We start from the raw sequence: 56,461 nt of genomic DNA, 5'->3' as shown, positions 1-56,461 counted from the left end.
CATCGGCACGATGGTGACAGGTATCCGGTCGGCAGTGACTTGCTCGCTCAATGCACACGGCTGAGGCAACACAAATGCAAAGTGAAAACGGGTGGCGTCGTGATAGCTGGCGAGCAAGCGCAAATAGGTCTCGACCCCGCCAAGGCAGCCCGCCACGTGCATCACCTTGATGGGCGCTTCAGGCTGCCTAGGCTTGGTGGGCTCGGGCAGGCCCAAGTCGCGCGCGATCTGGTCCAGCACACGGTTTGCAGCGCCGGCATCCTTGTAGTGGTGATAGCGATCTCGCAACCTGAGCACGTTCTTGCTGGCCGCTTGTTTGGCAACGGCGTCATTGAAGATCGCGTCGATACGGTCGGTTGCCCCGGTCCAGTTGGTACTCCACTCTCCACCGGTGAATGTGGCATAGCTTTCATACAGACCGCGACTACGTTCGTAGCTCTCCAAATCCGGCGCCAGAAAGACGATGGGGCGTGCCAGCAGGCTGTAGTCGATCGCAATGGCCGAGTAATCCGTTACCAGCACGTCGAATGCATTCAGCGCTTGGTTGATGTCGTGCAACATGGAAGACGGCAGGAAGCGTATACGCTCGCAACGCGCCTCACCGGTAGCGCTCGGAATGCCGCACGGATGCGAGCGAACGACCAGCCACGCATCTACTGCTTCCAGCACGGCGTTCAAGCGAAGCATCTCGTGAGCATCCGGCAAATCCGGATCCGCATTGCCGTCGCGCCAGGTCGGAGCAAAGAGGACGAGTTGAGATGGCAGGTTTGTATCGCCCAAACATTTCCCGAGCAGCGCGCGCGCCTGTGCACGTCGGGACAATGGATCGCTATCGAGCAATACATCGCAGCGCGGATCGCCCGTCAGGCGAATCCGGTCGAGATCATGCCACCCCCACGCCGTACGAAACCGCTCGCTGACGATCAGGCTGGGCGATGGCAAACAACGGATCGACCGCGCCGATGCACGAAACATCATGCCCACGATCGATGCCATGAACCGACTGAGCATCGAGTGCCCGCCAACCTCGAGCGCATTGGGCGCGTCGAGGTGAATTCGCTTCAGGGGCGCGCCATGCCAAAGCTGCACGAGATACGTGCCGGGAACACATGCGCGGCACAGGTCCCCGTAGCCGTGTGTGACCACCCCCACGCCCGCCCGCAGCGTCAGCCAACGGGCACGCCACGACGTTTTCCGAACCACTTCCAGGCCGAGTTGCATGGCTTCGGCGTATTGATCGGCGTTCTGCGCGATCCACACGGCCCGCATGTGCGGGTATCGCTGCTGTGCGGTGCGCAGCAGCCGGAGCGAGCCGTCTCCGACGCCAGTCTGGCGCCCGAACACCCACAGCCATCGATCGCGCGGGAACACCACGGCAATCAACCCCATCACCACATACGCCGGCAACCGCAACAGCTTCGCGCCATTGGCACGTGCAAAAGTGAATGCCTTCACGCTTTCCCTTGTTTTGTATCCCGCCAGAAGCGGTAGCAGAACCCCAACACCACCAAGCACTGCGTGACGAGCATGCCAATCACTGCAGAGGCGGCCCCGTGTCGGCCCAGCAGCCACATCAGCGTCAGACCCACCGGAATCAGCGCGCCGGCATACACCAGAAACAGACCTCGCGTGTCCATGCGTGCGCGCATGGCAGCGCGGTAGATGGATGCGGCCACCCACAGCGGCGGCAGAAACGCGGCAAGCCTCAACACGTTGCCAAACGCCGCATAGCGCTCGCCGTACAGCACCTCAAGTGCCGTTGCACTGAAGGGCGCGATCAGCAGCCCGAGCACCAGCAACGCGATGAACATCAGCCCTGCCAGCCAGTGAATCCGCTGGGCGTAAGCCGTTGCGCCCTGGCTGCGTGCCAACTCCGCCAGCAGCGGCAGCAATGCGGTACAGGCCCCCACCAGCAGCGTGTTGACTGGCGCCACCAGATTGAGCACGGCACGCAGCCCACCCGCCTGCTCCGGTGTGCCCAGCAGCGGCAAAACGAACACGTACCCGTTGCTGTTAACCCAGATCAACAGCGCGGCTGGCAAGCTCCATGCGGCATAGCGCAAACTGGTGCGCGCAAAGGTTTTCAGTGGAGCCAACCCGCCCGCCCAGGGCCTTGCACAACACGACAGCAGCGGCACGGAGGCGACCGCCGCACCCGCCGCAATCGCCCACAAAGGTTGCATCGAGGGGCCCAATACCCGGTAGCCCAAATACGCCAGCGCCAACGTCACCACCCCATAGGCAAGCGTCATCGCCAGCACCATGAGAGGCCGTGCCGCGCGGTAGTAGTACGGCTTGGTCGACCAATACAGGCCACTGAACAGCAATGCCAGGAAGAACGACGGCTGCCGCAGCCAAGCTTGCGCCTCGTGCGCAAACCCACCCATGGCCCAAGCCGCCCCGGCAAACAACAAACACAGGCCCAGCGTCATGACGACGATGGGCGTCGCCCCGCCAAACGCCGTGGTGCCCGACTCAACCGGCGCCACCGCATAAGACTCGGCAATCACGGCGGCATGCACCATGTTGGCCAGCACAATCACGGCATACGCAAAAGCAAAGGCCCCGAGCGCCGCCACACCGCCCTGCCGCGCCACGATCACGCCCAGCACAAAGTGGATGGCGGCGAGCAGCACCTGATCCATCGCACCGAGCAGCGCATGGTGGCTCCATTTGCGCCTAGCGGTGCTGGCCGTCGTACTCATCGATCAGCCCCGGCGGATCACTTCAATGATCTCCGTGGTGGAAATCGACGGCGTCCGCCCGAGGTAGACGACTTCGCACAGGTCATTGCAGAAATCGAACTTGCCAGCCCAGTCGTCGCCCATCACCAGCACGTCAGCCGCATGCTGAACGATGTAGTCACGCTTGAGCTCAAGTGACTCTTCGACAAAGACATCGGTCACATACCGCATGCTGCGGATGAGCGACAGCCGGTCGTTCTGGTTATAGACCGGGTAGCGGCTCTTTTTGGCGTAGTTGAGCGCATCGCTGGACACGCCCACGATCAGCGCATCGCCCAACTGGCTGGCACGCTCCAGCAGGCGCAGGTGGCCGACGTGCAATACGTCGAACGTGCCAAAGGTAATCACGCGCTTGGCGGGACGGTGCCCGCGCTCTTGCTGCTCTTGCTTCAAATGCATCTGTGATTCTCGTGTTCGGTGTCGGTACGCCCTTGCAGCTCAGGCTCAAACCGACGGGGTTGTGTTGGCCGCGGCGGTCTTGCCATAGCCGTCCATGCCGTAGCGCCCATAGCGGGTGCTTTGCAGGTCGTACTGCATGTCGTTGATCAGCACGCCATCGAGCGATGCCCCCACGCGGGCAAGACGGGCTTGCAGTTCGATCAGTTCGCCTTCACTGGTGTCGCCATAGCGGGCCACGGCCAGGATCGTTCCAGCGCAGCGGGCCAACGCCAGGGTGTCGGCAACCGGCAAGACCGGTGCACTGTCGATCAGCACGACGTCGTAGCGGCTGGCCATCTCTTCGATGCACCGCACGAAGCATGACGTTTGCTTCAGATCCACGGTCGTTGCCTGCTTGCGTGTTGACAGCAGCAAGTCAAGACCCGGCGTACCACTGGCGTGGATGACCTCGTCCACCGATGAATTGCCTTGCAGCAGCGAGGTGAGATCAGGCCACACCGGGTATGCAAAGCTGTTGTGCAATGTCCCCTTGCGCAGATCGGCGTCGATCAGCAGGACGCGCAGGCCAGACGTTGCCAGAACGACTGCCAGGTTGGTCGACACAAACGACTTGCCCACGCCCGGCGTCGCGCCGGTGATCAATACGACGCGATTGCGTGCCTCCAGCAGGCGTATCTGCAGCCCCATACGCAAGTTCTGGAGGCTTTCAACGACGGCATCCTGTGCATCGCTGATCGCCAACGGCAGACGCACATCGCCTTCAGAAACCTGGGCTCGCCGGGTCAACCGATCACGGCGCTTCTGCGCCTTGCTTTGCGGGATGACGGCATACACCACCGTACCCAGCAGTTCTTCCACGTGCCCTGGCTGCGTCACGGGTTGGCGCCCCAAGCCGCGCAGCAGCGCCACGCACAGACCCAACACGGCACCCAGCAGCGCGGCGCCCAGCAGCACCAGCACGCGACGCGGCTTGATAGGTGTCTCAGCAGGTTCGGCGTTGTCCAGCAGGCGAACGTTAGCCACCTTGCCGGCCTTCGTTATACGCAGTTGCTGGATGCTGTTGAGCATGGCGGTATAGAGCTCGCTGTTAACGCGCACGTCGCGGGTCAGGCGGATTACGGCCTGCTCATTGGCCGGCAGCGTGTCGAGCTTCTTGCGCAACTGCTTCATTTCACCTTGCAGCTGCGCGGCCTGGGCATCCAGCGCCACCACGTTCGGGTGCGCGGCAGTGTTGTGCACCAGTTGCGCCTGCCGTTCCTGCAAGAGCTGACTGATGCGCCCCTGCAAGGTCACGGATTCCGTCAGCATCAGCTTGCCCTGCTCACTCAAATCCGTCGCGTCGGACTTGCGTCGAAACTGCAGCAGTGCATCTTCCGAGCTTTCCAGCTGGCGTTTGAGCTCCGGCAATTGGCGCTCCAGGAAGGCCAGCGAGCTTTCCGCCTCGACCGCGCGCCGCTCGCTGTTCTGCTGCAGATACACCTGCCCCATCGCTTGCAGAAACGCCGCGATGCGATGCGCACGCGCCCCTTCCAGCGTGACCGAAATGACGCTGCTCTGCTTGCCCTTCTGGAAGATCACCAGTCGACGCTGCAGCTCGGCAATCGTGTCCTGGCGAGAAAAGCTACGCACCACGAACTTCGCCCCCGACCGCGCATGCACAGCCCGGACCACCAGCGTGATACCGCCTTCTGATGACGTCATCGAGATCGGATCGCCGATCCGGCCCTCGCGGCTCCCAGCATCAGCGGGGCCATCGACGCGTACGCGCTCCCCCTCCAGCAAGGTGATAACGAATGGCTTGCCGACCATCGCCGGCGGCACGTTCAACCGATCCACCGCGATGGATTCATTGCCCCACGTATAGCCGCCGAAGCCCAGCAGACCCGGCGCGGACAGCGTGTCGCTGCCGCGCGCGAGCATGCTGCCCAGCAACGGCAAGCGCTGCGGCTCGGCATCGATGTCGTAGTGGACACGGTCGACCGCTGCGCCAATCACCATGCGCGAGCGCAGCACCTCCATTTCGGTATCGCCGGACGATTTCACCTCCAGCGCGGAAGACAGCGCCCCCATCAGGCCTTGCGCCGCGCCGCCCCCGCCCTCCTCCACTTCAATCAGCAGGTCGGACCGATAGATGGGCGTGGCCACCCACGCATACAGCGCGCCGACAAGTGCCACGGCAGCAAGCGTGCCGACGATCCAGCGCACCTCGCGTCGCAGGAGGTCCAGGAGATCAAGAAAATGCAGCGTTCGCTCGGCGATACGGCGACGTTGTTGCGACAGGATGGCGCTCATCGTTGGATGCCCCGATTCGGTTTGGCCAGCATCCGGATACGGGATTGCCAGCGATCGACGGCCAGGGCCATCTGATGAAAACACTCCACGAACACGTGCTCAGGCCGGCCGAACGGGTCAGGCACCGGGTGATCGTCAAGGGTGAAGACTTTTCCACCGGCGTTAGGAAAGCGCCGGATGATCTCGGACCGCTGTGAACGGTCCATCGTCAGGATCAGGTCGAACTGTGCGCACAGTGGTGCCGTCAGCAAGCGCGATCGGTGCGCGTCGATGTCCATGCCGTGGCGATGCATCACCTCGACGGCATGCTCATCGGCCGGCAGCCCACCTGGCGCGTGCGTGCCTGCAGATTCCACTGTGACGGACAAGGCCGGCCCAGCCGCCAACGCACGCCGCAACAACTCCTCGGCCATCGGGCTACGGCACACGTTGCCAACACAGACCACAAGTACGCTGTGCATCAGTTGCCGCTCGCAGCGCGTTGGGTGTTGTAAAGCGATTGCGAAGTCGGCAGCAGAAGGCTGACCACGCGGTTCCACTTCATCAGGCCCGCCGCTTCTACATAGACGAGATCATTGGGCTGCAACGCAAAGCGCGCGGCCATGGCCAGGCCGGTGGGCGATTTCGCATCGAGCTTGAACACTTGCGGGGTTCCATCGGCCTGTGGCCGGACCACATACACGCCGCTGGGTTGACTGGTGTTGGCATTGACGGAACCTGCAGCAGCAATGGCCTGCGCAAGAGAGAGGCGGCCGTCCTGCATGGGCACCGCCTGCGCCCGCCCGACCTCCCCCGCCACGAAAACGGGGTTGTCCGCGCGCGCAACAACACGCACCGTATCGTTAGCACGCAGATAGAGCGTCTCGGCACGTTTGCCGACGGCGGCCATGGCCGGCAGGTCGACACGCACGGTCCGCCCTTCGCGCGACACCAGCACGCGGCTGGCATCGCCGTCGGGCAGCACGCCGCCGGCTTCAGCCAACGCATGCGCCAGCGTCATCGGCACATTCGTCACTGGCTTGGCGCCCGGATTCTTGACTGCGCCGTCTACAAAGACCTGCTGGCTCCGATACGACGCTACAGAAACGGCCAGCTTTGGATCGCGCACATAGCGTGCGATGGCCGCAGTGAGACGGCGCTGCGCATCACCGATCGTGAGGCCCGCCAACCGCACCGCACCAAGGTAGGGATAGACGATGTCGCCGTCCTCGCCCACCGTGAATACCGGAGCATCGCCATTGCCCGCGCGCGCAGCCACCGTGCCCTGCATGCCGAGTTCGGGGTGATTCCATACCTGGATGGACAGCACATCCGCAGCGCCAATGCGGTACGCGCGCTCAGGCGTGCCCAGCAGCGCGACGGCCGCATTCACGCCGGTCAAGTCATCACCTGCGCCTTGCGCGGCAAGCAGTGCCGGCGTGATGGCGGTCACTGGTGGCATGTTCTCGTTCGCCTGGAAGTGCATGCCAGGCACGATGCTGCAACCAGCAAGCGCGGCGAGCACGAGCACGGCTGTGCAAGCGCACGCGCGACGCACACGTGCAGGGAGCAATGAGGAATGAGTTCGCATGAGCGTCTGCCGATCAGTAAGCGTTCCGCCCGCTGAACCCCTTGAAAACCGTCATCCAGACGATCTTGAGGTCCAGCCAGAACGACCAGTTTTGGATGTAGAAGAGGTCCAGCGACACGCGCTTGGCCATCGATTCGATGCGCGCCGTCTCGCCCCGGCAACCGTTGACCTGGGCCAGGCCGGTAATGCCCGGCTTGATGCGATACCGGTACATGTAGCCGTCCACCAGGCGCATGTAGTAGTCGTCGTGCTCCAACGCGTGCGGGCGTGGCCCCACCACCGACATCTGGCCCAGCAATACGTTGATGAACTGGGGCAACTCGTCCAGGCTCGATTTGCGCAGCAGCCGACCGATCGGCGTGACACGGGGGTCGCCCTGTCTTGCCTGCGTCAGCGTGCCGGCCTCTTCAACATGCACGCGCATCGACCGGAACTTGAGGATCGTGAACTCGCGCCCGTCTGCCCCCATGCGCCGCTGGCGGAAGAACACCGGCCCCGCTGACGTACCCTTGACCAGCAGCGCAATCGCCACCAGCAGTGGCAGCAACCCAACGAGTGCCGCGAGCGCAAAAAGGCGATCAAACACGGGCTTGGCCCACGCCAGACTCACGTCACGTGACGATGCCACCAGGTTGATGACGGGCATCCCACCCAGCATGGATGCGTCCGGATTGAACAGAGGCAAGTCGCTCGTGACAGGGAATAGGCGCACGTCGACAAAGTGATGCTGCATCGCGCGCAGGTAGCGCTGGATTTCCTCCTCCTGTGAGGGCGGGAGCGCGAGCCATAGCTCATCAAACTGCTGGTCGGCTGCCCATTCGATGACGTCCTGCATCGACGCCAGCCTGTGCACAGCGGCATCCGCCTGCTCCGCTGCGTTGTTCGGGTCAAGCTGCCCCACAACGATGTACGCGTCGTTCTGCACGCGCTCCATCAGACGTTGCGTTTGTTCGGCACCCCCAACGATCACCACACGACGGATCACCACATGAACGCGACCCTTGATTCGCCAAAACATTTCGCTGCACACGCGCGACGCCAGCATCGAGGCGATCGAAGCCAAGGTCCACGCCGCCACCCAGGGCGTGAGCACGAGCACCGGCATATGCGCCGCGAGAAACAGGTGGACAATCAGGCCATGCGTCAGCAGCCAGACGATCAGGAATCTCGGAATGCTGCGCAGCGGCCGGCTCTGGAAACGCTTGCCATACACGCCGCTGATTGCTAGACCCGCCAGCACAAGACAGCCGGCCAAAACGCTCGCAAGAATTTCCGTACGCGACCAGTCGATAGGGCCGCCCAACTGCATTTCATGCGCGACAACGGCACCAAACACCATGCCCAATCCATCTGCCAAAACACGAAGTGCAGCCACGGCCGCGCTTGTCCTCGGCGAAGGTGTCAATCCAATCATTCACATCCCCAAAAAACCCACGCACGTGGGCAATACCCATGCAGGTCAACGGCAGCCTGCATTGGTGTTCTTTCTTATCGGTGCAACCGATGCCCACCACATCGCACGCAAACGCAGTGCAAGCAGGCGCAGAGCGCTGGCTGCGCGTAATACCGCAGACACCGCAGTGCTCATGAAGAAGGCCGATATTGGCCGTCCCGCAGACATCACCGTGAGGTGATCAAGGCGTGACACCGTCGCGCCCGCGCAGCCCGCGAGTGCGACAAATCGATACGATTCCCAGGGAGAATTCCTAATCTGCGGAGCGATCTTAGGAGAGCGCCTTAGGGCGACATATCAGAGCTGTCTTAAATAAAGAAGGCGTTTTTCTGCCGCCCCCCCCAGAGTTGCCTGACGTATGTCGCCCTGACCCGACCGATTTGTGTGAACAAAAGAAAAACGCCGCGAGCGCGGCGTTCTGACAACCCTGGTGAGAAGCGTGGAGCTTCAGCCGCGCGCCAGCCGATGCGCGACCCAGTCCCCGCCCGTAATAACGTGCCGCCCGGCAATGTGCGCCGGGCTGACTGGATAGACGATGCACTCGATGGGCTCGCTGCCCAGCATCACGGCGTGGTTCTCGCGCAGGAAGAGTGCGTCGCCACCTGGGTACACCTCTTCGATCTCGTCGAGCACCGGCACGAGCGCGGCATCGATGCGATAGACATCACCACGTACGGCTGTGCCGGTCGGGTCCAGCACCAGGCCTGGGTATGCGCCAAAGTCATACAGGCGACCGTGCAACATTGCGGTGCCCAACAACTCCGGCTCGGGAATGCCGCGATTGGCTGCGGCCACGCGCAGGTCATTGGCCTCGCCAGCGCGCAGTGTGCCGTAGACGAACACGTGAATGGCGTTGATCGGGCTCATACGAGTTTGTCCTGCGAAACCAGCACGCCGTCTTCATCGGCATAGATCCATTCACCGGACTGAATATAGGCGCCCGGCATCTGCACCCCCACCTCGCGCTGGCCGACGTTCTTCTTGATGCTCTTGCGCGGGTGCACTGCGAGCGCATGAATGCCGACGTTGCATTCGATCAACTCGCGCGTATCGCGCACGCAGCCGTTGAGCAGGATACCTTCCCACCCGTTCTCCTCGGCCAGCTTGCCGAGGTTGCCGCCCACCAGCGCGCAGCGCAACGAGCCCCCGCCATCGATCACGAGCACGCGCCCCGCACCCTGCTCTTCCAGCGCGGCACGCACCAGGCCGTTGTCTTCAAACACCTTGAGCGTGGAAGCCGGGCCGGCAAACGCGGCACGCTTGCCGAAGCTGCGGAACACCGGCGTGAGCACACGTAGGCTTCCGTAAACAAGTTTGTCTTCGTGCAGATCGCATAGATCAGTGACTGGGGTCATCGTCATGGCAGTGGCGAAGGGTTGAGCGTTGATAGAAGGAAATTAGCTGCGTGACTGTGCTCGCAGCGAATCGATGGTCGCACGCGGGCTGATGATGTTCGGATCGGTCTGCACCTCGATGATCGAGGCAACGGGGGCAACCAACGCAGCCTCAACGGCCGACTGGAAGCCCTCGAGCGAGCGTACCGTATGCCCCTCGGCGCCGTAGGCGCGGGCCAGTGCCGCAAAGTCGGGGTTGCGCAGCTCGGTGCCGCTCACGTGCTCAGGGTACTCGCGCTCCTGATGCATGCGAATGGTGCCGTACATGTTGTTGTTGACCACGATGAAGATGACCGGCGCGTTGTATTGCATGGCGGTGGCCAGTTCCTGGCCGTTCATCAGAAAGCAGCCATCGCCCGCCATGCAAATGACGGGGGTGTCGGGGCAGAGGATCTTGGCGGCCACAGCAGCCGGTGCGCCGTAGCCCATGGCCCCACTGGTCGGTGCCAGTTGCGTGCGCGAGCCCGAGGCCAGCGCGCCATACTGATAGAAGCGATGCAGCCACGTGGCGTAGTTGCCAGCACCGTTGGTCAGAATGCTGTTGTGCGGCAGGCGCTCACGCAGCCATTGCATTGCGCGGGCCATGTCGATGCCTTGCCCGGTGAACGGCGGCGGCACGATGTTGACAAGGTAGTCGGCATGGGCGGCTTCGGTCCAGGCGGACCAGCGTGGCGTGACGTCTGGCGAGATGCCTTCCAGCGCTTCAGCCATCGCGGGCATCGACGCATGGATCATCAGGTGTGCCTGATAAACGCGCCCCAGTTCTTCCGCGCCCGCATGTACGTGGATGAGCGTCTGCTTCGGGCGCGGCACGTCGAACAGCGTGTAGCCGGACGTTGTCATCTCACCCAGGCGCGGGCCGATGGCGAGCACCACATCAGCCTCTTTCACGCGTGCAGCGAGCTTCGGGTTGATGGCGATACCGACATCGCCCGCGTAATTCGGGTGGCGGTTGTCAAACAGATCCTGTCGACGAAACACGCAGCCGGCGGGCAGATTCCAGCGCGCGGCAAACGCCTGCATGCGGGCGGCGGCCTGCGGTGTCCAGCCAGAGCCGCCCAGCAGCAACAGCGGGCGCTCTGCGTTCTGTAGCAGCCCCTTCAGATGCGCGAGGTCATGCGGGCCGGGCCAGGCCATGGCGCGCGCTTTCGTCGCCACATCGGGCGGCACGTCGGCCACGGTGGCGACTTCGGTCAGCATGTCTTCGGGCAACGCCAGCACCACGGGGCCGGGCCGGCCTGCGGTGGCGGTTTGGAATGCGCGCGCGATGTATTCGGGGATGCGCTCCACGCTGTCGATCTGCGCAACCCACTTGGCCATCTGGCCGAACATGCGGCGGTAGTCGATTTCCTGAAACGCTTCGCGGTCGACAAAATCGCGGCCGACCTGGCCGATGAACAGAATCATCGGCGTGGAATCCTGAAACGCGGTGTGCACGCCGATGCTGGCGTTGGTGGCGCCGGGGCCCCGCGTACAGAAGACGATGCCGGGGCGACCGGTCAATTTGCCGTAGGCGTCGGCCATGTTGGCGGCGCCGCCTTCCTGCCGGCAGATGATGAAGCGCGCGCGGTCGCGGCGCTGATAGAAGCCCTCGAGCACCGACAGGTAGCTCTCACCGGGCACGCCAAAGGCGATGTCGACACCGTGGCCGACCAACGCATCGACGAGAATCTGCCCACCGTGACGGGGTTGGCCTACAACTGCTGTTTCCATGGCAGGTAGTCTCGCGCTTGATTCATTGACGACACAACGGATCATAGCGGAAGGCGATGCGAGCGCACCGCCCGATGCGCCAGCCTAGCGTGTTGCCGATGGAACAGCTGCGGGCGCCGGCTGGAGCCGAACTTTCTCCTCTGCACTGGCAGGAGCGGCCTCCGTGCGACTACCAACGCTTGCTGTCGTCGATCTCCTCCCGCTGCTACCGCTTTGATTTTCGGTCACCTGCTGGCTAGCAACAGGAACATCCGTGCTCTCCAACAGCATGTAGCGATAGGCAAACGTCACAGGCTCTTTGAACCGCGTATCGAGCGCCAACTGGGAGTCACTCGCGTATGAGATCGATGCCGTTGCACCTGGAAAATCCGGTGCGACCTGTTGGTCGATCGTAAATGCCTGCCGCAGTGCGTTGACCAACTCCGTCGTCGACTCCGACAGAGACTTGCCGTTCTGCACCAGAATCGGCCCCTGCGCCGCCGGGGCGCTGGCAGCAGGTGCACTGGCTCCGGCCGGGGCGCTGGCAGTTTTTACGGCCAACGCGGCTCCGTCACCACCCGTACCGCCGTTCTCAGTCGGCAAATCCACGCCAAACAACTTGCCGAGCGTCTTGGTCACAAGAGCACGGCGAGAATCCGTTGGCAACATCAGCGCGGCTTTCGCGCCGGCCTCAGTCCCTGCGGAAAACTCCATATCGACGCGAATGGCATACGCAGCAATCACCTCGCTGATCACGACCAGCGACGCCGATTTCGACTGACAGCCCTTGGCCAGTTCACGGGCGACGGCGACATTGTCTTGACTGTTGGCATTGCCGCTCTTGACCAATGCACGCAGGTCGTTTTGCGGCAACCCGTAGGAAATCGCCGCCGGCACAGACATGGAGACCGACTTCAACGACTGCGATGCAATGCCGAGGCTCGCCAGAAACGCACCACCTGGGACGGTCGCGCCAAACTGACCACCGGCCACCCGCACAGAACCCATGTCGGGCAAGGCCACCGCCATCTGCCGCACGTCGGCTGGTAGTACCGCGGGCGTGCTCGCCGCCAGGGCATGTGCTGCAGGCGTGCTGGCTGCCGCGGGCGTGCTGGCAGGTGCGGCCGCTTGGACACCCGATGCCGGATCAATCGGCCGTTGTGGCAACGTCACTGATTTTTTGTAGTTCTTATGCAGCGTCTCGCGAATATCCAGCCGGGCAATGAGCGTAGGCAACGCGTCTTTGGTCAACGCGTTGTTGACAGTGCCATCCAACGGGTTGTTGCAGATCGCATAGACATCGCCAACCTGAAAATCCTGCCGCGCTGGCCAAACCGCGATGTAGTTGTATTGCCGAACGGTCTTGACCCACTCCTCAGGCAACGTGGTCATGTCGTTACAGGCGCAAAGCAATGCGCCCCCAAGCACAGCTATGCGTCCCCAGCGCCTTCCGATTGCCATATCCCCCCCAATGCGGCACGTTGATCGCACCTGCGTTGACGAGCATTTAGACAATGGCACGCGAGGGCGTCAATCCCCACACCGGACGTAACTCTTTCGAGGCAAATCGAAAGCTGTGTGTCGGGCAACCGAAAGCACTACATCTGCCTGAACAGATGCGCGTACTGCCGAGCCACCGGCAGCGTCTCCGCCCGCCCGCGTATCTTCAGGCCCAATCGGCCGAGTGACAGGTGCACGGCGCTTGACACATGCGCCACGTTGACCACCGTGCCACGGTGCACCTGCCAGAAGTGCTCCGGATCCAGTTGGGCCAGCAACTCACGCAGGCTCATGCGGATGAGCGATTCACCGCTGCTGGCGACCACGTTGACGTACTTGTCGGTCGCTTCCAGATACAGCACATCATCCACTGGGATGAAGCGCACCTCTTGCCCGACCAGCGCCTTGATGAAGCGCAGATAGCCGCCCTGTGGCGTTACGCGCGTCTGCGCGGCACCTTGCAAGCCAGCAAGACGCTCGACGAGTTCTGCCAGCGTCTGTGCCGGGTCTGCGGCGCCGTTGCTGCTGGGGCGCACAGTCAGTCGATGCTTCAGGCGCTTGACCGTCTCGGCCAGGCGCTCGGTCTGTACGGGCTTGAGCACGTAGTCGACAGCGGCCTGCTCGAAGGCATCCAACGCAAACTGATCGTAGGCGGTGACGAACACCACCAGTGGGCGGTCCTCCCGATCCGACAGCTCACGCGCCACGTCGATGCCGGAGAGCCCCGGCATGCGGATGTCGAGAAAGACAACGTCCGGCCCCTGCCCGGCCTGCGTATCGTCAATCACGTCCAGCACGGATTGCCCGTCGTGCACAGCCGGCAGCAGCGTGGCCTCGGGCCACAGCGCAGCCAGTTCGGCGACCAGGTTATCGGCCAGCGCCGGTTCGTCGTCGGCGATGAGCAGGCGGGGGGAAGACGGCATCGATCAGGTTCCGGCGGGTGCGCGCGAAGACAGCGCTGGGTTGGCGGCGGGGCGTGAGGACTGGGAAAAACGGCAGCGCCATTCAGGTGCATTGGCCTGGGCGGGCGTGCCGGCTGTTTCGCGTGCAAGCGGCAACTCAACGATGATCGTCACGCCATGCGGCACGGTTTCAGTAATCGTCAGCCGCGCGTCACCATCAAACAGGCGCGCCAGCCGTTCACGCACATGCGTGAGGCCCAGCCCCGAGCCCTTGCCGCCATCGTTGCCGAAGCCGACGCCGGTATCGCGCACTTGCAGCACGAGATGCTCGCCATCGCGTCGGGCTGAGAGCGCAATCTCCCCGCCTTCGCGTGCCGGTTCAATGCCGTGCACGACGGCGTTCTCCACCAGCGGCTGGATCAACATGGGCGGAATGACGATGTTTGCGATGGCATCGTCCAGCGTCAGCGAAAACCGAAGGCGGTTGCCGAAACGCAGCGCCTGAATGTCGAGATACGCGCGGAGCAGCGCGAACTCCTGCGCCAGCGTGCATTGCTCCGCGCGGGCATGTGACAGCGACGTACGCAAGAAGCCAATCAGGTGCTGCAGCAAGCGCCGCGCGCCAACCGGATCCCGTGCGATCAGCACATCCACATGGGCGAGCACGTTGAACAGGAAATGCGGCTCGATCTGTGCCTGCAGCGCCATGAGCTGCGCACGCACGACCTGCTTCTCGGCCTCTTCGCGGTCCAGCGCATCGAGCGCGGCTTGACGCTCCAGCGCGACCAACTTGCCGCGCGACCAGTAGTAGTAGGTTGCCCCCAGCGCGGCCAGCATCGTGATGATGAAGCTCATGCGCAGACTATCGGCACGCCAGGGCATGGGGATCGGCGCATTCATGCAGAGAATCATGCGTGCCACCCATTGCCCGAACGGCACGCCAATCACCACCGCGCCGACCACAATCCACGGAAAGAACTTCTTGCTGGGCGGCCCATCGCCCCAAAACACGTGGCGCGGAATGCCAATCAATGTGAACACCGCCAGACCGATCGACTGGCTGAAAACAAAGTCCTGCCAGAACGTCTCTTCCGGGCGGATGCCGAACGCCAGCACCGTCGCGATCAACGTATTGATGACGATGATGACGGCGTAACGAATCAGCCAGCGCCGCACAAAGCGCAGGCAGTCGACAAGCGAAGGAAGCGACACATTGGCGAGCATGCGGGCGATCTTACCGGAGGGTTCTCCGGCGTTGAAGCTTGGGGTTTCCCGCATCACTGGCGGCCGGATTGCGATTGTCCGGCCTGCGCCTTCAAGCGGGCGAGCTCCTGATCGACCATGCGCTGGTAGCCATTGCCCATGCTCCAGGCCAGGCTCAGGCCGTGCGCGGCCAGCCCCACTCCCCAGCCCAGCAGCGGCCAGACGAACCAGAACTGCCCGCGTGAGAGCGCAATCGCCGCCAGCACGGCGTTCACCGCCAGGAACGACAGCAGGTGGATGCGGAACCCCATGCGTGCGCCGGCGCGGTGGCGGGCGCGGCGCAGCAGGGCATCGTCAGATTCAGGGGAGGCGTTGTAGGGGACGGCGGACATGGCGGTCTCTGGTGGAACCGAAGATGTCCGCAGTATAGGAATGACGCCTCGGCAGGCGCCATTGGCGTGTGACGAATGGCGGAATTGGAGGGGTGAACGGCTGCCACCCCGCGCCGCTGGTGTGGCGCCTACGCCGCCAGCGCCTCCCGCACGCCCTGCGTAACCACCGTAGAAGCCACTGCTTCCGCCACCGTCTCGCGCGACAAGTGCGGGGCGAACATGCCGATGAAGTCGTGCGCATAGCCGCGCAGGTACGCACCACGCCGCACCGCCACACGCGTGGTGTTCGGCTCGAACAGATGGTCGGCGCCAATGCAGACGAGGTTGTCGTCCTTGCGGCCGTCATACGCCATCGACGCGATGATGCCCACGCCCACATCCAGCGCGACGTAGGTCTTGATCACGTCCGCATCCATGGCCGTCAGCACGATCTCGGGGTGCAGGCCGGCGCCGGCAAATGCAGCATCGATGTTGCGGCGGCCCGTAAAGCCGGCGTCGTAGGTGATGAGCGGATACTGCGCCACATCTTCGAGCGTGGGCAGCGGATTCTTGGTCAGCGGATGGTCCGGGCTGACCACTAGCACGTGGCGCCAGCGGTAGGCCTCGAACGAGGTCAGCCCAGGCTCGTTGGCCACAGCCTCGGTGGCGATCCCGATGTCAGCCTGGCCCGTCAGCAGCAGTTCCACAATGTGCGAGGGCGACGCCTCCTGCAGCGCCAGCGTGACGTGCGGATACTCCTTGCGGAACGACTGCACCACCTTGGGCAAGGCATAGCGCGCCTGTGTGTGCGTGGTCGCCACGGTCAGACGGCCGGACTGGCGGCCGGAGAATTCCTCACCGGCCTGACGCAGGTTTTCGGCTTCGAGCAGCAGGCGCTCGACGATGCGGACGATCTCGCGGCCCGGCTCGGTCAGGCCGGTCAGGCGCTTGCCGTAGCGCTCGAAAATCTCCACGCCAAGCTCGTCCTCCAGCTCGCGGATCTGCCGCGACACGCCCGGCTGCGACGTATAGAGCGCGTTGGCGACTTCGGTCAGGTTGAACTGGCGGCGCACCGCCTCGCGGATGGAACGCAGTTGCTGAAAGTTCATGCTCGTGTCCTCTCGAATGGTTGTCGTCGGAGCGGCGAATTGGGTGGGGTTAAGCGGCGGCTTGCACGATGGGCTGTGCGCTGCCTTGGGCGAACACGCGAATGGCGCGCGGGCGCACCACCAGTGTTTCACCTTCGCGGAAGCCCTCGGCGCGGAAGCGCTCGATGGGCAAGGAGACTTCGATGACGTCGTCGGTGTCTTCGCGCTCCAGCTCCAGCTGTGCGACAGCGCCCAGCGTGAGCGCGCGACGCAGCGTCACCGGAATGCCCTCTGCGCCGGGCGCATAGCGCTCCAGATCGATCTCGTGCGGGCGGACAAACGCAACGGCTTGATCGGCACGAGAGGAATCGACACCGCCCGACGGCACCGTGATGGACGAATCGCCTACGTGCAGCACGCTGCCGCCCTCGCCTTCTTCCAGGCGGCCGTGGAACAGGTTCACGTTGCCGAGGAAGCCGTAGACGAACGGCGTGGCCGGTGTGTTGTAGACCGCATCGGGGCTACCGACCTGCTCCACCTGGCCGCGGTTCATCAGCACCACGTTGTCGGCCACTTCCAGCGCCTCTTCCTGATCGTGCGTGACGAACAGGCTGGTGACATGCAGATCGTCGTGCAGGCGGCGCAGCCAGCGGCGCAGCTCCTTGCGCACCTTGGCATCGAGCGCGCCGAACGGCTCGTCGAGCAACAGCACGCGCGGCTCCACAGCCAGTGCACGTGCCAACGCGATGCGCTGACGCTGCCCGCCCGACAGTTGCGGCGGGTAGCGATCGGCCAGCCAGTCCAGTTGCACCAGCTCCAGCAGCTCTTTCACCTTCGCACGGATTTGCGCCTCGCCGGGCCGCTGCGAACGCGGTTTCACGCGCAGGCCGAAGGCCACGTTCTCGAACACCGTCATGTGCTTGAACAGCGCGTAGTGCTGGAACACGAAGCCCACCTGACGCTCGCGCACATGCTGATCCGATGCATCTTCACCGTTCAGATGGATGCTGCCCGAATCTGCATGTTCCAGCCCCGCGATAATGCGCAGCAGCGTAGTCTTGCCGCAGCCCGACGGGCCCAGCAGCGCGGTCAGTTCGCCTTGCTTGAAATCGAGCGAGACATCGTTGAGGGCAATGAAATTGCCAAAGCGCTTGGTGATGTGTTGAACCTGGATGCTCATGCTGCGCTCCCTTCGAGCGGAGATTGCACGGAGACGTGCGGGTGCGGAATCTGCGAAATGGATGTCTGTTGTTGTGCGGCGCGATGCCCCGGGCCTTCGCCCACGCCGGCATCTGCGTCGGCCAGTTCGCGGCGGCTGCGCCATTCGACCAGTGTCTTGAGGCCGAGCGTCACCAGTGCCAGCAGCGTCAGCAGCGAGGCCACGGCAAACGCCGCCGCGAAGTTGTATTCGTTGTAGAGGATCTCGACGTGCAACGGCATCGTGTTGGTCAGCCCGCGAATGTGGCCCGACACCACCGACACCGCGCCAAACTCGCCCATCGCCCGTGCATTGCAGAGGATCACGCCGTACAACAGACCCCACTTGATGTTAGGCAGCGTCACACGAAAGAACGTCTGCCAGCCCGACGCACCCAGCACGATGGCGGCCTCTTCTTCTTCGCTGCCCTGCGCCTGCATGAGCGGAATCAACTCACGCGCCACAAACGGGAAAGTGACGAACACGGTGGCCAGCACGATGCCCGGTACGGCAAAGATGACCTTGAAGTCGTGGTCAGACAGGTACGGCCCGAACCAGCCTTGCGCGCCGAACAGCAGCACATAGATCAGACCAGCGATGACGGGCGATACCGAGAACGGCAGGTCGATCAGCGTGAGCAGTACGTTCTTGCCACGGAACTCGAACTTGGCAATGGCCCATGCCGCCGCCACGCCAAACACGACGTTGAGCGGCACGGCAATCGCCGCGACCGTCAGCGTCAGATAAATCGCCGACAGCGCATCGGGTTCGATCAGCGCGTCGAGATAGACGTCCACACCTTTCTTGAACGCCTCGTAGAACACGCTCGCCAGCGGCACGAACAGGAACAGCGCAAGAAACACGAACGACACGAGGATCAGCGTCGCACGCACCCAGGCGGATTCCGCCGTGGCACCACGCCGTGCGGCAGCCGGTGCCGGGCCTTGTTGACGGGAAACAGTACCGGCCATGTCAGGCTCCTGCCGCGCTGGTGGCGCCTGCGGTGTTCAAGGTTTCGGGGGCACGCTCGATGGTGTCATTGCGGTTGCCGCGGCGGCGCGTCCAGGCTTGCAGCAGGTTGATCACCAGCAGCAGCGTGAACGAGATGCCGAGCATGACGACGGCGATGGCCGTAGCGCCCGCATAGTCGAACTGTTCGAGCTTGGAATAGATCATCAGCGGCGTGATCTCGGAGATCATCGGCATGTTGCCGGCGATAAAGATGACCGAGCCGTATTCCCCCGTGGCGCGGGCGAAGGCCAGTGCAAAACCGGTCAGCAGTGCAGGCAGCAAGGTCGGCAGGATCACCCGCGTGAAAGTCTGCCAGCGCGTGGCGCCCAGGCTGGCGGCAGCCTCTTCCAACTCGGTCTCCAGATCTTCGAGCACCGGCTGCACCGTGCGCACCACAAACGGCAGCCCGATGAACGTGAGCGCCACCACGATGCCCAGCGGCGTGAATGCCACCTTCAGCCCCAGCGGCTCCAGGCGCGAGCCGATCCAGCCATTCGGCGCATACAGCGCGGTGAGCGCGATGCCCGCCACCGCAGTCGGCAGCGCAAACGGCAGGTCGACCAGGGCATCAATCACCCGCTTGCCCGGAAAGCGATAGCGCACCAGCACCCATGCCACGATCAGCCCGAACACGAGGTTGACCACCGCCGCAATCAACGACGCGCCGAAGGTCAGCTTGTACGAGGCTACGACACGCGGCGCGGTGACTGTCGTCCAGAACGCATCCCACGTCATGGTGAACGTCTTGAGGACGGTCGCCGACAGCGGGATCAGGACGATCAGCGCGAGGTACAGCAGCGAAAAGCCCAGCGCCAGCCCGAAACCGGGGAGCACGTTGGCGGGCTTACGCCGCTTTGAGAGGGACAACGCAGAAGACAGGCTCATCAGCGCAACCGATAAAAATGGCCGCAGAGCAAAAACACTGCGGCCGATATGCAGATGAACCCATTGTGGCGAACTGTTCTTATGACGAAAACGAATATTTGCGCATGTACATCATCGTTTTAGATATAAGGAGTGCTCGGTAAGACATCCCACTGGGCTTGCCAGTCTGCACCGTCGCGGGTGGTGTCTTGTGCACATGCCCGGCCGATCAGGCGATCGAGCAATGCAAGGCCAGCCTCCCATTCACCCAGGTTGGAATCAGCATTGATGTGGCCGGCCGCCCCGGCATCGACCAACTCGACGCCCCAGCGCGAGCCCCAGTCGACCGCGTAGCAATGCGGCATCCACGGGTCGTTGCGGCTGGCAACGAGCACGGCGGGAAACGGCAAGGTACGCTGCGGCAGCAGATCGCGCACACCAAACTTGTCCGGATCCGCCGGCGCAACGAGCAGGATGCCGGCGATCGAATCGCGCGCCTCACGTGCCTCGTGCGCCTGGGTGGCCCAATGAATCGACGCCAGGCAGCCGAAGCTATGCGCCACAAGAATCACCCGGCGCTTCTGGCGAGATGTCGCACGCTCGGCCAACGTAGCGCGCACCGTTTCACCCACGCGCGCAGACCAGCGCGGCAGCTCGGGGGTCGACCAATCCGTCTGTTCGACGCGGCGCCATTCTGGAAAGCGCGCCTCCCAGCGTGTCTGCCAGTGTCCTGGGCCGCTGCCATGCAGACCGGGCACCGTGACGATCGCCACATCGGCCGGCCAGTGCCAATCGCGCGTCGCGCGTTTGCCCGGCGAGGTATCGGGCGAAGTTGCCAATGCGCTGCGTGCCATGAAACCTTCCTTGGGGCCGCCTGCCGGGTGACCCGGCGAGGCCGCTATTCAATGAGAGAAAAACCCGCGCATTGCTGCTGCACCAGCGGCGCCTGCGCCATCGGTGCGCGCGCGGATGTCGCCAGCACCAAGGGCTCGGGCGCAGCCACAGGCTCCGGCTCGGCGCCGGGCAACACGCTGCCCTGCACGTGGGTGATACCGGCAGCACGCGCCAGTTCCAGGTCGCTCGGGCGCTCGCAGCGGCGCAAGGTCAGCGTGACACCCAGCTCGCGCGCCGAATCGGCCAGCGACACCACGTGCCGCGTCACCCAATTGCGCCGCGCATCGAGCTTCAGATACGCGGGCTTGGCATGCACGAGCAACGCGCCCGCTTCCGCCGGGTCCGAAGCCTGCACCGCCACGGCAAAGCCATTGCGCCGGTAGTTGTCCACCACGAACAGCAGCAGGCCCAGATCGTCATTGGCCGTGGATGGCACCTGGATGACGAACTGCTCCGGCGACAGCCCCAGCGCCGTCACTGCACGATGGAACGCCTTGCCGTGGTCCGCTGCCACCGCTGCCAGCAAGCGGCCGTGCACGTTCACGACCAGCCGCCGCGCATCGGTACGGGCAAAGTAGTTGAGCGTATGCACCAGTCGGCACAGGCGATCGAGTTCCACCAGCGTGCTGTCATCCGACGCCAGCGAGAACAGCTTCCACGGGTTCAGACCCAGATCGCCGTCGCGCGTCCACGTGCGCATGAGCGCTTCGTGGCCGGCGAGCGCCAGCGTGCCGTCAGCGGCAAGCTGCCAGACCGGTTCAAACAGGCTGGTGAGCGAGCTGTGGAAGAACTGGCCCTGCACGCGGCCGCTGGCGTCGCGCCACAGCTGGCGGTCCGGCGTCGGCGCGCTCGGCAGGGTACCGAGAAATTGTGCGAGTGCGGTGGTGTGCATGAGACTCATGGGATGGGGCTCCTTGTGTGGGTCGCCGTCTCCTCCCCCAAGAGCCTGTTCGGCCCTTAAACGGGAGTGCGAAGCTATCCAAAAAGTCGCAGGGCAAGGCGTGGCGAGCGCGGTGTGGCCTGCCACATAAGCGAGCCACAACGCGGCCATGCGGCTTTTTGGATAGCTTCCCGGAGGGTTCGTCTCAAAAAGGCCCGCGTGGGGCGTTGCGGCCCTTGCCCTTAGAAGACTAAGGGCGGCGGCCCGCGCCTACCACGCAAACCTTTTTGAGACGAACGCATCTCCCGTTTAAGGGCCGAACAGGCTCTTACAGCTTGGCGATCGACACTTCTGTCGCCTTCACTAGGGCAACCACTTCACTGCCGATCTTGAGGCCGAGACTGTCGACCGAGCGCGTGGTGATGACCGAAGTGACGATGCCGGCCGGGGTCTCCACGTCGATCTCCGAGAGCACGTCGCCCCGGATGATCTCCTTGATCTGCCCGCGAAACTGGTTGCGTACGTTAATCGCTTGAATGCTCATGATGATGATCCTTATTAGATGACAACGGCACTACGTGCCAATGAATGTTTTCAGGAGAACCGGTTTCGCTTGCTTACACCGCCCAGCGCACCGCTGTGGCCGATACATCAAAGGGTGATGCCCACGCCGTGTGCGAACGCACATCGGTCACTTCATTCGGGTCGATCTTGCGCTGCATCACACGGTTGAGAATGGCCTCTTCCAGCCGTGCAAATGCGGGCGAACCCCGGTGGCGCGGGCGCGGCAGATCGATGCGTTCGTCCAGCGCGATGCGGCCGTCTTCGATCAGCACCACACGGTCTGCCAGCGCCACCGCCTCGGCCACGTCGTGCGTGACCAACACCGCGGTAAAGCCCAGGCGCTGCCACAGGCCCTCGATCAGGTTCTGCATGTCGATGCGGGTGAGCGCATCGAGCGCGCCCAGCGGCTCGTCGAGCAGCAGCAGGCGTGGGCGGTGCACCAGTGCGCGGGCCAGGGCCACACGCTGGCGTTGCCCACCCGACAGTCGTGCCGGCCACTCGCCAGCACGCTCGGCCAGGCCTACCTGCGCGAGCACCTCGGCAGCCTGTGCACGTTGCGCTTTCGGCACGCCCAGTGCCACGTTGTCGAGCACCTTCTTCCATGGCAGCAGGCGTGCATCCTGAAACATCACACGCGCATCGTCGTGCAAGCCGCCTTCCGTTTCGCCGTCGCGGCGCAGGTGGCCGTCATCAATGCCTTCCAGCCCGGCAATCAGCCGCAGCAGCGTGCTCTTGCCGCAGCCGCTGCGCCCGACGATAACGACAAACTCGCCCGGCGTGATCTCCAGATCGATGCCGTGCAGCACTTCACGATCGCCGTAGCGTTTGACGACGTGTTCGATATGTAGCGCAGTGCCGTGGTGCTCTACGCGTTCCAGCTCTGCCTGTTCGGTCGCGTTGCTTTGCATGGGGTTCTCCTCAGGCCACGACCTGATAACCGGGGTGCCAGCGCAGCCAGAAGCGCTCCAACGCCCGTGACAACAAATCAGCCAGCTTGCCCAGCAGCGCGTAGAGCAGGATGCCGAGCAGCACCACGTCGGTCTGCAGAAACTCGCGCGCATTCATCGTCATGTAGCCGATGCCGGCTTGCGCGGACACCGTTTCCGCCACGATCAGCGTCACCCACATCAGCCCCAGCGAGAACCGCACACCCACTAGGATCTGCGGCAGCGCGCCGGGCAGGATGACCTCGCGATAGAGCTGCGCGCGCGACAGGCCGTAGCTGCGCGCCATCTCCACCAACGCCGGATCGACCGATCGGATGCCGTGATACGTGTTCAGGTAGATCGGGAAGAACACACCCAGCGACACCAGGAACAGCTTGGCCGACTCATCAATGCCGAACCACAGGATCACCAGAGGAATCAGCGCCAGCACGGGGATGTTGCGGACCATCTGCAGCGTGGTGTCGAGCAGTGTCTCGGCGGTGCGGAAGGTGCCGGTCAGCAGCCCCAGCGCCAACCCGAGCGAACCGCCAATCGCAAAGCCCAGCAGCGCGCGCCACGTGCTCACAGCCACGTGCGTCCACAGCTCGCCCGACCGCGCCAGTGCAATGGCGGATTTAGCCACGTCCAGCGGCGCCGGCAGGATGCGGTTCGACAGCCAACCCCATTGCGCCGACGCCTGCCACAACACCAGCAGCAGAAGCGGCACGATCCACGGCGCCAGACGCTGGCGCGCTGCGCGCACGAAGGCGTTGGCTTTCGTTGTCGATTTGGATGCCATACCCACCCCTTCAGCTTGCCGCCACGCGCGGCACGATGCCGGTGGCGATCACCTCGCCAAACGGCCCGTTCAGCACGTTGCCCGGCAGCTTGTCGCGCACCGAGCGCGGCAGCAGCGGGAACACCAGTTCGGCAAAGCGGTATGCCTCTTCCAGATGCGGATAGCCGGAGAGCACGAACGTGTCGATACCCAGGTCAGCGTATTCCTTCATGCGGGCGGCCACGGTTTCCGGATCGCCCACCAGTGCGGTGCCTGCACCACCGCGCACCAGGCCCACGCCGGCCCACAGGTTCGGGCTGATCTCCAGATCGGCGCGGGTGCGTTTGACGCCGTTGGCGTGCAGGGCGGCCATGCGCTGCTGGCCGGCCGAATCCATCTTGCGGAAGGCCTCCTGCGCGCGAGCAACGGTGTCGTCATCCAGCTTGCTGATGAGCTTGTCGGCTGCTGCCCACGCTTCCTCTTCGGTCTCGCGCACGATCACGTGCAGGCGGATGCCGAAGCGCACCGTGCGGCCATGCTTGGCGGCACGCTTGCGCACGTCGGCCAGCTTCTCGGCCACGGCGGCAGGCGGTTCGCCCCAGGTGAGATAGGTGTCGACCTGCTCGGCCGCCAGTTCATGCGCGGCTTCCGACGAGCCACCGAAGTACACCGGCGGATGTGGCCGCTGCACTGGTGGGTACAGCACCTTGGCACCCTTCACGCTGAGGTGCTTGCCGGTGTAGTCCAGCGCCGCGCCCTCATGGCTCGCAGCCAGCGTCTCGCGCCAGATGCGGATGAATTCTTCCGAGGCTTCGTAACGTTCCGCGTGATTGAGAAACAGCCCATCGCCCTCCAACTCGGCCGGGTCACCGCCAGTGACCAGGTTCACCAGCAGGCGACCTTGCGAGAGGCGGTCGTACGTAGCAGCCATGCGTGCAGCCAGCGTCGGTGCCATCAGCCCTGGGCGCACTGCCACCAGAAAGCGCAGGCGCTTCGTCACCGGAATCAGGCTGGCCGCAACGATCCACGGGTCTTCGCACGAGCGCCCCGTAGGGATCAGCACGCCCTCGTAGCCCAGCGTGTCGGCAGCCACGGCCACCTGCTGCAGATAGGTGTGATCCACCTGGCGTGCACCTTCGGCGGTACCGAGGTAGCGGCTGTCGCCGTGGGTGGGGATGAACCAGAAGACTTGCATGACGACTCCTTGGAATGTGTTCTGCTCTGTGCAGCGCAGTTATGCGCGAGCGATGGCCAGTTGCGCTGGTGTCGGATGCCAGACGATTTCCACCGGCTTGACCGCACGCGGAATCAGCCCGAGCCCCTGGAAGGCATCGGCCACGCGCTGCTGCTCGGCAATTGCCTCGGGCGTGACCGGGCGCACCGGTGACGGCGGCCGGCGCGAGAGGAACAGATGCACCGTCGCCAGCGAGAGGCCCGAGAAATCGGCAATGCGCTGCGCCGCCTCCTTGCGGTTCTCCTGTACGAGGCGGTCTGCACGCGAGAGCTCGGCAAAGATGGCGGCAAGCGTGTCGCCATGCCGTTCGGTAAAGGCCGTCGGCGCAAAGTAGAACGAGTTGTTGGACGACAGCCCGCGCCCCGTGGCCAGCACGCGCGGCTTGATGGCCAGTTCTGTGGCGGCGTAGTACGGGTCCCAGATGCCCCAGGCATCCACCGCACCGCGCTCGAAGGCGGCACGCGCATCGGCAGGCGTCAGATACACGGGCTGGATGTCGGCAAAGGTCAGCCCGCCCTTCTGCAGCCCGCGCACGATCAGGAAATGCGCGCTGGAGCCCTTCTGCAGCGCCACACGCTTGCCCTTCAAATCGGCCAGCGTCTTGAGCGGCGAGCCCTGCGGCACGAGGATGGCCGAGCTGTCCGGCTTGGGCGGCTCCACGCCTACGTAGCGCAAGTCCTTGCCAGCCGCCTGCGCGAACACGGGCGGCGTATCGCCGGTGATGGCCAGATCCAGGCTGCCGGCGGACAACGCTTCCAGCTGTTGCGGCCCAGCCGGAAACTCCAGCCAGCTCACCTTCGTGTCAGGAAAGCGCTGCTCCAGCGCGCGGGTTTCCTTGACGATGACGAGGTTGACCGCACTCTTCTGAAAGCCGATACGCAACTGTGCAGGCGGCGTGATCTTCGGCAGATTCGCGGGTGCGCCCGTCGTGTTTGCAGCATGGGCTACCGAACCGAGCGCAGCCAGCGATACACCAGCCGCAGAGGCTGTCAGCAAGCGGCGGCGTTGAATATCAATGGTCATGGCGATCAGCGTGCGGCTTGCTGCGTGGCGGGCTGCGGGTTCCAGGCGGAGTCCGCCACCTTCACCGGACGCGGGATCAGCTTGAGCACGTGGAAGGTATCGGCAATACGTTGCTGATCGGCCAGCGCTTCGGCACCGACAGGCTGGATGCCGTAAGCAATGCGCGAAACCGAGCGGGCCACCACGGCAGGCTCCAGGCCCAGTTGCGGACCGAGAATGGTCGTCACGTCCTTCGGGTTGGCCGCTGCCCACGAGTCGGTCTTCTTCAACTCATCGAGCACGATGTTCAGCACATCGGGCCGCGCAGTCGCGTAGCCCTTTGACGCCAGGAAGTACTGCGAGTTGTTGACCACGCCCGTGCCGTCGGCCAGCACGCGTGCGCCAAGTTGATGCTCGGCAGCAGCAAAGAACGGGTCCCAGATCACCCAGGCATCAACGGCGCCACGCTCAAAGGCGGCACGCGCATCTGCGGGCGTCAGGTAGACGGGCTGGATGTCGCTGTAGGGCACGTTGGCCTTCTCCAGCAGCTTGACCAGCAGGTAATGCACGTTCGAGCCCTTGTTGAAGGCGACGCGCTTGCCTTTCAGGTCTGCCACGCTCTTGAGCGGCGAATTCTTCGGCACGATGATCGCCTCGCCTGCCGGTGCGGGCGGCTGGTTGCCGACGTAGACGAGATGCGCGCCGGCAGCCAGCGCGAAGATCGTCGGCGCTTCACCAGTGGTGCCGAAGTCGATGGCGCCCACGTTCAGACCTTCGAGCAACTGCGGGCCAGCGGGAAACTCGGTCCACTTCACTTCGATGCCTTGCGCAGCGAGGCGCTTTTCCAGCGTGCCGCGCGCCTTGAGCACCGTCAGCGTGCCGTATTTCTGATAGCCGATGCGGAGTTGCTTTGCAGCCGTCGGTGGCGGTGCATCGCTGTTGGCAAATGCGGCGGGGGCGCCCAACGTGGCGAGCAGCGTGGCGGCGATGGTCAGGGTCCTGCGCAGGGGCGAATGATTCTTCATGGCTTGGTCGATACAGGATGGTGGGGCGGCACGATCCGCGCGCAGGCGCTGCGCGGCATGACAACAACGGAAAACGTCGAGAGCGAGCGACGCGCGTTCAGCGCATCAGGCCAGACATCGCATTCGTTCCGCGCCGGCGGTCTGGAACGTGGCGCGCACCGCGCTGCGGCTGGAGACGATCACCTGCGCAACAGCGGGATGCCGTGCCAGCGCAAGCGCCTGGTGCACACGCTCCACACCGTCATCGAGACGCTGTTGCAGTTGTGGGTCAACCACCACGCCATCGTCGGCCACGACGATCTGCGAATCGACCGCAAAGATGCCGGGCAGGATCGAACGCGCCGCGAGTGCCGTCAGCACCGGGCGCAGCGCATAGTCAATCGCCAGCGTGTGGGCGAGGCTGCCGCCGGTGGCGATCGGCAGCACGACCTTGTCGCGCAGCCCGCTCTGCGGCAGCAGATCAAGAAACGTTTTGAGCAGGCCGCTGTAGGCCGCCTTGTAGACCGGCGTGGCGAGAATCACCACAGCAGCCCCCTCCACCCGCGCCACCGCATCGGCAATGGCGGGGTTGGAGACCTGCGCGCCCAGCAGCGCATCGGCTGGCAGGCCGCGCAGGTCCAGGTGGTCCGCCGACTCGCCAGCGCGCTCAAGCTGTGCACGCACGTGGCCCAGCAGGCGCGCAGACCGCGATTGCGCCGAAGGGCTGCCGGAGATGGTCAGGATGCTCATGATGCGGATCGCCTGGAGTCGTTACACGTTGCGTGGGTTTTACTTGCCCGGTTGATAGAGCTGGTCAAACTGACCACCATCAGCAAAGTGCGTCTTCTGCGCCTTCTGCCAGCCGCCGAACGTATCGTCGATGGTCACCAGCTTCACCTTCGGGAATTCGCTCTCGTGCTTCTTGGCCACGGCCGGGTCGGTCGGGCGATAGAAATTCTTCGCGCCAATCTCCTGCCCTTGCGGCGTGTACAGGAACTTGAGGTACGCCTCCGCGGCCTTGCGTGTGCCCTTCTTGTCGGCCACCTTGTCCACCACCGCCACCGGCGGCTCCGCCAGGATGGAGATCGACGGCACCACCACGTCAAATTTGTCCTTGCCCTCTACGCGCGAGGCCAGCAGTGCTTCGTCTTCCCACGCGATCAGCACATCGCCAATCCCGCGTTCCGTGAAGGTGGTCGTTGCACCACGTGCGCCCGAATCCAGCACCGGCACGTTCTTGTAGAGTTTCTGCACGAAGTCGCGGGCCGCTCCGTCCGAACCGCCCGGCTGCTTGAGCGCATAGGCCCAGGCGGCAAGGTAGTTCCAGCGTGCGCCGCCCGAGGTCTTCGGGTTGGGCGTGATGACGGCAATGCCCGGCTTGACGAGGTCGTTCCAGTCCTTGATGCCCTTCGGGTTGCCCTTGCGCACCAGGAACACGATGGTGGACGTGTACGGCGAGGCATTGTTCGGCAGACGCTTCTGCCAGTCCTTGGCGGTCAGGCCGCGCTCGGCAATGGCGTCGATGTCGTAGCCAAGCGCCAGTGTCACCACGTCGGCTTCCAGGCCATCGATGACCGAGCGTGCCTGCTTGCCCGAACCACCGTGCGAGGCACGCAGGGTGATGTCTTCACCTGTTTCGGCCTTCCATTTCTTGGCGAATTCGGTGTTGATCTCTTTGTACAGTTCGCGCGTCGGGTCATACGACACGTTCAGCAGCGTCGTTGCCGCGTGCGCACCTACAGTTCCCCCCGCCACGATGGCAGCCGCGATGGTGTTGAAGACAAACTTGCGAATCATCTTGCTGGCTCCGTTTCTTACGTCTTATGGATTTGGATAGGAGCAAGACTACCGAGCGGGCCTTGTACGGGGAACGAATGGTTTCAGGGAATGTTCATCGTTTTTTGCATAAGAGAGACCGACGCACTGCCTCGCTAGAAAGAAAACACCCTGCGAGGGTGGCCCGCTCGCAGGGTGAGGATCGCGCTCTTCTTTCTTGATGGCGTAGCTTAACTGCTGCCTGCGACTTGCTCTTCACGCGCCCACCAGCCACCGCCCAGCGCCTGCAGCAGCGCCACGGAATCGACAAACCGGTCCGCGCGGGCTTGCGCAACGCTCACCAGGGCTTGCTGATACGCCTGCTCCGCCTGCAAGACGGCGGGCGAGCCGACCATGCCGGCTGCCAGTTGGCGCTGCGCCATATTCAGGCTCTTGCGAGCGGCCAGTTCGGCCTTGTGTGCGCTTTGCAGGGAGCGCGCATCGGCTTGGATGGCGTGCAGCGTATCTGCCACGTTCTGGAACGCCGTCAGTACCGTACTGCGGTATTGCGCGGCTGCCTGGTCATACAGGGCCTCTGCGGCACGTTGTTGGTGCATCAGGCCGCCGCCATGGAAAATCGGCACCGCCAAGCCAGCCGAGAGATTCCACAGGCCCGTACCGCTGGAGAACAGCATGCGCAACAACTCCTCCGAGCTGCCGACGTTGCCGGTCAAGGTCACGCTGGGCAGGCGTGCTGCAATCGCCACGCCAATGTCCGCACTGGCCGCATGCAGTTGCGCCTGTGCCGCCCGAATGTCGGGCCGCTGCTCAACCAGTTGAGACGGCAGGCTCAGCGGCAGTTCAGCCGGCAAATGCAATGCGTCCAACTCGAACCGCTGCGTGATCTCGTCGCTCGGGTAGCGGCCAGCCAACACGGTGATGAGGTTGCGCTGCTGCGCCAGTTGCTTCTCAAGCGGGGGCAAGCTGGCCTCCATCTGCGCGAGCGCGGCTTCCTGCGCAGCCACGTCGGCGCCGCCCAGCAGCCCTGCGCGCTGTTGCTTGCGGGTGGCTTCCAGCAACTGGTTGGCGACCTTCACGGCCTCCTGCGTCGCCCTGACCTGCGCACGCAGCGCTGCCTCCTGGATGGCTGCGTTGACCACGCTGGAAGTCAGCGTCAGGTAGGCGGCTTCGTACTCGAAGCGCACCGCCTCCGTCTGGGCTGCGGTCGACTCAACCTGCCGCCGGACCCCACCGAACACGTCGGGCATGTAGGACACCACGAGCTGCGACGTATGTAGCGAATAGAGATCCGCGTTGGACTTGAGCGGGCTGGCGATCGCCTTGGCATTCCGCGTGCGTGACGAGTTGTGCGAACCATCTAGCGTTGGGAAAAAGTCGGCCCGCTGCGCCGCCAGGTTTTCCTGGGCGGCACGCAGTGCGGCCTTGGCCGACTGCAGGTCGGGGTTCGCCTTGAGGGCCTCTTCCACCAGCGTATTCAATGCGTCGGAGCCGAACAGCGTCCACCACTTGGCCGAGACGGCCTGCCCCTGGTTCAGGCGCTGGGGCTGCCCGTCCTGCGTCGGTGTCGCTACGGTGGTCGCCGGTTGATTGGCCGTGTATCCGGGCACATCCGGAGCCGCCGGGCGCTTGAAGTCTGGCCCCACGGCACAACCCGCGGCAGTCACCAACAGCACGACGCTGGCGGCAATACATGTCATGCGGCGCATTACGATTCCCCCTCCGTTGCAACATAGGCGACCGGGCCTTCCGGACGCTTGCGTCGGGCGGCTCGCTCTTCAATCAGGTAATACAGTGCGGGCAACAACACCAGCGTGAGCACGGTTGCGCTGGTCAGACCGCCCACCACCACGGTGGCCAGCGGCCGCTGCACATCGCTGCCAAGACCGTGTGCCAACGCTGCGGGAATCAAACCCAGCGCGGCCACGGTTGCCGTCATCAGCACCGGGCGCGTGCGCTCACGCGCGCCGCCCACCACGGCGTCTTTCAGGCTGAGGCCGGGCTGCTTTCTCCAGCGGTTCAGGTTGGAGACCATGATGATGGCGTTGAGCACCGCCACCCCAAACAGGGCGATGAAGCCCACCGCAGACGACACGTTCAGCGTCATGCCGCGCAAATGCAACGCCACCAGCCCGCCCAGCGTGGCCAACGGCACCGCGCACAGAATCAACGCAGGCTGGCGCAGGTTCTTGAACTCGGCAAACAGCAGCACGAACATCAGCGCCAGCACCATCGGCAGAATCAGTGCCAGGCGGGCTTGCGCACGCTGCTGGTTCTCAAACTGGCCGCCCCACGCAATCTGGTTGCGCGTGTGGTCGTACTGAATCTCCTGGTCGATGCGCTGTTTGGCTTCCTCCAGGAACGAGGCGAGATCGCGCCCACGCAAGTTCAGCCGCACGGTCAAGTGGCGTTTGTTCATCTCACGCGTGATGGTGGTTTCCCCTTCGGCAAAGCCCACCTTGGCGATCTGCGCCAGGGCAATGTGTGCGCCGCTGGCGGTGGTCAGCGTCAGGTTTCCGATGGATTCTGGGTTGTTGCGCGAGGTGCCGACAAAGCGTGCGGCCACGTCGTAGCTGCGGTCTTCCACGAACACCTTCGTGACCGGGCTGCCGCCAATGCCGGTCTGGATCAGGTCCATCACATCGGCAATGTTGATGCCCAGGCGGGCAGCCGCTGCGCGGTCCACATCGATACGCACCTGCGGCAGCGGCGGTTCCTGATCGATGATCACGTCCTGCGCACCGGGCACGGTCTTGAGCAGTCGCTCGATCGACGCGGTCAACTGCCGGGTCTGCGCAAAGTCGTTGCCGTAGACCTTGACCACCAGATCGCTGTGCGCACCGGCCAGCTTGTCGAGCACGCCATCGATCATCGGCTGCGAGAAGCCCACCTGAATGCCGGGCAACTGTTGAAAGCGCTCGGCCATCTTGGCAATCAACTGCTGCTTGTCGCGGCCGGTCTTCCATTCGCTGTACGGATGCAGCGTCACCGCGCTTTCAATGTGCGACGGCGAGAACGGGTCCGTCCCCTCATCATTGCGGCCGACCTGCGTGACGATGTGCTCGACTTCCGGAAACTCCAGTGCAGCCTCGCGCAGCTTGCCGGCCATCTCCGATGCCTTGTCCAGCGAAATGCCGGGAGGCAGCGTCACCTGCAGCCAGATCGAGCCCTCATCCAGATAGGGCAGGAAATCCCGCCCGATGGACGCACCCAGAATCACCACCCCCGCCAGCGTGGCCACAGCCAGGCCAATCATGGCGCGCGACTTGCCGACCACCCGGTTGAGCAACCCCTCATAACGCGGCGTCAGCCACTGCAACACCGGGTTGTGGAACATCTTGGCCGGCTTGCGATACGCCCAGTACGCCAGGCCAGGCACCAGCAACAGCGCCACCAGCAGCGCGCCAAACAACGCAAACCCCACCGCAAACGCCATCGGCGAAAACAGCTTGTACTCAATGCGCTGGAAGGCAAACAGCGGCAGGTAGGCCACGATAATGACCACCATGCCAAAGAAGATCGGGCGCGTGACCTGACGCGCGGCGGCCATGATGTCAGCGCCGTCCAGCTCGCGCCCTTCCTCTTCTTCACGCTTGCGCAGGATGTTTTCCATCATCACGATCGCACCGTCGACGATGATGCCGAAGTCGATCGCACCCAGCGACAGCAGGTTGGCCGGAATCTTGAAGTGGTGCATCAGGATGAACGCGGCCAACAGCGAAAACGGAATCGTCACCGCCACGATCAGCGCCGCACGCGGGCTGCCCAGGAACAGCAGCAGCACCAGCGACACCAGCACCATGCCCTCGATCAAGGTCTTGCCGACGGTGTGGACGGTGGCCTCCACCAGCTTGCTGCGGTCGATATACGCCACTACCTTTACGTCCTTCGGCAGGATGTGCTCGTTGAGGTCGCGCACGGCCTCGTGCACTCCTTTCATGACGACGGACGGGTTCTGGCCGCGCAGCAGCAGCGTGATGCCCTGGATCGTGTCGGGATTGCCGTCCCGGCCGAGAATGCCGTTGCGCTCATGGTGACCGAGCACGACCTGGCCGATGTCCTTGATCAAGACCGGCACACCGCCCTTCTGGCTCACGACAACGTTGCCGAGATCATCCAAGTTGCGGATCAATCCGACGCCGCGCACCACCAGGCCCTGCTCCCCGCGTTGCATGATGCTGCCGCCCGCGTTGGCGTTGTTGGCCTGGATGGCCTGCGAGATCTGGCTCAATGACACGTTGTACTTGGTCATCTTGGCCGGATCGAATTCGAGCATGAACTGCGTGGTCAGGCCGCCAAAGTTGGCCACATCCACCACGCCGGCCACCTGCTTCAGGCGCGGGATGACTTTCCAGAACTGCAGCTCCGACAGCTCACGCAGATCGCGTGTCTTGGATTCGAGCGTGTAGCGGTAGATCTCGCCAATGGGCGAGGTCAGCGGGTCCATGCCCGGCTTGGCACCATAGGGCAGATCGACACCGTTGATGCTCTCCTGCAGGCGCTGGCGCGACCAATAGTCTTCCGCGCCATCCTGAAACACCACGGTAATCAGCGACAGCCCGAACGTGCTCTTGGAGCGCATCACATGCATGCCGGGCGTGCCCATGATGGCGCGCTCCAGCGGAATGGTGATCTGCTGCTCGACCTCTTCCGCCGCCAAGCCATTGACCTGCGTCACGACCTGCGAGCTGGTGTCGGCAATATCGGGATAGGCTTCAAGCGGCAACTGCTTCCACGAGTACCAGCCGTATAGCGCGGCCATCAGGAAGACCAGCACGACAATGCCGCGCCGGTTGAAGCATAGCGTGACCAGACGTTCAATCATTGAGCAGCACTCCGTCCTTGGTCACCACGCGCTCACCGGCCTTCAGGCCCGAGAGGATCTCGATCTTGTCGCCAACCTGTGCCCCCGTCTTGACCACGCGTGCCTGGAACTGCCACGGCGCCACCTCGACAAACGTGCGCGTGTTGAAGCCCGACTGCACCAGCGCCGACATCGGCACGATCACGCCGGTATGCGGCTGGCCCTGCAGCGTGGCCTGCGCAAACATGCCGGGCTTCAGGTGCCCGTCCTTGTTGTCGAATGCCATGCGCACCTTCACAGTGCGCGTGTCGGGGTCGAGCATTTCGCCCACGTAGCGCACCTTGGCCGCCAGCGGTTCGGCGTAGGCATCGAGCTTGACGGCAGCCGCTTGGCCAACGCAGACCTTGGACAGATCCTTCTCCTGCACGTTGGCCGTGACGAACACGCGGGACAGATCCGCCACCGTCATCACCGACGCGTTGCTGTCGTTCCAGTACCCGCCGGTGGCACCATTGAGCTCGACAACGCGGCCAGAGATGGGCGAGCGCACCGACAGAATGTGCCCGCCGGACACCTTGGCCCCACCACCCTTGGCACCGAGCTGTGCCAGCTTGTTGTTGGCGCGCTCGGCCTCGCTCATGGCCTGTGCATAGTCGTTCTGTGCCTGCTCAAGATCGCGTCGGGGCGTAATGTCGGCCTTGTCCAGGTCAGCCAGGCGATCCAGATTCTTCTTGGCCAGCACAAGCGCCGCTTGCGCCTTGGCCGCGGTGCTGGTCGCCTCGGCCAGGTCTGCCGAGTCGAGCGTGAACAGCACGTCGCCAGCCTTGACCTCATCCCCCAACTGCTTGTTCAGACTCACGATGCGGCCCGACAGCGGCGGCAACACCTTGACGAGCTTGCCCGGGTCGGCCTCCACCGAGGCCGGCAGCACGAACGCCGCAGAAACGGCGTCTTCCGACGCGGCCGCCACCACCAGCGAGCGGCGCAGCGGCGAGGCCTCCGGAATCACGATGCGGTCATCCTGATGCTGAACGGCGACCACCGCCTGAGCACTGGGCTCCTTGGCATGCAGGGACAGCGCGCCCCACAGGCAAGCGCCCGCCACGGCTAACGTGATGGCGCTATAGAGAAGTCGTTTGGAAGAAGTCGAGGAGGCTTGCATGGCGTGCTCCAATACATGCGTGTTGATGTTCTGCGCATCCGCTCCATGAGGACGCGGTCGCCATGCTACGCAACGATGTTGCAGCGCAACCTGAATTCTTCTTCAGGAACATCAACCGGTCGCATTGCTAGAATCCCGCCGTCCTGCCGCCCCATGCGTGCTACCCGATGAACATCCTGCTGATCGAAGACGACCGCAAAGCCGCCCGCCTGCTGGCACGAGGCCTGGAAGAAGAAGGCTTTACGGTGGCGCTTGCGCACGCGGCGGAAGAGGCACACGAGCCGATGATCCGGTCCGCCGATCTGGTCATCCTCGACTGGATGCTTCCTGGCAAAGAAGGCGTGACGTTTTGTGCCGAGTTGCGCCGGCGTGACATCCAGACCCCGATCCTGATGCTGACCGCACGGGACGCGCACACCGACCGCATCACCGGCCTCAACACCGGCGCCGACGACTACCTGACCAAGCCCTTCGTGTTTGACGAACTGCTGGCCCGCGTTCGCGCGCTCCTGCGCCGGGCAAGGCTGGTGCCGATGCCCGCGCTGGCCATGGGTGACCTCAAGCTTGAACCCACCACACGCTCGGTCATGCGGGCAAGTACGGCCATCGACGTCACACCCAAGGAATACGCCATCCTGGATCTGCTCTTGCGCCATGCCGGTGGCGTGGTCAGCCGCGCTCAACTTGCAGAACACATCTGGCATGCCGACCTCATCGCCATCGACAACCTGATCGATGTGCACATGAAGAACCTGCGCCGCAAGATCGACCCACCTGGCCTGCCGGCGCTCATTCAAACCGTACGCGGACAAGGCTTTCGCCTGAGCACACAGGCACACGCACAATCGGATCACCATGTTTAGTTTTCAGCGCCGCCTGATCCTTGCGCACTGGGCTGTGATTCTGATCGTTGTGACGGGCGTGGCCTTTGCCGCGTGGTGGGAGCTCTCGCGCATCGCCCATCGGCAACTGGACGCCGCGCTGCTGGCACTGGCGGAAACCGAGGCCGGTATGCTGCTGGGTAGCAAAGACCAACCCATCCGCGTGCATGAAAAGCCCGCAGGCACGGCGCCACCTTCCCTGGTGCGCCTGGACCGTCTGGTGCAGATCGTCGATGCACAAGGGGATGTCCTTGCGCGCAGTGCCAACCTGGGCACGACCCGTCTGCCGACATCTCCGACGTTGCTCGGCCGTCTCACGCAAGGCGAAACGGTGTTCGAGACCCTGCAGGATTTCAGCGAAGAGCCGCTGCGCATGGTGTCGCTGCCGGTACTCACCGGCGGTGCATCCCCCAGGGTCATCCAGGTTGCGGGATCGCTGGACGACGTCAATCGGCTCCTGGACTCGGCAGTGGTGCTGTTCGTCGGGCTGGCCATTGCGCTACTGCTCGCTGTCGGCACGGCGGGCTCCATGCTCACACGGCGCGTCTTTCGTGCCATCGACAACGTCGTCAAGCAGGCCCGCCGAATCGGCGACAACAATCTCGACGAGCGCCTGCCGCATCCCGGTACGTCTGACGATATCGGCAAGCTCGTGGACACGCTCAACGACATGCTCGATCGCCTTGAACACGGCTTCGACATGCAGCGCCGCTTCACGGCCGATGCCTCGCACGAGTTGCGCTCACCGCTATCGCGGCTGCGTACCGAGCTTGAGGTGACGCTGCGGCGCGAGCGCAGCCGCGAAGAGTATGTCGAGACCCTGCACTCGTGCGTGGAAGAAGTCGGACGGCTCACGCAGATGGTGGAAGAACTGCTGATGCTCGCGCGCCTGGATGCTGGCCAGGACCAGGGCATGCAGGAGGTCGTACCGGTGGTTGAGCTCGTGCAGGCATGCGTCAAGCGTGTCGCACCCGCCGCCCAGGATCGCGGCATCGTCCTCGCCACCCAGGCGGGCACGAATCAGCCCATCCGTATCGCCCGTGCTCCGGCAACCCTGGCCCTGAGCAATCTGCTGGACAACGCCGTCAAGTTTTCGCCGGCGGGCACCACGGTCGAGATTGCCTGGTCGGCCGAGCATGGCGACGCCATCCTGCAAGTCAGCGACCATGGCCCCGGCATTCCCCCTGCCGAGCTGCCGCACATCTTCGAGCGCTTCTACCGTGGCGCGCGTGCGCGGGCGAGTGAGACGCCGGGTACGGGTCTTGGGCTGGCGCTTTCGCAGGCCATCGTGCAGGCACACGGCGGTCGAATCGACGCGGCGAATGCGCAGGAAGGCGGCGTGATTTTCCGCATCAGCCTGCCACGCATCACCTGACAGCGCGTTGATGAAGACATAAAAAAAGCCCGTCACAAAGACGGGCTTTCTCAAACATCACGCTGCGCAGTTCAGTGCACCACGCGCTCGAACGTGAAGTGGCCGTCGCGGTAGTCCACCGGCACCACATCCTTCGGGGCGAACTTGCCCTCCAGGATCATCCGCGCGACCGGGTTCTCGATCTGCTGCTGGATGGCGCGCTTCAGCGGCCGCGCACCAAACACCGGGTCGTACCCAGCGGAGGCCAGCTTGGCAACCGCCTCGTCCGTAATCTCCAGCGTCAGGTCCATCTGCGCCAGACGTGCCGCCAGACGCTTGAGCTGGATGCGCGCAATCGACTCGATATTGCGCTGGTCGAGCGAGTGGAACACCACCACCTCATCGATCCGGTTCAGGAACTCGGGGCGGAAATGAGTCTTCACCTCCTGCCACACGGCGCCTTTCACCACATCGAACGGTTCACCCGTCATCGACTGGATCAACTGCGAGCCGAGGTTGGACGTCATCACGATCACCGTGTTCTTGAAGTCCACCGTGCGACCCTGGCCATCGGTCAGGCGGCCATCGTCCAGCACCTGCAGCAACACGTTGAAGACGTCCGGGTGGGCCTTCTCCACCTCATCGAGCAGCACCACGCTGTACGGCTTACGGCGCACGGCTTCGGTCAGGTAGCCGCCCTCCTCATAGCCGACATAGCCCGGAGGCGCGCCGATCAGACGGCTCACGGAATGCTTCTCCATGAACTCGCTCATGTCGATGCGGATCAAGTGCTCTTCCGAATCGAACAGGAAGCCGGCCAACGCCTTGCACAGCTCGGTCTTGCCGACGCCCGTCGGGCCCAGGAACAGGAACGAACCGTAAGGCTTGTTTTCGTCCGCAATGCCGGCTCGCGAGCGGCGGATGGCGTCCGACACCAGGCGCACGGCCTCGTCCTGGCCCACCACACGTTCGTGCAGACGGTCTTCCATCTTGAGCAGCTTCTCGCGCTCGCCAGTCATCATCTTCGACACGGGGATGCCCGTAGCACGGCTGACGACTTCGGCAATTTCTTCCGCGCCCACCTGCGTGCGCAACAGTTTGTTCGGCTGCTTCTGGCTGGCGGTCTCCGCGTCGGTCGCGGCCTTCAGCTTGCCTTCCAACTCGGGCAGCTTGCCGTATTGCAGTTCGGCCACCTTGTCGAACTTGCCTTCGCGTTGCAGCTTGGCAATCTCAAGTTTGATCTTGTCGATCTCCTCCTTGAGCACGGCCGTGCCTTGCGCTGCGCCCTTCTCGGCTTTCCAGATTTCATCCAGATCGGCGTATTCCTTCTGCAGGCGTTCGATCTCCTGCTCGATCAGCTCCAGGCGTTTCTGCGAAGCTTCGTCGGTTTCCTTCTTCACCGCTTCGCGCTCGATCTTGAGCTGGATCAGGCGACGATCCAGCTTGTCCATCACCTCGGGCTTCGAGTCGATTTCCATCTTGATGCGCGCGGCCGCTTCGTCGATCAGGTCAATTGCCTTGTCCGGCAAGAAGCGGTCCGTGATGTAGCGGTGGCTGAGTTCCGCCGCGGCCACGATGGCCGGGTCGGTAATCTCCACGCCGTGGTGCAGTTCGTACTTCTCCTGCAGGCCACGCAGGATGGCAATGGTCGCTTCCACGCTCGGTTCGTCCACGAGCACCTTCTGGAAGCGGCGCTCCAGCGCGGCATCCTTCTCGATGTACTTGCGGTATTCATCCAGCGTGGTCGCGCCGATGCAATGCAGCTCGCCGCGCGCAAGTGCGGGCTTGAGCATGTTGCCCGCGTCCATCGCACCTTCGGCCTTGCCCGCGCCCACCATGGTGTGGATTTCGTCGATGAAGAGGATGGTCTGGCCCTCTTCCTTGGCGATGTCGTTGAGCACGGCCTTCAGGCGCTCTTCGAACTCGCCACGGTACTTGGCACCGGCCAGCAAGCCCGCCATATCCAGCACGAGCACGCGCTTGCCCTTCAGGCTTTCCGGCACCTCTTCATTGACGATGCGCTGCGCCAGCCCCTCAACGATGGCCGTCTTGCCCACGCCCGGCTCGCCAATCAGCACCGGGTTGTTTTTGGTGCGGCGTTGCAGGATCTGGATGGCGCGGCGGATTTCGTCATCGCGGCCGATGACAGGGTCGAGCTTGCCGCTTCGGGCACGCTCGGTCAGGTCGATCGTGTACTTCTTGAGCGCCTCGCGCTGGCTTTCGGCCTCGGCGCTGCCGACGGTCTGGCCGCCGCGTACGGCGTCGATGGCCGATTCGAGCGCTTTGCGAGCCAAGCCGTGTTCGCGTGCGATGCGGCCGGCCTCGCCCTTGTCGTCAGCGGCGGCCAGCAGGAACAGCTCGCTGGCGATGAATTGGTCGCCACGCTTGATGCCTTCTTTCTCGGTCTGCTGCAGCAGGTTGCCCAGGTCTCGGCCGACCTGCACCTGTTCGCCCCCCTGCACCTGCGGCAGGTGCTTGATGGCGCGGTCCAGCGCCGTGTCCAGCGCACCCGTGTTGACGCCCGCGCGGGCCAGCAGGTTCTTGGTGGCTCCATCCGGCTGGCGCAGCATCGCCAGCAGCAGGTGGATCGGTTCGATGTACGGATTGTCGTTGCCCAGCGCCAGGCTCTGCGCGTCGGCCAGCGCTTCCTGGAAGCGGGTGGTCAGTTTGTCCAAACGCATATAAAACCCCTTGCGGAAATTATTCACTTGCTCCGAAAGATTGGGAGCTTCGGTGGCATTTCAAGCATGGAAACGCCGGTTTTCATGCAGGTTTGAACAAAATCAAGCGGAGATGCGGATCTCGGCGCGTCGCCGTTTGATGTGCCGCTTTCGTCTCATTCAGTGCGCAGGCAGTCACCGCCTCACCCGAAGTCGTTACCGAAATGCGATCACCCGCGGTCAGCGTATTCGTGAAGTTCGGTACGTTGGTCGCGCTGATGGTCATTTCCGCTTCAGGCGTGCCACCGTGCGGGTCCGTGCGTTGTTCGCCATGTGAACCCACGACGCATGCTAACGACGCGAATCAACTGAATGTACGCACCGTCCAGAGGCCGAGCAGCGTGAGGAACAGCGAGCCACCCAGGTGTGCCACGACATGCAGCACGCCGATCGCATAGTCACCCGCCAGGATGTTGGCGATGACCTCGCTGGAAAACGTCGAGAACGTCGTCAGGCCGCCGAGGAACCCGGTGATGACCAGCAGGCGCCACTCCGGTGACAGCCCTGCATGCACATCGAAAAAGCCCACCGCTACGCCAATCAGGTAGCCCCCTACCAGATTAGCTGCCAGCGTGCCGTACGGTAACGCCGGATTGATCGCATTCCACAGTACAGCGAATACCCAGCGCAGCCAGGCCCCCAGCGCAGCTCCCACCCCGACTGCCAGAAAGCCCAATCCGCTCATGCGGCCCTGTCCTTGTTATTCGTAATCGTTGGGTTGGGCCGGTACGCTGGCCGCCGTGGAGGCGGCAGCCGCGTTGCTGGTGGTGACTCCCCAGCGGGCGAGTGCCTTGTCGTCGGTCACGCGCGCGTCGACCCAGCGCGCGCCCACGGGCGTCTGCTCCTTCTTCCAGAAAGGCGCCTCACTCTTGAGGTAATCCATGATGAATTCGCACGCGGCAAAGGACTCGCCGCGGTGCTTGGAGGCCACCGCCACCAGCACGATCTGGTCTTCCGGCCTGAGCTTGCCCACACGGTGGATGACCAGCGCGTCAATCAGCTCCCACCGCTGCCTGGCCGCGCTCACGATGTTGGCGAGTGCCTTCTCGGTCATGCCGGGATAGTGCTCCAACTCCATCTCCGACACACCGGTGCCGTCGTTGATGTCGCGCACGGTACCGATAAAGCTGGCCACCGCGCCAATGTTCGGGCGGCCGGCGCGTAGTGCGGCAATCTCGGCACCGAGGTCGAAGTCGGCTTCCTGCACACGGACGGTCATGGTCGCTCTCCTTCGCTCAGCCGCCAGTGACGGGCGGGAAGAATGCGACTTCGCAGCCTTCGTGAATCGCGGTATCGGCAGGCACGATCTGGTGGTCCACCGCCATGCGCAGGGCGCGGCCCTCAGCCAAGACATCGGCCCACACCGGACCACGCGCCATCAACCAGTGGCGCACATCGCCCGCTGTGCGCAAGGTGTCTGGCACGGTCACCGCCTCATGCGAGGTCCCCAGTTGTTCACGCACGCTGGCAAAGAAACGAAGCTCGATCTGCATGGCCATCGCTCCTTACACCAGACCTGCGAACGGCAGGAAGCTCACCACGTCGCCCTGCGCGATCGGCTGGTTGGGCGGGTTGTCGATCAGGCCATCGCCCCACACCGTGGAGGTCAGCACACCCGAACTTTGATTCGGGAACAGGTCGAGCCCGCCATTGGCGTTGATGCGCGCACGCAGGAACTCGTTGCGGCGATCGCCCTTCGGTAACGCAAAGTCCGCACGCATCGGGATACGTTTCGGGGCAATATCCGTCACGCCTTGCAGGCGCAGGATGAACGGCCGCACAAACAGCAGGAAGGTCACGAAGCTCGACACCGGGTTGCCTGGCAGGCCCAGAAAGAACGCGGTCGGCCCGCCGACCATGCCTTCGGGGCGGCGCACCTCGCCAAAGGCCAGCGGCTTGCCCGGCTTGATGGCGATCTGCCACATGTTCAGGCGCCCTTCAGCTTCCACGGCGGGCTTGATGTGGTCTTCCTCGCCCACCGACACGCCGCCGGACGTGATGATCAGGTCGTGCCCCTCGGCGGCTTCGCGCAGCGTGTCGCGCGTGGCCTGCAGCGTGTCGGGCACGATGCCGAAATCGGTGATGTCGCAGCCAAGGTTTTCGAGCAGCGCGCGCAGCGTGAAGCGATTGGAGTTGTAGATGGCGCCGGGCTTGAGCGGCTCGCCGGGCATGGCAAGTTCATCGCCCGTAAAGAACACAGCCACACGCGGGCGGCGCACCACCTGCAGGTTGGCACAACCGACAGAAGCGGCCAGGCCCAGTTGCTGCGCACCGAGGCGTGTGCCGCGCGGCAGGATTTCTGCGCCGTCGGCAATATCCTCACCGGCGCGGCGAATCCACTCGCCGGATTCCGGCACGTGGTCAATGACGACGGTGCCCGTGTCCGGATCAGCCTTGCATTGCTCCTGCATGACCACCGCATCGGCGCCCGGCGGAATCAACGCGCCGGTAAAGATGCGGGCCGCCTCGCCCGCATTCAGCGGCTGACCGACGTGGCCCGCAGGAATGCGCTGCGCCACCTTCAGGCAGGTGCCCGGCGCGGTGATGTCGGCCGCGCGCACGGCGTAGCCATCCATCGACGTATTGTCCGCCGACGGTACATTCAGGCTGCTGTGTACAGCTTGCGCGAGGATGCGGCCATTGGCGTGCAGCGTTGGCACGGTTTCGGTGTCATGTAGAACGCGGGCGGCCGCAAGCAGTTGCGACAGCGCCGCTTCGAGCGTCAGCAAGGACGGTTTGACGGCGGGAGCATCGTTGGCGGACATGCGGAAATGGGAAAACGAATTCGAAAGGGAGATTTCGATTGTATCGGTTCCAGGCCGATGCCATGCATCAGCCCAGGCGTATCACGCGAATGCGTCAGCCAGCGCAATCCGCAGCGCCGGCACGATGTGCGCGTCGAACCACGGGTTGTGCTTGAACCAGGCAAGATTGCGCGGGCTTGGGTGCGGCAGCGGAAACAGCACGCGGCCCTCCCTGTCCGTCACAGGCCCGTTGCGGACCACATCGGTAAGCGACCAGTCGCGCGGACCATCGAGGTAGTAACGCTGCGCGTAGGTCCCGACCAGTAGCGCGAGCTTGACCTCGGGCATCGCAGTCAGCAAAGGGCGATGCCATTTGGGAGCGCACTCTGGGCGCGGCGGCAGATCGCCGTTCGCGCCGGTGCCGGGAAAGCAGAAGCCCATCGGCACCACGGCGATGCGCCTGTCGGCGTAGAAATCGTCGTACGGGATTTGCAGCCACTGGCGCAGGCGATCCCCCGAGCGGTCGTTCCAGGGGATGCCGGTTTCGTGGACGATGCGCCCAGGCGCCTGCCCGACGATCAGCACGCGGGCACGGCGGTCAGCCAGGACAACGGGGCGCGGCTCGTGCGCGAGCGCGCCCTTGCACGCGCGGCAGGCACGGATGTCGTGCAGGCAACGTGTGAACGCTGCCTCGGCCACGTCATCCGGCACGCCTGCCATGCCTTTACAGACCGGTGTGCTGGGCGATGTAGCTCTTGATGCGGTCGGCATCCGCAGGCATGACTTCGAAACGCTGCGGCAGCGATTCGATATCAGCGTAGCCTGCCGGGCGCTCCGGCTCACGGTCCAGCGCTTCGCGGATGGTGTCGCCAAACTTGGCCGGCAACGCCGTTTCCAGCACCACCATCGGCACACCCGGCGTCAGGTTCTCGCGCGCCACCTTCACGCCGTCGGCGGTGTGGGTGTCGATCATCGTGCCGTAGGTGGCAAAGACGTCACGGATCGTGTTGACGCGGTCTTCGTGTGAGCTACGGCCCGAGACGAAGCCGAACTCGGCGATGCGGTCAAACTCCGGCTTGCCGGTCATCGAGAAACCGCCCTTCTCGTCCACGTCGCGGAAGAGCTGCGCGAGACGCGCCGGGTCACGGCCCAGCAGGTCGAACACGAAGCGCTCGAAGTTCGAGGCCTTGCTGATGTCCATGCTCGGGCTGGACGTGTGGTAAGTCTGCGCGGCCGAGCGCACGCGGTACGTTCCGGTGCGGAAGAACTCGTCGAGCACGTCGTTCTCGTTGGTGGCCACCACCAGCTTGTCGATCGGCAGCCCCATCATGCGCGCAATGTGACCCGCGCAGACGTTGCCGAAATTGCCCGACGGCACGCAGAACGACACCTTGTCGCCGATCTTCGGGGCGGCCAGCAAGTAGCCCTTGAAGTAGTAAACGACCTGCGCAACGACACGTGCCCAGTTGATCGAGTTGACCGTGCCGATCTTCTGGCGGGCCTTGTACTCGTGGTCGTTGGACACGGCCTTGACGATGTCCTGCGCATCATCGAACACGCCTTCAATGGCGATGTTGAAGATGTTCTTGTCTTGCAGACTGAACATCTGCGCGGTCTGGAATGCGCTCATCTTGCGGTGCGGGCTCAGCATGAACACGCGCACGCCGCGCTTGCCGCGCATGGCGTACTCGGCCGCGCTGCCGGTGTCGCCAGAGGTGGCGCCCAGGATGTTCAGCTCGGCGTGCTCGCGGTCGAGCGCGTATTCGAACAGGTTGCCCAGCAGCTGCATCGCCATGTCCTTGAAGGCCAGGGTCGGGCCGTTGGACAGGCACAGCAGCGACAGTTGCGTGCCGCCTTCCTCACCCAGCGTGTGCAGCGGCGTGATGTCGGCCGCGTTGTCGCCCTGGCGCGTGTTGCAGTAAACCTCAGGCGTGTACGTGCGGCGGACCAGCGCGCGCAGGTCGTCTTCCGGGATGTCGGTAGCGAACTTGCGCAGAATCTCGAACGCGAGATCCGCATACGGCAGGTCGCGCCAGCGGGTCAGTTCATCTGCACTGACTTGCGGATACTGCTCGGGCAGGTACAGGCCGCCGTCCGGCGCCAGGCCGCCCAGCAGGATGCGAGAGAAGCTCTGCGGCTCTGCGTGGCCGCGGGTCGATCGGTATTGCATGCTCATGGCCTCAGTTCAGTTCTTCCATGCGAATGCGCTTGACCTTCGACAGCACGGTCGGCAGCGCTTCGATGGCGGCAATGGCACCGTTCACGTGTTTCTCGACGGCCGTGTGCGTCAACATGATGATGTCGGTCTGCGGCTGCGGCTCACCCTCACGCGATTCCTTCTGCAGCATGGCGTCGATCGAGATACCGGTCTTGGCCAGGATCTGCGTGATATCGGCCAGCACACCCGTTTGATCGGCCACGCGAATGCGCAGGTAGTAGCTCGAACGCACCTCGTCGATCGGCAGCACCGGCGTGTCGGACAATGCATCCGGCTGGAACGCCAGGTGCGGCACACGGTGTTCCGGGTCAGCGGTGTGCAGGCGCGTCACGTCCACTAGGTCGGCGACGACGGCCGAAGCGGTCGGCTCAGCGCCGGCGCCCTTGCCGTAGTACAGCGTCGGGCCCACGGCGTCACCGTTGACGACCACGGCGTTCATCGCGCCTTCCACGTTGGCGATCAGGCGCTTGGCCGGTACCAACGTCGGGTGCACGCGCAGCTCGATACCAGCATCGGTGCGGCGCGTCAGGCCCAGCAGCTTGATGCGGTAGCCGAGTTCCTCCGCATAGCGGATGTCGACGGCTTCCAGCTTCGTGATGCCTTCCACGTACGCGCGCTCAAACTGCACCGGCACGCCAAAGGCGATGGCGCTCATGAGCGTGAGCTTGTGCGCGGCGTCAAAGCCTTCGATGTCGAACGTCGGATCGGCTTCGGCATAGCCCAGGCGCTGGGCTTCCTTGAGCACCGTGTCGAAGTCCAGGCCCTTGTCGCGCATCTCCGAGAGGATGAAGTTCGTGGTGCCGTTGATGATGCCGGCGATCCACTCGATGCGGTTGGCCGTCAGGCCCTCGCGCAGTGCCTTGATGATGGGGATGCCGCCGGCCACTGCGGCCTCGAACGCCACCATCACGCCTTTGTCCTGCGCGGCCTTGAAGATTTCGTTGCCATGCAGCGCCAGCAGCGCCTTGTTGGCGGTGACGACGTGCTTGCCATTGGCAATGGCGCGCAGCACCAGTTCGCGCGTCAGGTCATAGCCGCCGATCAGTTCCACCACGATATCGATCTCGGGCGAATCCACCACGGCAAATGGGTCGTTGACCACCGGCACGGTCGCACCGGCTTCCTGCACGATGGCGCGCGCCTTTTCGACGTTGCGCACGGCAATCATGGCGACTTCAATACCGCGACCTGCGCGACGACGAATTTCTTCCTGGTTCCGTTGCAGAACCTTGAGCGTACCGCCACCGACGGTACCGAGCCCGAGCAGGCCGATCTTGATGGGATTCATGGGACGTATCGTTAAAACTGAGAGGCAAAAAACGGACAGGGCAGACACTTCGGTCTGCCCCGCTCACAACATGTCTGGCGGAAGACCGAGTCTATGCGGCCCGGATGCCAGTACCGTGACGCTGACGGTACCGCTCCAGGAAGCGTGAAATTCGGCCAATCGCTTCGCGAAGATCGTCTTCGTGCGGCAAGAAGACAATGCGGAAGTGGTCCGGCGAGTGCCAGTTGAAGCCGGTGCCCTGCACCAGCAGCACACGCTCCTCTTCCAGCAACTGGCGGATGAATTGCTGATCGTCCTCGATCGGGTACACAGCCGGATCGAGGCGCGGGAACATGTACAGCGCAGCCTTGGGCTTCACGCAGGTCACGCCCGGAATAGCGGTGATCAGTTCGTGTGCCAGGTCACGCTGACGACGCATGCGGCCGCCCGGCGCCACCAGGTCTTTAATGCTCTGATAGCCACCCAGCGCGGTCTGGATCGCCCACTGGCCCGGCACGTTGGCGCACAGGCGCATCGACGACAGCATGTTCAGGCCTTCGATGTAGTCCTTGGCCGGGCGCTTGTCGCCCGAGACCACCATCCAGCCAGCGCGGTAGCCGCACGAGCGATAGCTCTTCGATAGGCTGTTGAACGTGATCGTCAGCACGTCTTCCGACAGCGAGCCCAGCGCCGTGTGCTTGTTGTCGTCAAACAGGACCTTGTCGTACACCTCATCGGCGAAGATCACCAGGCCGTGCTCGCGCGCAATGGCAATGATGCCGCGCAGCAACTCGTCGGAATACAGCGCGCCGGTCGGGTTGTTCGGGTTGATGACGACGATGCCCTTGGTGTTGGGCGTGATCTTGGCGCGAATGTCGTCCAGGTCCGGCATCCAGCCGTTGGACTCATCGCAGTAGTAATGCACCGGCGTGCCGCCCGAGAGGCTGGTCACGGCGGTCCACAGCGGGTAGTCCGGCGCGGGCAGCAGCAGTTCATCCCCCGCGTCGAGCAATGCGTTGGTGGCCAGCGAAATCAACTCCGACGCACCGTTGCCCAGATAGATGTCATCCAGCGTGACGTTCTTGATGCCCTGCTCTTGCGTGTAGTGCATCACCGCCTTGCGCGCCGCAAAGATGCCCTTGGAATCCGAGTAGCCGGCCGAGTTCGGCAGGTTGCGGATCATGTCCAGCTGAATCTCTTCCGGGGCATCGAAACCGAACGGGGCCAAGTTGCCGATGTTCAGCTTGATGATCTTGTGGCCGTCTTCTTCCATCTGCTTGGCCTTCTCGAGCACGGGGCCGCGAATGTCATAGCAGACGTTATTGAGCTTGGCGGATTTCTGGATCGTTTTCACGGGCGATGTCGAGCGGGCTTGGATTGCGGATGATTTTGTAATGCAGCAAGGCGGCGGGGATGGCGCCACTTGCGCGGCAAGCGCTGCGCTCTTCCTTGCCGGACGTCGCTTGTGGCGCGGCGGGCAAAGGAGAGAAAAAGATATAATTTAGCCCATTATGACAGACTTCGGCGGGCATTTTTGCAACGCAGCGAGATCGCCCGGACAGTCTGAAACCTAGCGCCCCGCTGCTGTGTGCGCCGCAGCCTTCGCGCCTGATGGGATTCCGCCTTGAAGCTCCACTCTTCTGATCCGTCCACCATTCTGAATACCGTCACGGCCTATGGCGACGGCTATATCGAAATCAACAAGGTACGCTACGAGCATTCGGTGCTCGTCATGCCCGAAGGCGCAGTCGTGCCGTGGGATGTCGCGCGCTTTGAAGACCTCACGCCCGAGCACTTCGCCCGCCTGCTGGAGCTGGGGGCGGAGGTGGTCGTATTCGGCACCGGCAACAAGCTGCGCTTTCCGCACCCGCGCCTGACCGCCCCGCTCACCGAGAAGCGCATCGGCGTGGAAGCAATGGACCTGCAGGCCGCCGGGCGCACCTACAACATCCTGATGCTGGAAGGCCGCAAAGCGGCGGCCGCATTGCTGATCGAACGCGCCTGACTGCATGCCGATCGACCGCTCTGCCAACGCGCCCGCCCTGCCCTGGCGCAACGCCTCCCTGTGGCTGCTGGCCGCTGCCTTTCTGGCCGTCTGGCTGGGCACGTTGGGCTACCGCCACCTGATCCCGACCGACGAAGGCCGCTACGCCGAGATCGCCCGCGAGATGTTCACCACGGGCGACTGGGTGACCATCCGCTATAACGCCCTGAAGTATTTCGAGAAGCCCCCGCTACAGATGTGGGGCACGGCGCTCGCCTACACGCTGTTCGGCGTCGGTGACTGGCAGGCGCGGCTGTTCACGGCGTTGTCGGGCATCGCCGGCCTCGTTTTCACGATGCTGGCCGCAGCGCGCTGGTGGGGCAAGCGAACCGCCGTCATCACCGGGCTGGTCCTGGTGAGCGCGCCGATGTGGAACGTGGGCGCACATTTCAATTCGCTCGACATGGGCGTGGCCGGCTGCATGACGATGGCCCTGGCGGCGCTGCTGCTGGCACAGTATCCGGATGCCACACGCAGCCAGCAACGCAACTGGATGTGGGTCTGCTGGGCGTCGATGGCGCTGGCCGTATTGAGCAAAGGCCTGATCGGCGTGGTGCTGCCGGGCTTCGTACTGGTGGTCTACACGCTCGTCGCACGTGACTGGGCATTGTGGAAACGACTGCACCTGGTGACGGGGCTGATCGTCTTCTTTGGGGTGGGCGCACCGTGGTTCGTGCTGATTTCTGCGCGCAACCCGGAGTTTGCGTGGTTCTTCTTCGTACACGAGCACTTTCAGCGCTTCACGTCGACCGTGCACAACCGCAACGCGCCGCTTTGGTATTTCGTGCCGCTGCTGCTGGCGGGCTTCCTGCCGTGGCTCGCACAACTGCCGGGCGCGGCACGCCTCTCCTTCGCCCGCAGTGAGACTGCCGCCAATGGCTTCCGGCCAACGCTCATGCTCGGCTTGTGGGCCATCCTGATCTTCGCGTTTTTCAGCATTTCCGACTCGAAGCTGCCGGGCTATATCTTCCCGATCATCCCGGCGCTGGCGATTCTGGCTGCGTTGGTGCTGGAGAACACCAGCGAGCGCGCTTGGCGCTGGCAGCTCAAGGCCTTCCTGGCCCTGGCCGTGGTCGGTCTGGCGGCGAGCGGCTATGTGGCGACGATGTCGTCAGACATGTACCCCAATGCGGTGTTCTCGCGCTTTGCGATGTTCCTGGCAGCGGCCTTCGCCGCGGGTGCGGTGTTCACGTGGCTGGCACTGCGCCGTGCGAACAAGCGCTTTGAGAGTCTCGTCGCGTTCGCCTGCGCGTGGTTCCTGACGTTTACGGCCGCCCTGCTCGGCCACGAGGCGTTCGGGCGCTCGATGTCGGGTATCGATCTCGTGCCGGCCGTCAAACCATGGTTGAAGCCCGGCGTACCGTTCTATGCGGTAGAGCGGCTGGACCATACAATGCCGTTTTACCTTGGCACGCCAACCACGATGGTGCAGCAGCCCGATGAGCTGGCTTTCGGCATCGAGCAGGAACCCACCAAGTGGATCCCGACCACCGAGGCCTTCGTGGCCCGCTGGAAGGAAGGCGGCCAGGCTGTCGCCATGATGGGGCCGGGTACATATGACCGGCTGGTGACCCAGGGTGTGCCGATGATTGTGATTGCCCGCGATGCCCGCCGCGTGATCGTGCGGCGCAACTAGGTGCTACCCGCTTGTCTTTGTTCGGCCCTCTTCGAAAGGGGCGTGCAAGCGGAATTGTCGTAACATGCGCCCCGGCGGCAGAGTCGCGGGGAAACCGTCGCTGTTGGTAAAACATCAAAAGAACACATGAATCTGGTCACTTTCGGGCTGATCCTGACAGGCGTCATGCTCAATGCCTGCGCCCAGCTATTGCTCAAGGCGGGCGTCAACAATATCGGCCGCTTTGCGTTTTCGGCCGAGAACATCGTGCCAATCGGCATCAAGCTTGCAACGCAGTTGCCCATCATCGGCGGCCTGTCGTGCTACGTGATTTCCGTGGTGGTATGGATCCTCGGGCTGTCGCGCGTGGATGTGACCATTGCGTATCCGATGCTCTCGCTAGGCTACGTGGTCAATGCCTTCCTGGCGTGGTATCTGTTTGGCGAAGTGCTGTCGATGCAGCGGCTGATCGGTATCGGCATCATCCTCATCGGCGTATTCGTGCTGGCTCGCTCCTAAGCGACGCTTGAGCCCACCCTGCCCACCTCCTTATTCAAGCCATCGTCATGACGCAAACCAACGCCACTGCCGAACTGCCGTTCCTGCCCTTCGTGCGCCCGACCATTGATGAGGCGACCATCGCCGCGGTGGCCGATGTGCTGCGCTCGGGCTGGATTACCTCGGGCCCCAAGGTTGCCGCGTTCGAAGCCGCACTGTCGGAATACTTCGGCGGCCGCATCGTGCGCACGTTCGCCAACGGCACGGCCACGATGGAAGTCGCGCTGCGCATCGCAGGCATCGGCCCCGGCGATGAGGTCATCACCACGCCGATCTCGTGGGTCGCCACGTCCAACGTCGTGCTGACGGTCGGCGCCAAGCCGGTCTTCGTCGATATCGACCCGGTCACGCGCAATATCGATCTCGACAAGGTCGAAGCCGCCATCACGCCGCGTACGAAAGCGATCATCCCGGTCTACCTGTCCGGCCTGCCTGTCGACATGGACCGCCTGTACGATATCGCCCGCCGCCACAAGCTACGCGTGGTGGAAGATGCCGCGCAGGCCATCGGCTCGCGCTGGGGCGACAAGCGCATCGGCGAAATTGGCGATCTGGTCAGCTTCAGCTTCCAGGCCAACAAGAACATCACCACCATCGAAGGTGGCGCGCTCGTGCTCAACACGCCTGAAGAAGCTGTGCTGGCCGAGAAGTACCGCCTGCAAGGCGTCGTGCGCACTGGCTTTGACGGCATGGAAGTCGACTTGGTGGGCGGCAAATTCAACCTGACCGATGTGAACGCCGCCATCGGCCTGGGCCAGTTTGCACAGCTTGAAGCGGTGACCGCACGCCGCGCCGCGCTCGCACGCCGCTACTTTGCCGCCATGCGCGCGGCTGACATCGAATCGTTTGGCGTCGAATTGCCGGTGGAAAACTTCACGCACACCAACTGGCACATGTTCCAGATCGTGCTGCCACTGGATCGCCTGAAGGTCGATCGCGCAGGCTTCATGGCGGGCCTCAAGGCGCTGGGCATCGGCGCGGGCGTGCATTACCCGCCCATCCATCTGTTCAAGCTCTATCGCGAACTCGGCTGGAAGCCGGGTATGTTCCCGGTGGCAGAACGCATCGGCCGCGCTATTGTCACGCTACCGATGTTTGCCGGCATGGAAGATTCTGACGTGGATCGCGTAGCCAACGCGGTCCGCCAACTTTGCGCCCAATACCAATAATGAAGACACCCGCTCTCTCGGTCGTCATTCCTGTCTACAACGAAGAAGACGGGCTCGCCGCGCTGTTTGCGCGCCTGTATCCCGCTCTCGATGCGTTGGGCATCTCGTACGAAGTCGTGTTCGTCAATGATGGCAGCCGGGACCGCTCCGCCGCCATGTTGGCCGAGCAGTTCCGCGCCCGCCCGGACAGCACCCGCGTCGTGCTGTTCAATGGCAACTACGGCCAGCACATGGCCATCTTGGCCGGCTTTGAGCATGCGCGCGGCGAGCGCGTCATCACGCTCGATGCCGACCTGCAGAACCCGCCCGAAGAGATCGGCCGCCTGGTTGAAAAGCTCGACGAAGGCTACGACTACGTCGGCACCATCCGCCGCGTCCGCCAGGACTCGTGGTTCCGCCGTACCGCGTCGCGCGCCATGAACTCGCTGCGCGAGCGCATCACGCACATCAAGATGACCGACCAGGGCTGCATGCTGCGCGCCTACAACCGGACCATCGTTGACACCATCAACCGCTGCCGCGAAGTCAACACCTTCATCCCAGCGCTGGCCTACACCTTCAGCAAGAACCCGACTGAAATCGAAGTCGACCACGAAGAGCGCTTCGCGGGCGAATCGAAGTACTCGCTGTACAAGCTGGTGCGCCTGAACTTCGATCTGGTGACTGGCTTCTCGGTGGTGCCGCTGCAGTGGTTCTCCGCGATCGGCATGCTGCTGTCGCTGGCCTCGGCAGTACTGTTCATCCTGCTGGTAGTCCGCCGATTCCTGCTGGGTGCAGAAGTCCAGGGCGTATTTACGCTGTTCGCCATTACATTCTTCCTGATGGGCGTGCTGCTGTTCGGCATCGGCCTCTTGGGCGAGTACATCGGCCGCATCTATCAGCAGGTGCGCGAGCGCCCGCGCTATCTGGTGCAGGGCGTACTGGAAGACACCCCTCACCTGCATGAAGCCGGGCCGGCGGACCTGAAAGCCGGCAACTCGCAGCGGGGTGTTGCATGACACGCCGCGCCGTCGTCTTCGCGTATCACAACGTCGGCGTGCGCTGCCTGCGCGTGCTGGCGGCGCGCGGTATCCAGGTCGAACTTGTCGTCACACATGAAGACAACGCCGCTGAGAACATCTGGTTTGGCAGCGTGCGCGCCACAGCACAGGAACTGGGTATCCCCTTCATCACGCCAGAAAACGCGAACGGTGAAGATCTGCGCGCCCGCATCGCCGCCATCGCGCCGGATTTCATCTTTTCGTTCTACTACCGGCACATGATCCCGATGTCGCTGTTGAGCCTTGCCAAGTTTGGCGCGTTCAACATGCACGGGTCGCTCCTGCCGAAGTACCGTGGCCGCGTGCCTATTAACTGGGCCGTCCTGCACGGCGAGACCGAAACCGGCGCCACCCTGCACGAGATGGTCGAAAAGCCGGATGCCGGCTACATCGTCGACCAGACTATCGTGCCGATCCTGCCGGACGACACGTCACACGAAGTGTTCGAAAAGGCCACCGTGGCCGCCGAACAAACCTTGTGGCGCGCATTGCCCGCAATGATTGCCGGGCAGATTCCACAGCACCCGAACGTGCTGGCCAACGGCAGCTATTTCGGTGGCCGCAAGCCCGAAGACGGCCGCGTCGACTGGTCCAAGCCGGCCCAGCAGGTCTACAACCTGATCCGTGCCGTGGCACCGCCCTACCCCGGCGCTTTTACCGATGTCGGTAGCGAGCGTTACATCGTCGCGCGTGCCCGTCTGGCACATCAAACCGTCACGAATTTGCCCCCGGGCTTGCACGTCGTGGATAATGCGACGTTCGGCGTGTGCGGCGATGGGGGAGCCATCGCCATCCACGAGCTCTGGCGTGTCGAGCCCAACGCCGCCAGCGGTACGTCCGTCGTGACCGCGCAGCAGCTCGCCAACCAGCTCGCCACCTCCTGATCTTGAGTTTGCCTTCATGAAAAAAGTACTGATTCTCGGCGTCAACGGCTTCATCGGCCACCATCTGTCCAAGCGCATCCTGGAGACCACCGACTGGGAGGTCTATGGCATGGACATGCAGACCGAGCGTCTGGGCGATCTGGTCAACCACCCGCGCATGCACTTCTTCGAGGGTGACATCACCATCAACAAGGAGTGGGTCGAGTATCACGTGAAGAAGTGCGACGTGATCCTGCCGCTGGTGGCCATCGCCACGCCGTCGACGTACGTCAAGGACCCGTTGCGCGTGTTCGAGCTGGACTTTGAAGCCAACCTGCCGATCGTTCGCTCGGCTGCCAAGTACAAGAAGCACCTGGTGTTCCCGTCGACCTCCGAGGTCTACGGCATGTGCAGCGATGCGGAATTCGATCCGGAAGCCTCGCCGCTGATCTACGGCCCGATCAACAAGCCGCGTTGGATCTATGCCTGCTCGAAGCAGCTGATGGACCGCGTGATCTGGGGCTACGGCATGGAAGGCCTGAACTTCACGCTGTTCCGCCCGTTCAACTGGATCGGCCCGGGCCTGGACTCGATCTACACCCCGAAGGAAGGTTCGTCGCGCGTTGTTACGCAGTTCCTCGGCCACATCGTGCGCGGTGAGAACATCAAGCTCGTCGACGGCGGCAGCCAGAAGCGCGCCTTCACGTACATCGATGACGGCATCGACGCACTGGTGCGCATCATCGCCAACAAGGATGGCGTTGCCTCGGGCAAGATCTACAACATCGGCAACCCGTCGAACAACTATTCGGTGCGCGAGCTGGCCAACATGATGCTGGAGCAAGCCGCCAAGATCGACGAGTACAAAGACACCGCCAAGCAAGTTCAGCTGGTGGAAACGACCTCCGGCGCCTACTACGGCAACGGCTACCAGGACGTGCAAAACCGCGTACCGAAGATCGCCAACACCATGGACGAACTGGGCTGGAAGCCGACCACCACGATGCAAGACGCCCTGGCGAATATCTTCGAGGCGTATCGCATGCACGTGGCCGACGCCCGCAGCCTGGTTGAAGAAGGCAACGGCAACAAGTAAGCAACACCCCGCGCAGGTTCATGGCCCTCATCGTCCTCAAAATCGACGTCGACACCCTGCGCGGCACCCGCGAAGGCGTGCCCAATCTCTCGCGCATGTTGCGTGAGCACGAGGCAGGCGCGACCTTCCTCTTCAGCCTCGGCCCGGATCACACCGGCTGGGCGCTGCGCCGGGCGTTCCGCCCCGGTTTTCTGAAGAAGGTTTCCCGCACGTCCGTGGTCGAGCACTACGGCCTGCGCACGCTCATGTACGGCGTGCTGTTGCCCGGCCCCGACATCGGCCGCAGAGCCGCTGCCGAAATGCGCGCCATTGCCGAGGCAGGCTTCGAGACCGGCATCCACACGTGGGATCACGTGCTCTGGCAAGACAACGTCCGCCTGCGCGATGCTGCCTGGACAGCCCGTCAGATGGGCGCCTCGCACAAGCGCTTTGCCGAGATTTTCGGTCACGCCCCCGTCACGCACGGCGCCGCCGGCTGGCAGATGAACGACCATGCCTTCCGCCAGATCGATGCCTGGGGCATGGCCTACGCCTCGGACGGCCGTGGCACGCATCCGTACATCCCGAGCATCGACGGCCACACGCTGAACCACGTGCAGCTGCCGACCACACTCCCGACGCTGGATGAGCTCATCGGTGTGGATGATCTGACGACAGAAACCGTCGCCCGGCACATCCTGAAGATGACCGAATCTGATCGCGACCAAGTGTTTACCTTGCATGCGGAGCTTGAAGGGCAGAAACTCGCCCCGATCTTCCGCAGGTTGCTGCAGGGCTGGCGTGCGCAAGGCCATCGGCTGGCATCGATGGGCGACTACTATGCGACGCTGGATCGCAGCACTCTGCCCGTGCAGCCCGTCACGTGGGGCGAAGTTGCCGGTCGCAGCGGCAGCCTGATCGTTCAGCCGGCCTGATTCCTCGGGGCTCCGGTTCAGCGGCGGGCGTCGTATTTCAGCATTGCCCGTCCACGAGTTTCCCGTCTCTCCCCCGCGGTTTTCCGGAACACACCATGCCCGTCTCTCTCGACAAGCCTCTTCCCGATTTCTCCGCGCCGGCCACCAGCGGCATCACGTTCTCGCCGGCGTCGCAGCATGGCAAGATCGTCGTGCTCTATTTTTATCCGAAAGACAACACGCCCGGCTGCACCACCGAGGCGATGAATTTCCGCGACCAGTACGACGCCTTTGAGGCCGCCGGCGCCGTGGTCTTCGGCATTTCGCGCGACAGCCTGAAATCGCACGAGAACTTTAAGGCCAAGCTGGAGATGCCCTTCGAGCTGATCTCCGACACCGACGAAGCCGTCTGCAATCTCTTCGACACCATCAAGATGAAGAAGATGTACGGCAAGGACGTGCGAGGTATCGAACGCAGCACCTTCCTGATCGATGCCAAAGGCGTGTTGCGCAAAGAATGGCGCGGCGTAAAGGTGCCCAACCATGTGGATGACGTTCTGGCGGCGGTGCGCGCGCTGTAATCGCATGTGTCACCCATGAGGCACGAAAGCGCCGCGCAGGGTACGCCGGCGCTTGCTTTTGTGCCAGTTTCGCGCCGCCGCAACGCGACACCACACGTCACATGTGACAGATTGCAAATCGCAAAAGCTTCCGATACAGTCGGAACCGATGAGTACGAAATCCGGATGCCATTCCGATTGCCCACGACGGTACCGGCGGCCAAGTTGGCCTGATACCGCATCCGCGTTTTCCCCAGCAGCAAGGCTGGGCAGAACGTCCGAATCGTGCAACTTGCTGTGGCGCTCGTGGTGCTCACCTAGGCCGCCCCACCTCTCGCAGGTCATGGCGGCTTTTTTGTGGCCGTCGTCTGTGCGACGTGCGCCCCAATCCCTCAGCGTTTTCCATCAGCACCGTCCTGCCATGAGCGGGTGCGGTGTTTCGTCGTTGTTCCCTCCAGAGAGGTAATCTAAGCATGCCGCTGCCGACCATGCCCACCCAGCCAGCCCAATTGCTAGACCCGGCTGAATTCAAGCCTTTCGGCAAAGCCGGAAAGCCCAAGGCGGGTCAGGAACCTCGAAAACCGGTGCCCGCGCTCGAGCGCGAGGCGCTGTCCGAAACTGGCCGTGCACAACCCAAGCGCGGCGCGGCCCGCGCCCGGTCGGGCGAAGCTTCGCCGATGGCCAAGGAAGACGTCCGTCAGCGCCCGACCGTCGTCGCCAAGACCGTCGACAAGGTG

General features: G+C 63.7%; 53 protein-coding genes and 1 pseudogene (1 of these 54 cut by a window edge). 13 read left to right on the top strand and 41 right to left on the bottom strand.

From position 1 onward, the window contains the following. The 7 genes in view from JHD73_RS02960 to JHD73_RS02930 are tightly spaced (at most 45 nt apart) and all read right to left on the bottom strand, a layout consistent with a single transcriptional unit that may run on beyond the window. On the bottom strand, positions 1-1,455 hold the 5' portion of the coding sequence (locus JHD73_RS02960; protein ID WP_199027617.1) for a CDP-glycerol glycerophosphotransferase family protein. It extends 948 nt beyond the left edge of the window; the window shows 1,455 of its 2,403 coding nt (coding positions 1-1,455); it begins with the start codon at positions 1,453-1,455; its stop codon lies off the left edge, out of view. Next, positions 1,452-2,705 (bottom strand): lipopolysaccharide biosynthesis protein, encoded by a 1,254-nt coding sequence (locus JHD73_RS02955; protein WP_199027615.1) that lies wholly within the window; start codon positions 2,703-2,705, stop codon positions 1,452-1,454. The genes JHD73_RS02960 and JHD73_RS02955 overlap by 4 nt, the downstream gene beginning before the upstream one ends. Positions 2,706-2,708: 3 nt before the next feature. After that, positions 2,709-3,143, bottom strand: a complete 435-nt coding sequence (locus JHD73_RS02950; protein WP_199027613.1) for an adenylyltransferase/cytidyltransferase family protein — start codon at positions 3,141-3,143, stop codon at positions 2,709-2,711. A gap of 45 nt (positions 3,144-3,188) precedes the next feature. Further along, complete coding sequence (locus JHD73_RS02945; protein ID WP_199027611.1) at positions 3,189-5,435, bottom strand: GNVR domain-containing protein; 2,247 nt, start codon at positions 5,433-5,435, stop codon at positions 3,189-3,191. Then, positions 5,432-5,896, bottom strand: a complete 465-nt coding sequence (locus JHD73_RS02940; protein ID WP_199027609.1) for a low molecular weight protein-tyrosine-phosphatase — start codon at positions 5,894-5,896, stop codon at positions 5,432-5,434. Before JHD73_RS02940 ends, JHD73_RS02945 begins: the two co-directional genes overlap by 4 nt. Beyond that, on the bottom strand, positions 5,896-7,005 hold the full coding sequence (locus JHD73_RS02935) for a polysaccharide biosynthesis/export family protein (protein WP_199027607.1): 1,110 nt from the start codon (positions 7,003-7,005) through the stop codon (positions 5,896-5,898). Before JHD73_RS02935 ends, JHD73_RS02940 begins: the two co-directional genes overlap by 1 nt. 13 nt (positions 7,006-7,018) lie before the next feature. Then, positions 7,019-8,344, bottom strand: a complete 1,326-nt coding sequence (locus JHD73_RS02930; RefSeq protein ID WP_199027605.1) for an undecaprenyl-phosphate glucose phosphotransferase — start codon at positions 8,342-8,344, stop codon at positions 7,019-7,021. Here JHD73_RS02930 and JHD73_RS02925 point away from each other — a divergent pair. Continuing rightward, positions 8,343-8,639 (top strand): hypothetical protein, encoded by a 297-nt coding sequence (locus tag JHD73_RS02925; RefSeq protein WP_199027602.1) that lies wholly within the window; start codon positions 8,343-8,345, stop codon positions 8,637-8,639. The two genes, JHD73_RS02930 and JHD73_RS02925, sit on opposite strands and share 2 nt — an antisense overlap. A 266-nt stretch (positions 8,640-8,905) precedes the next feature. Here JHD73_RS02925 and JHD73_RS02920 read toward each other — a convergent pair whose 3' ends face one another. The 24 genes from JHD73_RS02920 to JHD73_RS02805 form a co-directional block, all read right to left on the bottom strand. Further along, positions 8,906-9,325 (bottom strand): gamma-glutamylcyclotransferase, encoded by a 420-nt coding sequence (locus JHD73_RS02920; protein ID WP_199027600.1) that lies wholly within the window; start codon positions 9,323-9,325, stop codon positions 8,906-8,908. Continuing rightward, positions 9,322-9,819 (bottom strand): ribonuclease E activity regulator RraA, encoded by a 498-nt coding sequence (gene rraA / locus JHD73_RS02915; protein WP_199027592.1) that lies wholly within the window; start codon positions 9,817-9,819, stop codon positions 9,322-9,324. Before rraA ends, JHD73_RS02920 begins: the two co-directional genes overlap by 4 nt. Positions 9,820-9,855: 36 nt before the next feature. After that, positions 9,856-11,565 carry a thiamine pyrophosphate-binding protein gene (locus tag JHD73_RS02910; RefSeq protein ID WP_199027590.1) on the bottom strand — a complete coding sequence of 570 codons (1,710 nt, stop codon included), beginning with the start codon at positions 11,563-11,565 and terminating at the stop codon, positions 9,856-9,858. Positions 11,566-11,649: 84 nt separating this feature from the next. Next, complete coding sequence (locus JHD73_RS02905) at positions 11,650-12,936, bottom strand: hypothetical protein (protein WP_199027588.1); 1,287 nt, start codon at positions 12,934-12,936, stop codon at positions 11,650-11,652. Between the two features lie 206 nt (positions 12,937-13,142). Then, entirely contained in the window at positions 13,143-13,967 is an 825-nt protein-coding gene (locus JHD73_RS02900) for a LytTR family DNA-binding domain-containing protein (RefSeq protein WP_199027586.1), read from the bottom strand. 3 nt (positions 13,968-13,970) lie between these two features. Beyond that, positions 13,971-15,224: a sensor histidine kinase gene (locus JHD73_RS02895; protein WP_199027584.1), complete on the bottom strand. Its 1,254-nt coding sequence runs from the start codon at positions 15,222-15,224 to the stop codon at positions 13,971-13,973. Beyond that, a complete protein-coding gene (locus tag JHD73_RS02890; RefSeq protein ID WP_199027582.1) occupies positions 15,224-15,541 on the bottom strand; it encodes a 2TM domain-containing protein in 318 nt (105 codons plus the stop codon). Before JHD73_RS02890 ends, JHD73_RS02895 begins: the two co-directional genes overlap by 1 nt. Positions 15,542-15,669: 128 nt before the next feature. After that, the gene (locus tag JHD73_RS02885) at positions 15,670-16,629 is read right to left on the bottom strand and encodes a CysB family HTH-type transcriptional regulator (RefSeq protein WP_199027580.1); all 960 of its coding nucleotides are present in this window, start codon (positions 16,627-16,629) and stop codon (positions 15,670-15,672) included. A gap of 49 nt (positions 16,630-16,678) precedes the next feature. Continuing rightward, positions 16,679-17,788 (bottom strand): sulfate/molybdate ABC transporter ATP-binding protein, encoded by a 1,110-nt coding sequence (locus JHD73_RS02880; RefSeq protein ID WP_199027578.1) that lies wholly within the window; start codon positions 17,786-17,788, stop codon positions 16,679-16,681. Then, positions 17,785-18,777, bottom strand: coding sequence for a sulfate ABC transporter permease subunit CysW (gene cysW / locus JHD73_RS02875; RefSeq protein ID WP_199027576.1), 993 nt, complete (start codon positions 18,775-18,777; stop codon positions 17,785-17,787). Before cysW ends, JHD73_RS02880 begins: the two co-directional genes overlap by 4 nt. Position 18,778: 1 nt before the next feature. Next, complete coding sequence (cysT, locus tag JHD73_RS02870) at positions 18,779-19,702, bottom strand: sulfate ABC transporter permease subunit CysT (RefSeq protein WP_199027574.1); 924 nt, start codon at positions 19,700-19,702, stop codon at positions 18,779-18,781. 119 nt (positions 19,703-19,821) lie between these two features. Further along, entirely contained in the window at positions 19,822-20,535 is a 714-nt protein-coding gene (locus tag JHD73_RS02865) for an alpha/beta hydrolase (RefSeq protein ID WP_199027573.1), read from the bottom strand. Positions 20,536-20,579: 44 nt separating this feature from the next. After that, positions 20,580-21,476 carry an EAL domain-containing protein gene (locus JHD73_RS02860; protein ID WP_199027571.1) on the bottom strand — a complete coding sequence of 299 codons (897 nt, stop codon included), beginning with the start codon at positions 21,474-21,476 and terminating at the stop codon, positions 20,580-20,582. 307 nt (positions 21,477-21,783) lie between these two features. Further along, a complete protein-coding gene (locus JHD73_RS02855; protein WP_004626558.1) occupies positions 21,784-21,999 on the bottom strand; it encodes a molybdopterin-binding protein in 216 nt (71 codons plus the stop codon). Between the two features lie 73 nt (positions 22,000-22,072). Next, entirely contained in the window at positions 22,073-22,927 is an 855-nt protein-coding gene (locus tag JHD73_RS02850) for an ATP-binding cassette domain-containing protein (RefSeq protein ID WP_199027569.1), read from the bottom strand. A 10-nt stretch (positions 22,928-22,937) separates the two neighbouring features. After that, positions 22,938-23,744, bottom strand: coding sequence for an aliphatic sulfonate ABC transporter permease SsuC (gene ssuC, locus JHD73_RS02845; protein WP_199027567.1), 807 nt, complete (start codon positions 23,742-23,744; stop codon positions 22,938-22,940). 10 nt (positions 23,745-23,754) lie between these two features. Continuing rightward, the gene (gene ssuD / locus JHD73_RS02840) at positions 23,755-24,918 is read right to left on the bottom strand and encodes an FMNH2-dependent alkanesulfonate monooxygenase (RefSeq protein WP_199027565.1); all 1,164 of its coding nucleotides are present in this window, start codon (positions 24,916-24,918) and stop codon (positions 23,755-23,757) included. A gap of 39 nt (positions 24,919-24,957) precedes the next feature. Next, entirely contained in the window at positions 24,958-25,980 is a 1,023-nt protein-coding gene (locus JHD73_RS02835; protein ID WP_199027563.1) for an aliphatic sulfonate ABC transporter substrate-binding protein, read from the bottom strand. 5 nt (positions 25,981-25,985) lie between these two features. Next, positions 25,986-26,984 carry a sulfonate ABC transporter substrate-binding protein gene (locus tag JHD73_RS02830; protein WP_199027561.1) on the bottom strand — a complete coding sequence of 333 codons (999 nt, stop codon included), beginning with the start codon at positions 26,982-26,984 and terminating at the stop codon, positions 25,986-25,988. Positions 26,985-27,089: 105 nt separating this feature from the next. Next, positions 27,090-27,713, bottom strand: coding sequence for an NADPH-dependent FMN reductase (gene ssuE / locus JHD73_RS02825; protein WP_199027559.1), 624 nt, complete (start codon positions 27,711-27,713; stop codon positions 27,090-27,092). Positions 27,714-27,752: 39 nt separating this feature from the next. After that, positions 27,753-28,760, bottom strand: a complete 1,008-nt coding sequence (locus JHD73_RS02820; protein WP_199027557.1) for a sulfate ABC transporter substrate-binding protein — start codon at positions 28,758-28,760, stop codon at positions 27,753-27,755. A 209-nt stretch (positions 28,761-28,969) separates the two neighbouring features. After that, positions 28,970-30,445, bottom strand: coding sequence for an efflux transporter outer membrane subunit (locus JHD73_RS02815; RefSeq protein ID WP_199027555.1), 1,476 nt, complete (start codon positions 30,443-30,445; stop codon positions 28,970-28,972). Further along, the gene (locus tag JHD73_RS02810; RefSeq protein WP_199027553.1) at positions 30,445-33,561 is read right to left on the bottom strand and encodes an efflux RND transporter permease subunit; all 3,117 of its coding nucleotides are present in this window, start codon (positions 33,559-33,561) and stop codon (positions 30,445-30,447) included. Before JHD73_RS02810 ends, JHD73_RS02815 begins: the two co-directional genes overlap by 1 nt. Next, positions 33,554-34,702 carry an efflux RND transporter periplasmic adaptor subunit gene (locus tag JHD73_RS02805; protein ID WP_199027551.1) on the bottom strand — a complete coding sequence of 383 codons (1,149 nt, stop codon included), beginning with the start codon at positions 34,700-34,702 and terminating at the stop codon, positions 33,554-33,556. The genes JHD73_RS02810 and JHD73_RS02805 overlap by 8 nt, the downstream gene beginning before the upstream one ends. 167 nt (positions 34,703-34,869) lie before the next feature. On the opposite strand from JHD73_RS02805, the gene JHD73_RS02800 reads away from it, so the two are divergent. Beyond that, positions 34,870-35,565: a response regulator gene (locus JHD73_RS02800; protein WP_199027549.1), complete on the top strand. Its 696-nt coding sequence runs from the start codon at positions 34,870-34,872 to the stop codon at positions 35,563-35,565. After that, the gene (locus JHD73_RS02795; RefSeq protein ID WP_199027547.1) at positions 35,558-36,958 is read left to right on the top strand and encodes a cell wall metabolism sensor histidine kinase WalK; all 1,401 of its coding nucleotides are present in this window, start codon (positions 35,558-35,560) and stop codon (positions 36,956-36,958) included. Before JHD73_RS02800 ends, JHD73_RS02795 begins: the two co-directional genes overlap by 8 nt. Before the next feature lie 71 nt (positions 36,959-37,029). Here the strand turns inward: JHD73_RS02795 and clpB are convergent, their stop codons facing one another. The 10 genes from clpB to JHD73_RS02745 form a co-directional block, all read right to left on the bottom strand. After that, on the bottom strand, positions 37,030-39,618 hold the full coding sequence (gene clpB, locus JHD73_RS02790; RefSeq protein WP_199027546.1) for an ATP-dependent chaperone ClpB: 2,589 nt from the start codon (positions 39,616-39,618) through the stop codon (positions 37,030-37,032). 343 nt (positions 39,619-39,961) lie between these two features. Then, complete coding sequence (gene crcB / locus JHD73_RS02785) at positions 39,962-40,342, bottom strand: fluoride efflux transporter CrcB (RefSeq protein WP_199027544.1); 381 nt, start codon at positions 40,340-40,342, stop codon at positions 39,962-39,964. A 15-nt stretch (positions 40,343-40,357) separates the two neighbouring features. Further along, entirely contained in the window at positions 40,358-40,876 is a 519-nt protein-coding gene (locus tag JHD73_RS02780) for a molybdenum cofactor biosynthesis protein MoaE (protein ID WP_199027542.1), read from the bottom strand. Between the two features lie 16 nt (positions 40,877-40,892). Continuing rightward, positions 40,893-41,150: a molybdopterin converting factor subunit 1 gene (gene moaD / locus JHD73_RS02775; protein ID WP_199027540.1), complete on the bottom strand. Its 258-nt coding sequence runs from the start codon at positions 41,148-41,150 to the stop codon at positions 40,893-40,895. Between the two features lie 12 nt (positions 41,151-41,162). After that, on the bottom strand, positions 41,163-42,422 hold the full coding sequence (glp, locus tag JHD73_RS02770) for a gephyrin-like molybdotransferase Glp (RefSeq protein ID WP_199027538.1): 1,260 nt from the start codon (positions 42,420-42,422) through the stop codon (positions 41,163-41,165). Positions 42,423-42,503: 81 nt separating this feature from the next. Beyond that, positions 42,504-43,121 (bottom strand): uracil-DNA glycosylase family protein, encoded by a 618-nt coding sequence (locus JHD73_RS02765; protein ID WP_199027536.1) that lies wholly within the window; start codon positions 43,119-43,121, stop codon positions 42,504-42,506. A gap of 4 nt (positions 43,122-43,125) precedes the next feature. After that, a complete protein-coding gene (gene thrC, locus JHD73_RS02760) occupies positions 43,126-44,571 on the bottom strand; it encodes a threonine synthase (protein ID WP_199027534.1) in 1,446 nt (481 codons plus the stop codon). A gap of 10 nt (positions 44,572-44,581) precedes the next feature. After that, positions 44,582-45,907, bottom strand: coding sequence for a homoserine dehydrogenase (locus tag JHD73_RS02755; protein ID WP_199027532.1), 1,326 nt, complete (start codon positions 45,905-45,907; stop codon positions 44,582-44,584). A 91-nt stretch (positions 45,908-45,998) separates the two neighbouring features. Next, the gene (locus JHD73_RS02750) at positions 45,999-47,240 is read right to left on the bottom strand and encodes a pyridoxal phosphate-dependent aminotransferase (protein ID WP_039595952.1); all 1,242 of its coding nucleotides are present in this window, start codon (positions 47,238-47,240) and stop codon (positions 45,999-46,001) included. Further along, positions 47,206-47,418, bottom strand: coding sequence for a hypothetical protein (locus tag JHD73_RS02745; RefSeq protein ID WP_199027530.1), 213 nt, complete (start codon positions 47,416-47,418; stop codon positions 47,206-47,208). The genes JHD73_RS02750 and JHD73_RS02745 overlap by 35 nt, the downstream gene beginning before the upstream one ends. Positions 47,419-47,510: 92 nt before the next feature. Between JHD73_RS02745 and JHD73_RS02740 the strand changes: the two genes are divergently transcribed. From JHD73_RS02740 to JHD73_RS02695, 10 genes and pseudogenes are all read left to right on the top strand, one after another. Next, positions 47,511-47,891: an Mth938-like domain-containing protein gene (locus JHD73_RS02740; protein ID WP_199027528.1), complete on the top strand. Its 381-nt coding sequence runs from the start codon at positions 47,511-47,513 to the stop codon at positions 47,889-47,891. Positions 47,892-47,895: 4 nt separating this feature from the next. Next, entirely contained in the window at positions 47,896-49,566 is a 1,671-nt protein-coding gene (locus JHD73_RS02735; RefSeq protein WP_199027526.1) for a glycosyltransferase family 39 protein, read from the top strand. Between the two features lie 126 nt (positions 49,567-49,692). Then, positions 49,693-50,064, top strand: a complete 372-nt coding sequence (locus JHD73_RS02730) for an EamA family transporter (RefSeq protein WP_199027524.1) — start codon at positions 49,693-49,695, stop codon at positions 50,062-50,064. Between the two features lie 47 nt (positions 50,065-50,111). After that, a complete protein-coding gene (locus tag JHD73_RS02725; RefSeq protein ID WP_199027522.1) occupies positions 50,112-51,272 on the top strand; it encodes a DegT/DnrJ/EryC1/StrS aminotransferase family protein in 1,161 nt (386 codons plus the stop codon). Next, positions 51,272-52,270, top strand: coding sequence for a glycosyltransferase (locus JHD73_RS02720; RefSeq protein WP_199027520.1), 999 nt, complete (start codon positions 51,272-51,274; stop codon positions 52,268-52,270). The genes JHD73_RS02725 and JHD73_RS02720 overlap by 1 nt, the downstream gene beginning before the upstream one ends. Continuing rightward, on the top strand, positions 52,267-53,196 hold the full coding sequence (locus JHD73_RS02715; RefSeq protein ID WP_199027518.1) for a formyltransferase: 930 nt from the start codon (positions 52,267-52,269) through the stop codon (positions 53,194-53,196). Before JHD73_RS02720 ends, JHD73_RS02715 begins: the two co-directional genes overlap by 4 nt. Positions 53,197-53,212: 16 nt before the next feature. Then, on the top strand, positions 53,213-54,271 hold the full coding sequence (locus tag JHD73_RS02710; RefSeq protein WP_199027516.1) for a bifunctional UDP-4-keto-pentose/UDP-xylose synthase: 1,059 nt from the start codon (positions 53,213-53,215) through the stop codon (positions 54,269-54,271). 20 nt (positions 54,272-54,291) lie between these two features. Continuing rightward, complete coding sequence (locus tag JHD73_RS02705) at positions 54,292-55,185, top strand: 4-deoxy-4-formamido-L-arabinose-phosphoundecaprenol deformylase (RefSeq protein ID WP_199027514.1); 894 nt, start codon at positions 54,292-54,294, stop codon at positions 55,183-55,185. A 95-nt stretch (positions 55,186-55,280) separates the two neighbouring features. Beyond that, positions 55,281-55,745, top strand: a complete 465-nt coding sequence (locus tag JHD73_RS02700) for a peroxiredoxin (protein ID WP_199027512.1) — start codon at positions 55,281-55,283, stop codon at positions 55,743-55,745. Between the two features lie 452 nt (positions 55,746-56,197). Next, positions 56,198-56,461 (top strand): annotated as a pseudogene (locus tag JHD73_RS02695) (PhoH family protein); the annotation flags it as partial.

The sequence above is a fragment of the Ralstonia sp. ASV6 genome (assembly GCF_016429285.1).
GTDB lineage: Bacteria > Pseudomonadota > Gammaproteobacteria > Burkholderiales > Burkholderiaceae > Ralstonia > Ralstonia flaminis.
Note: the sequence above shows the minus strand (reverse complement) of the source record. Positions and strands in the feature narration are given on the sequence as shown.

Excerpts from the sequence above, each read along its gene's own strand:
- JHD73_RS02955 (WP_199027615.1), bottom strand. The coding sequence starts at position 2,705 with ATGAGTACGACGGCCAGCACCGCTAGGCGCAAATGGAGCCACCATGCG.
- JHD73_RS02950 (WP_199027613.1), bottom strand. The coding sequence starts at position 3,143 with ATGCATTTGAAGCAAGAGCAGCAAGAGCGCGGGCACCGTCCCGCCAAG.
- JHD73_RS02945 (WP_199027611.1), bottom strand. The coding sequence starts at position 5,435 with ATGAGCGCCATCCTGTCGCAACAACGTCGCCGTATCGCCGAGCGAACG.
- JHD73_RS02940 (WP_199027609.1), bottom strand. The coding sequence starts at position 5,896 with ATGCACAGCGTACTTGTGGTCTGTGTTGGCAACGTGTGCCGTAGCCCG.
- JHD73_RS02935 (WP_199027607.1), bottom strand. The coding sequence starts at position 7,005 with ATGCGAACTCATTCCTCATTGCTCCCTGCACGTGTGCGTCGCGCGTGC.
- JHD73_RS02925 (WP_199027602.1), top strand. The coding sequence starts at position 8,343 with ATGCCCAATCCATCTGCCAAAACACGAAGTGCAGCCACGGCCGCGCTT.
- JHD73_RS02930 (WP_199027605.1), bottom strand. The coding sequence starts at position 8,344 with ATGGTGTTTGGTGCCGTTGTCGCGCATGAAATGCAGTTGGGCGGCCCT.
- JHD73_RS02920 (WP_199027600.1), bottom strand. The coding sequence starts at position 9,325 with ATGAGCCCGATCAACGCCATTCACGTGTTCGTCTACGGCACACTGCGC.
- rraA (WP_199027592.1), bottom strand. The coding sequence starts at position 9,819 with ATGACGATGACCCCAGTCACTGATCTATGCGATCTGCACGAAGACAAA.
- JHD73_RS02910 (WP_199027590.1), bottom strand. The coding sequence starts at position 11,565 with ATGGAAACAGCAGTTGTAGGCCAACCCCGTCACGGTGGGCAGATTCTC.
- JHD73_RS02905 (WP_199027588.1), bottom strand. The coding sequence starts at position 12,936 with ATGACCACGTTGCCTGAGGAGTGGGTCAAGACCGTTCGGCAATACAAC.
- JHD73_RS02900 (WP_199027586.1), bottom strand. The coding sequence starts at position 13,967 with ATGCCGTCTTCCCCCCGCCTGCTCATCGCCGACGACGAACCGGCGCTG.
- JHD73_RS02895 (WP_199027584.1), bottom strand. The coding sequence starts at position 15,224 with ATGCGGGAAACCCCAAGCTTCAACGCCGGAGAACCCTCCGGTAAGATC.
- JHD73_RS02890 (WP_199027582.1), bottom strand. The coding sequence starts at position 15,541 with ATGTCCGCCGTCCCCTACAACGCCTCCCCTGAATCTGACGATGCCCTG.
- JHD73_RS02885 (WP_199027580.1), bottom strand. The coding sequence starts at position 16,629 with ATGAACTTTCAGCAACTGCGTTCCATCCGCGAGGCGGTGCGCCGCCAG.
- JHD73_RS02880 (WP_199027578.1), bottom strand. The coding sequence starts at position 17,788 with ATGAGCATCCAGGTTCAACACATCACCAAGCGCTTTGGCAATTTCATT.
- cysW (WP_199027576.1), bottom strand. The coding sequence starts at position 18,777 with ATGGCCGGTACTGTTTCCCGTCAACAAGGCCCGGCACCGGCTGCCGCA.
- cysT (WP_199027574.1), bottom strand. The coding sequence starts at position 19,702 with ATGAGCCTGTCTTCTGCGTTGTCCCTCTCAAAGCGGCGTAAGCCCGCC.
- JHD73_RS02865 (WP_199027573.1), bottom strand. The coding sequence starts at position 20,535 with ATGGCACGCAGCGCATTGGCAACTTCGCCCGATACCTCGCCGGGCAAA.
- JHD73_RS02860 (WP_199027571.1), bottom strand. The coding sequence starts at position 21,476 with ATGAGTCTCATGCACACCACCGCACTCGCACAATTTCTCGGTACCCTG.
- JHD73_RS02855 (WP_004626558.1), bottom strand. The coding sequence starts at position 21,999 with ATGAGCATTCAAGCGATTAACGTACGCAACCAGTTTCGCGGGCAGATC.
- JHD73_RS02850 (WP_199027569.1), bottom strand. The coding sequence starts at position 22,927 with ATGCAAAGCAACGCGACCGAACAGGCAGAGCTGGAACGCGTAGAGCAC.
- ssuC (WP_199027567.1), bottom strand. The coding sequence starts at position 23,744 with ATGGCATCCAAATCGACAACGAAAGCCAACGCCTTCGTGCGCGCAGCG.
- ssuD (WP_199027565.1), bottom strand. The coding sequence starts at position 24,918 with ATGCAAGTCTTCTGGTTCATCCCCACCCACGGCGACAGCCGCTACCTC.
- JHD73_RS02835 (WP_199027563.1), bottom strand. The coding sequence starts at position 25,980 with ATGACCATTGATATTCAACGCCGCCGCTTGCTGACAGCCTCTGCGGCT.
- JHD73_RS02830 (WP_199027561.1), bottom strand. The coding sequence starts at position 26,984 with ATGAAGAATCATTCGCCCCTGCGCAGGACCCTGACCATCGCCGCCACG.
- ssuE (WP_199027559.1), bottom strand. The coding sequence starts at position 27,713 with ATGAGCATCCTGACCATCTCCGGCAGCCCTTCGGCGCAATCGCGGTCT.
- JHD73_RS02820 (WP_199027557.1), bottom strand. The coding sequence starts at position 28,760 with ATGATTCGCAAGTTTGTCTTCAACACCATCGCGGCTGCCATCGTGGCG.
- JHD73_RS02815 (WP_199027555.1), bottom strand. The coding sequence starts at position 30,445 with ATGCGCCGCATGACATGTATTGCCGCCAGCGTCGTGCTGTTGGTGACT.
- JHD73_RS02810 (WP_199027553.1), bottom strand. The coding sequence starts at position 33,561 with ATGATTGAACGTCTGGTCACGCTATGCTTCAACCGGCGCGGCATTGTC.
- JHD73_RS02805 (WP_199027551.1), bottom strand. The coding sequence starts at position 34,702 with ATGCAAGCCTCCTCGACTTCTTCCAAACGACTTCTCTATAGCGCCATC.
- JHD73_RS02800 (WP_199027549.1), top strand. The coding sequence starts at position 34,870 with ATGAACATCCTGCTGATCGAAGACGACCGCAAAGCCGCCCGCCTGCTG.
- JHD73_RS02795 (WP_199027547.1), top strand. The coding sequence starts at position 35,558 with ATGTTTAGTTTTCAGCGCCGCCTGATCCTTGCGCACTGGGCTGTGATT.
- clpB (WP_199027546.1), bottom strand. The coding sequence starts at position 39,618 with ATGCGTTTGGACAAACTGACCACCCGCTTCCAGGAAGCGCTGGCCGAC.
- crcB (WP_199027544.1), bottom strand. The coding sequence starts at position 40,342 with ATGAGCGGATTGGGCTTTCTGGCAGTCGGGGTGGGAGCTGCGCTGGGG.
- JHD73_RS02780 (WP_199027542.1), bottom strand. The coding sequence starts at position 40,876 with ATGACCGTCCGTGTGCAGGAAGCCGACTTCGACCTCGGTGCCGAGATT.
- moaD (WP_199027540.1), bottom strand. The coding sequence starts at position 41,150 with ATGCAGATCGAGCTTCGTTTCTTTGCCAGCGTGCGTGAACAACTGGGG.
- glp (WP_199027538.1), bottom strand. The coding sequence starts at position 42,422 with ATGTCCGCCAACGATGCTCCCGCCGTCAAACCGTCCTTGCTGACGCTC.
- JHD73_RS02765 (WP_199027536.1), bottom strand. The coding sequence starts at position 43,121 with ATGGCAGGCGTGCCGGATGACGTGGCCGAGGCAGCGTTCACACGTTGC.
- thrC (WP_199027534.1), bottom strand. The coding sequence starts at position 44,571 with ATGCAATACCGATCGACCCGCGGCCACGCAGAGCCGCAGAGCTTCTCT.
- JHD73_RS02755 (WP_199027532.1), bottom strand. The coding sequence starts at position 45,907 with ATGAATCCCATCAAGATCGGCCTGCTCGGGCTCGGTACCGTCGGTGGC.
- JHD73_RS02745 (WP_199027530.1), bottom strand. The coding sequence starts at position 47,418 with ATGCCCGCCGAAGTCTGTCATAATGGGCTAAATTATATCTTTTTCTCT.
- JHD73_RS02735 (WP_199027526.1), top strand. The coding sequence starts at position 47,896 with ATGCCGATCGACCGCTCTGCCAACGCGCCCGCCCTGCCCTGGCGCAAC.
- JHD73_RS02730 (WP_199027524.1), top strand. The coding sequence starts at position 49,693 with ATGAATCTGGTCACTTTCGGGCTGATCCTGACAGGCGTCATGCTCAAT.
- JHD73_RS02725 (WP_199027522.1), top strand. The coding sequence starts at position 50,112 with ATGACGCAAACCAACGCCACTGCCGAACTGCCGTTCCTGCCCTTCGTG.
- JHD73_RS02720 (WP_199027520.1), top strand. The coding sequence starts at position 51,272 with ATGAAGACACCCGCTCTCTCGGTCGTCATTCCTGTCTACAACGAAGAA.
- JHD73_RS02715 (WP_199027518.1), top strand. The coding sequence starts at position 52,267 with ATGACACGCCGCGCCGTCGTCTTCGCGTATCACAACGTCGGCGTGCGC.
- JHD73_RS02710 (WP_199027516.1), top strand. The coding sequence starts at position 53,213 with ATGAAAAAAGTACTGATTCTCGGCGTCAACGGCTTCATCGGCCACCAT.
- JHD73_RS02705 (WP_199027514.1), top strand. The coding sequence starts at position 54,292 with ATGGCCCTCATCGTCCTCAAAATCGACGTCGACACCCTGCGCGGCACC.
- JHD73_RS02700 (WP_199027512.1), top strand. The coding sequence starts at position 55,281 with ATGCCCGTCTCTCTCGACAAGCCTCTTCCCGATTTCTCCGCGCCGGCC.